The sequence below is a fragment of the Haloechinothrix halophila YIM 93223 genome, assembly GCF_000504245.1.
GTDB classification, from domain to species: Bacteria; Actinomycetota; Actinomycetes; order Mycobacteriales; family Pseudonocardiaceae; genus Haloechinothrix_A; species Haloechinothrix_A halophila.
Genome location: NZ_KI632509.1, coordinates 4,324,216 through 4,381,023 on the forward strand (window position 1 = coordinate 4,324,216; position 56,808 = coordinate 4,381,023).

Consider the following 56,808-nt stretch of genomic DNA (forward strand, 5'->3'; position numbering starts at 1 on the left):
CCCGCGTCGCGGACCTGCACGTCCACCGCGTTGGCCAGGTAAAACCGCCGCTCGGTCTCGACGACGTACGTGAACTGGCTGACGATGTCGCGGTACTCCCGGTAGAGCGAGAGCTCCATCTCCGTCTCGTACTTCTCGAGATCCTCCGCGCTCATCGTGCTGGTGTCCCTCCCGCCTGCAAGTCGGCTGTCGTCTCCTCGATCCGTCCATTCTGACTCACGGCGTCCTCGGCAGCACGGAGCGGCCCCGAGGCCACCGCGCGCACCGACGCGGCGCTCCGCAACACCCGCCGCGGCACCGCCGCGCCGTGATCTCGCCCAGCCATGGCGACATTGGCGAACGACCAACGGTGCATGTCGCACGGTCCGTACTCGGTGAGCGCGGCGGTGTGATCGCCGGTGCTGTAACCCTTGTGCACATCAAAACCGTACATCGGGAACCGATCGTGCAGATCGACCATGATGCGATCGCGGGTGACCTTCGCGAGCACCGAGGCGGCGGCGACGCACGCCGCGACCCGGTCGCCCTTGCGCACCGGCATATTCGGTGCGGTCAGCCCTGGCACCCGGAACCCGTCGGTGAGCACGTAACCGGGGTGCCGGTCCAGCCGTGCCACCGCCCGCCGCATGCCTGCGATGTTGGCCGCGTGCACGCCGTCGGCGTCTACTTCATCCGGCGGGATGACGACGACAGCGAACGTGACCGCCCGCGCCAGCACCTGGTCATAGATCCGCTCCCGTGCGGCGGGCGTGAGCAGTTTGGAGTCGGTCAGATCAGCGAACCGGGCGCCGTCACCGGTCCGCAACACGCAGGCCGCGACGACGAGCGGGCCGGCACAGGCACCCCTGCCCGCCTCGTCGACCCCGGCGACCGGACCGAGCCCACGCCGATCGAGCGCGCCCTGCAGGCCCCAACTCCCCGAGTCGTACCGGATCGGCACGCGCGCGGGACGCAACGCCGTAACCGTCACCCGCTCGCCTCCTGCTGTGGGTTGTAGTCGCTGACGGTTCCCCAGCGGCCCGGTGGCAACACGATGACGCGGGCCTTGCCGATGATGTTGTCGACCGGCACGGGACCGTTCACCCGCGAGTCGCTGGAGTTGTTGCGATTGTCCCCCATCACCCACACCATGCCCTCAGGCACGGTCACCGGTTCGAACGTCCGCTGCTCCCGCGGCACGCCGGGCGGGAAGTACACATAGGGCTCCTCGAGCGGCTCACCGTCGACCACGACGCGGTTGTTCTCGTCGCAGCAGCGCACGGTCTGCCCCTCGAGAGCGATGATGCGCTTGACGAAGTCCCGTTCGTCCGGCGGCGCGAGCCCGACCAGTGACCCGAGATACTGCACGAACCCAGCGAAGACATTCTCCGAGTCCGACGTCTGGGCGCCTCCCAGCCACGACTCCGGCCCCCGGAAGACGACGACCTCCCCCGGCTCTGGCTCCGAGAACCGGAACACCATCTTGTCGACAAGCACCCGGTCCGGCGTGCAGCCGGTGCAGCCGTGCAGCGTCTGCTCCATCGACCCGGACGGAATCATGTACGGCCGCGCGATGAACTGCTGGATCACGAAGGTCAACAGCAATGCGACCAAGATCAGGATCGGGAGCTCTTTCCAGAACGACCGCTTCTTGCGCGGCGCACGCCCACGATCCGGCCCCTCGTGTTGGTCGCCGTAATCGTCGTCAGTTACGTCATCGGACACGTGCGCAAGGTTACGGTAACCGGCTGGCGACGCTGAGTCCGACCAAGGCGTGTCCGGTCAGGGCAACGGCAGGCCCTCTTGCGGGTTGTAGTCGCTGACCGAGCCCCACCGACCAGGTGGCAGCACGATGACCCGCGCCTTGCCGATGATGTTCTCGACGGGCACGGCACCCCGGACTCCACCGCCGCCTTGCACACGGGAGTCACTGGAGTTGTTGCGGTTGTCCCCCATCACCCACACGGCACCCTCCGGGACCGTGACGGGGCCGAACTCCTCCTGCTCCTGGTGATACGGCGACGCCCAGTAGAGATACGGCTCGTAGAGCGGCTCGCCGTCGACGACGACGCGGTTGTTGCCGTCGCAGCAGCGCACGGTCTGCCCGCCGACAGCGATGATGCGCTTGACGAAGTCCCGTTCGTCCGGCGGCGCGAGCCCGACCAGCGAGCCGAAATCCTGGAACACATCGGTCAGGCTGCCCCGCGACGTGTCGAGCGGGACGTCGTTCTCCGTCCACGGGCGCGGGCCCTTGAAGACGACAACGTCGCCGGGCTCGGGGTCGGTGAACTGATAGGTCAGTTTATCGACCAGCACTCGGTCCGGCGTGCAGCCGGGACAGCCGTGCAGCGTCTGCTCCATCGACCCGGACGGGATCATGTAGACGCGCGCCACGAGGTGTTGGATCGCGAAGGTTAGCACCAGCGCGACCACGATCAGGATCGGCAGTTCTTTCCAGAACGACCGCTGCTTCTGTGGCTTGCGGATCCGATGCGCGCCGCGTGATGGCCTCGGTCCGGCGGAATCGTCGTTCAGCCGGTAGTGCCGCAGCCGACGCTCGCCTTCAGAGCTACCCGCAGACACGACGTCGACCACAATGCCAGGTTACGGCACTGGGCGCCGTGTCAGGAGGCGGACGGCGCCTCTCGCCGCTCCTTGATCTTGGCGGCCTTGCCGCGCTTGTCGCGCAGGTAGTACAGCTTCGCCCTGCGGACGACACCGCGCTTGTCAACCTCGATCTTGGCGATGTTCGGCGAGTGCAGCGGGAAGGTGCGCTCGACACCGACGCCGAAGGAAATCTTGCGCACGGTGAAGGTCTCGCGGATGCCACCGCCCTGGCGAGCGATCACCGCGCCCTGGAACACCTGGGTGCGCTCCCGGTTCCCCTCGATGACGCGGACGTGAACCTTCAACGTGTCGCCTGGCCGGAAGTCCGGGATATCGGAACGCAGCGACTCGGCGTCAAGAGCGTCCAGGGTGTTCATCGGTGGTCCGTCCTCATCGTCGCACTGGGTCTACGTACACGGAGGCGCGCTTCGAGCGTGGTGCGAGTCGCCTCAGAGATGCGGGCGCGCCGACACCGGCTGCGCCAACTAGATAAGTATTACAGACAGCGAGTAGGCGCCGGCATCCGGGGTTCGCTGACGGTCAACCCCGCTGTTCGCGCAGCTCAGCGAGCAGCCGCCGGTCGGCGTCGTCGAGGTCTTCGTCCGGCAGCGCGTCGAGCAGGTCAGGCCTTCGCTGGAGGGTGCGGATCAAGGCCTGGTCCCTGCGCCAGCGGTCGATCTTGGCGTGATCCCCCGACCGCAGGACATCGGGGACAGCGAGCCCACGCCACTGTTCAGGACGGGTGTAGCTGGGCCCTTCCAGCAGGCCGTGCAGCGAGTCAGCGAACGAGTCCTGCTTGGCCGACGCCGGGTTGCCGAGCACGCCGGGCAGCAGCCGCACCACGGACTCGACGATGACCAGTACCGCCGCCTCTCCCCCAACGAGCACGTAGTCACCGATGGAGACCTCGTCGACCGGCATCCGCCGGGCCGCGTCATCGATGACGCGCTGGTCGATGCCTTCGTACCGGCCACAGGCGAAGATCAGCCGCGACTCGCGCGCGTACTCGTGCGCGACCGCCTGGGTGAACGGTCGTCCCGCGGGGGTCGGCACGACCAGCCGCGCGTCGGTGCCCTCCGGCGCGACGTCGTCGAGTGCTTCGCCCCAGACCTGCGGCTTCATCACCATGCCGGGTCCGCCACCGTATGGGGCGTCGTCCACGGCGCGATGCACGTCGTGCGTCCAGTCCCGCAGGTCGTGGACGTCGAGGCTGATCAGGCCGCGTTCGATCGCGCGGCCGAGCAGCGCGGCACGCAGCGGCTGCAGGTACTCAGGAAAGATGGTGACGACGTCGATGCGCACGCCCGCAGCGTATCCGCTTGGGGCGCGGCCAGAGACGCCGTGGTGACTAGTGCGGTGTCAGTCGAACAGGCCATCGGGCGGGTCGATGACGACCCTGCCCGCCGCGACGTCGACCGTGGGAACGATTTCCTTAACGAACGGGACAAGAACATCCCTGCCGTCGACGTCGAGCGCGAGCAGCTCGCCCGACGGGACGTGCACGACCTCGCGCACGGTGCCCGCCGGGGTGCCGTCGACGAACTCGGCAGCCAGCCCGGACAGCTCGTGGTCGTAGAACTCGTCCGGGTCTTCGGTAGGCGGAAGATCGTCGGTGTCGGCGAGCAACAGCGCACCACGCAACGACTCGGCATCGTCGCGGCCAGCGACCTCCTCGCAGCGCACCAGCAGCCTGGCACCGTGGCTGCGGGAGGCGGCCACGGTCAGGCTGCGTGCCGACTGACCGCGCCGCTTCGCCGTCAGCACTGTGCCGACGGCGAAGCGCAGTTCCGGCGAATCCGTGCGCACGTCAACGGCCAATTCCCCGCTGATGCCGTGCGCTTTGGCGATCCTGCCGACAGCGACTTCCACTGACCTCCGCCGACTTTCCGCTGAGTTTTCGCCGCTGCTGGTTATCTGTCGGTGTCCACGACGTCGACCCGAACACCTCTGCCGCCAATACCACTCATGACGGTGCGCAGGGCGGTCGCGGTGCGCCCACCCCTGCCGATCACCTTGCCGAGGTCATCGGGGTGCACGTGCACCTCGAGGGTGCGACCACGGCGCGTGGTGATCAGCTCGACACGGACATCATCCGGGTGCTCGACGATGCCCCTGACGAGGTGTTCGAGTGAGTCGGCCAGGAAGCTCACGCCTTGTCCTCGGCCGACTCCGCCTCCTCAGGCTTGTCCTCGGCCTTGTCGCCGGCACCGGACTCGTCAGCCTTGTCGGCCTTGGCGCTCTTCTTGGGCTGCTTCTTCTTCGGCGTGGTGGCCTCGGTTGACGGCTCTTCGCCCGCCTCGGCCAGCGCCTTGTTGAACAGCTCCTGCTTGGTCGGCTTCGGCTCGGCGACCTTGATGGAGCCTTCAGCACCCGGCAGGCCCTTGTGCTTCTGCCAGTCGCCGGTGACCTCAAGGATCCGCTGCACCGGCTCGGTCGGCTGCGCACCGACACCCAGCCAGTACTGCGCACGCTCGGAGTCGACCTCGATAAGGCTCGGCTCTTCCTTCGGGTGGTACTTGCCGATCGTCTCGATGGCCTTGCCATCACGACGGGTGCGAGCGTCGGCGACGATGATCCGGTAGTACGGTGCCCGGATCTTGCCAAGGCGCTGCAGTTTGATCTTGACGGCCACGGGTGTGGGACTCCTTGCTTCTCTCGTTTGGTCGCGGGTCGGCCGCGCGCGCTTCCGAGTGGGGACGGATGCGGCAGCCGGAAGTTCTCATAGGCCCCGGCGCGGTGAGAGGGGTCCGGCCGGGACGGGCAAGCAAACATTCTGCCAGACGCACCTGTCTTCCCTGCGCCCACCCGTCCTGCGGGGGCCAGTGCCACCCGTTCTACAGGTTCATGACGCCGAGCGCGGTGAGCAGAATCGCCACGGCTGGCAAGAAGTTGTTCACCTGGTGCGCGACGATGCTGCCGAGCAGCCGCCCGGTGACCAGCCGGGCCAGCCCGATCGGAATGGCGATGACCAGCAGCAGCGATGTCCGAAGCGGTTCGAGGTGGCTCACCGCGAACAGCCCGGTGGAGAGCGCGAACGCCGCAAGACGGCCCCAGCGTTCGCTGCCCCAGTGCAACCGCTCGACCGCGCCCCAGAGCAGCCCGCGATAGATGATCTCCTCGCAGATTGGTCCGATCAGCCACAGGTAGCAGAACATCACCAGCGCCGCCTTGACCGACATCGGCTGGTCCGCGACCAGCGCGCCGATGGCGGACTGCGCGTTCTCCTCGCCGACGAGGTTGGTCCAGACCGCGACACCGGCCGTGGTCACGACCAGCCCCAGCGCGCCGAACTTCAGCCCGACCTTGACGTCGTCCCAGCGCCATTCCAGCCGGAGGTCGGTCATCGGGCCGTTGCCGCGCACCACCGTGATCAGCAGGGCGGCAACCGCGGCGATGCCGGTGGGCGCGATGGTGCCGATCAACACGTCACGCACCGGAATGGAATCCCGGGGCTCGTCCCCTCGCAGCAACACCGATACCAGCGCGGCTGACGCCAGCAACAAGGCTTCGACCAGGAGAAACGCCCCGAACCCCCAGCGGTGGCTCGGATAGGTCCGCGCATCGGACACTGCCGTCACCATGCCCCCACCAGTATCAGCGCCGCGGGTGGTGTGTTGTTCACCGCGTGTGCGACGAAACTCGCTCCGACCCTACCGGTGATCAAGCGAGCCGCACCGAAGGCGAGTCCCTGACCAATGAGCACGATGGTCCGGGCGGCGTCGGTGTGCAGGTAGGCGAACAGCACCGTGGTGAGCACCAGGACCGCCCACGGTGGCACCCGGTAGTGCCGCAGCGCCCGCCACAACGCGCCGCGCATCAGCAGTTCCTCGGCCAGCGGCGCGGCAAGCACCATGATCACCGCGAGGAGGATGAGCACCACCGGCGAGCCGTCCAGACCTGACAGCACCTCGCGCAGCGGCGCGTCGGAGACCTCGCGCTCGCCGTACACCGGCCGCAGCAGCCAGGTCAGCCCGAACCCGGCTACCAGCGCCGCGGACCCGCAGAACAGTCCGACGCGCAGGTCACGGCGATTCGGCAACGGACGGAAGTCCCGCAGCAGGCCCTCGCCCCAGCACAACGAGCCCAACACCGGGCCAACGGCCAGCGCCACCGTCGGCACGAACGCCAGCACCACCGCCGAGTCGAAATCCTCCTCAGCCGTGCCGGGCAGGAACAGCGCGAAGACGACGTTGAGCAGGTGATACGCGCCGAGGCCCATGACAAACGCCAGCAGCGCCCAGTGCGCGCCGAAAACCAGCCTGGCGTGCGTGGACAGCGTCGCGTCGTCCTGCCCGCCGGGTTCCCCGCCGGAGCTCACCGAACAACCACACCGCGCAGCACGATCGCCGATGGGTCGCGCAGCACGGCGAGGTTGTCCCTGGGATCGGAGTCGAAAACAAGCACATCGGCCTCGGCGCCGCCGACGAGCCTGGAGTAACCGAGCCATTCCCTCGCGTGCCAGGACGCGGCGCCGATCGCTTGCTCCGGGGTGAGTCCCACCCGGTGCAGCGCCTCGATCTCGTCCACGATGCGGCCGTGCTGGACGACGCTGCCCGCGTCGGTGCCCGCGTACAGCGTCACACCGGCCTCGTGGGCGGCGCGGATGGTGTCATCGCAGCGGGCGTGCAGGTCGAGCATGTGGGCCGCGTAGTCGGGGAACTTGCTGGCCTGCGCGGCGATGTCCGGGAAGTTCTCGATGTTGGTCAGCGTCGGTACCAGCGGTACGTCACGGCGCACCATCTCGGCGATGGTCTCGTCGGTGAGACCCGTACCGTGCTCGATGCAGTCGATGCCAGCCGCGAGCAGCCCTGGCAGCGCCGTCTCACCGAAGACGTGCGCCGTCACCCGCGCGCCGCTCTCGTGCGCCACTTTGATCGCCTGGTCGAGCACGTCGTCCGGCCACAGCGGCGCGAGATCGCCGACCTCCCGGTCGATCCAGTCACCGACCAGTTTGACCCAGCCGTCGCCGTAGGCGGCCTGCTCCGCCACGAACTCCGGCAGCTGCTCTGGCTCTTCCAGATCGATGCCGAAGCCGCGCAGATAGCGCTTGGGCCGGGCGAGGTGCCTGCCCGCGCGCACGATGCGTGGCAGGTCGGCGCGCCCCTGCAGCGACCGGGTGTCGATCGGCACGCCGCAGTCGCGCAGCAGCAGCACTCCGGCGTCGCGCTCGGTGTACGCCTGCTGCTCCGCGGTGTCCAGGTCAACCGGGCCGTTCGCGCCGATGCCGATGTGGCAGTGCGCGTCGACAAGCCCTGGAAGCAGGTACCCGGAGCGCACCACCGTCTCCGCGCCCGCGACCGGCTCATGCGTGATCATGCCGTCGACCAACCACAGGTCGCGTTCCTCACCGTCCGGCAGGACAACACCGTGCAGGTGGAGCGGCGTCACGAGAACCCCTTCCCTCGACTCGGCCTAGCGCTGACCTTCCAGTGTCGCCTCGGCTCGCCGTAGCGGCGCCGTCATGGCTGGCAACCGGGCTACTTCTTCTTCGGCAGTTTCAGCTTCGAAGGGTCGAAGCCGGGGGGCAAGTCGTTCATGCCGCCGCCGAACTGCGAGGGGTCCGGCCCGCCCTGACCACCGCCAGGAGGCGGCATCATCGGCATGCCACCGGGGAAGCCGCCGCGCGCCTTGGGCTGCGTCGGCCCCTTGTTCTTTGCCTTCTTCCCCTTCTTACCCTTACGCTTCTTGGTCGCGCTCTTGCCGCCGCCCATGCCGAACTGCCCGGCCATCTGCTGCATCATCTTGCGCGCTTCGAAGAACCGGTTCACCAGGTCATTGACCTCGCGGACCTGCACACCGGAGCCGAGCGCGATCCGGGAACGGCGCGAACCGTTGATGATCTTGGGGTTGGCCCGCTCCTCCGGTGTCATGCCCCGGATGATCGCCTGCAGCCGATCGAGGTGGCTGTCATCGATGCCCGCGAGCTGGTCTTTCATCTGACCAGCGCCGGGCAGCATGCCGAGCAGGTTGCCGATCGGCCCCATCTTGCGCACCGCGAGCATCTGGTCGAGGAAGTCCTCCAGCGTCATCTCGCCAGTGCTGAGCTTGCTCGCCGCCTGCTCGGCCTGTTCCTGGTCGAAGGCCTGCTCAGCCTGCTCGATCAGGGTGAGCATGTCGCCCATGCCCAGGATCCGGCTCGCCATCCGGTCCGGGTGGAAGGTGTCGAAGTCCTCCAGCTTCTCGCCGTTGGACGCGTACATGATCGGCGCGCCAGTGACCTCCCTGACGCTGAGCGCGGCACCGCCTCGGGCGTCACCGTCGAGCTTGGTCAGCACGACGCCGGTGAAGCCGACGCCGTCACGGAACGCCTCCGCCGTGGACACGGCGTCCTGACCGATCATGGCGTCGACGACGAACAGCGTCTCGTCCGGTTCGACCTCGTCCCTGATGTCGGCGGCTTGGCGCATCATCTCTTCGTCGACACCGAGGCGGCCCGCGGTGTCGACGATGACGATGTCGTGCTGTGCCGAGCGCGCCTCGGTGACACTGTCCCGCGCCACCGCGACCGGGTCGCCGACGCCGTTACCCGGCTCCGGCGCGAACACCCGCACTCCCGCGCGCTCCCCGACCACCTGGAGCTGCGTGACGGCGTTGGGGCGCTGTAGATCACAGGCGACGAGCAGCGGCGCGTGGCCCTGCTTCTTCAGGTGCATGGCGAGCTTGCCCGCCAGCGTCGTCTTACCGGAACCCTGCAGACCGGCGAGCATGATCGTCGTCGGCGGGTTCTTGGCGAGGTTGAGCCTGCGGGTCTCGCCGCCGAGGATGCCGACCAGTTCCTCGTTGACGATCTTGATGACCTGCTGCGCCGGGTTCAGCGCCTGCGAGACCTCCGCGCCCTTGGCGCGCTCTTTGATCTGGTTGATGAAGGTGCGCACCACGGGCAGCGCGACGTCCGCCTCGAGCAGCGCGATCCTGATCTCACGCGCCGTGGCGTCGACGTCGGCGTCGGACAGCTTGCCCTTGCCGCGCAGGTTCTGCAGGGCCGAGGTGAGCCGGTCGGATAGGGTCTCGAACACGAGTGGATACTCCAGCGGGTCGATGAAGTGGCTGCCTTCCCGCCGCGCGAGCGGGAGGACCCTCATGACAACCGTATCGCGCCACACGCGCCCGCTGGCTGGGAGGATGCCCGTCGGCCGTTCGGAGCCGGACCAGAACCGGTGGGCAGGGCGTGGTTTCCCGTCGCCGTCGATCTTGTCGAAACAGCCCCATCGGCGGCGTCGTCGCTGGCACAATCGGCAGCGCTGAAACAGAGGGGGCGACATGACGGGTTTCGGAGTCGGGTCCGAATCGTTGCGAGACGCGGCGAAGGCGGCAGGTGATGCCGCCGATCAGGTGGGCGCTATGGAGCTGTCGATCGGTGCCACGCTCAACACCGCATTGCCCGGCAGCAGAGCAAGCGGGCTCGCAGCGAACCTGGACACGCATCTCGGTGACGAGAAGAACGCGTGGCAGAAGGCCATGGGTGACTATCGCGACAATCTCAACACGGCGGCCGACCGATACGACTCGGATGAGCAGGCGGCCGAACAAGACTTCGACGGCATGAGGCCGCGCTGATGGCGAGTTGGAACGAGATCAAGGAGTGGTCGGCCGCCGAGATCGGTACCGCGGCCGACGTCATGGTCAAGGCCCGCAAAGACCTCGTCGGTCTACAAGAGGAGATCGACGCTTCGGCCACGCCGCGCGAGTGGGAGGGCGATGCCGTTGACTCGGCCAAGGCGGCGCTGCGCAAACGCAAGCAGGAGCTGGAGATCATGGCGGCGGAGACCGCCGCGCTCGCCAGCGCACTCGACGGAGCCGAGCAGGCCGTGCGGTCGCTTCACCGCACGGTTGAGGAACTGGACACAGTTGCTGCCAAACACCAGTTCCGTATCGACAACGGCGAGGTGGTCGATACCGCCGACGGCGACTCGGAGGAGTTCTGGCTCTCGCGCATGGCCACTCGGACTGAGCTGGTCTCCGGGGTCGCGGGCGTGCTAACCGCTGCCGAGGAGATCGATGACGACCTGACGCGCACCATCCAGCGGGTCGTCGATGGGGAACTGGACGACGGCGGCGCGACCACGTTGGCCGACGCGGCAGACGCGGGCGAACAGCGGGTCGAACTCGATGAGTTCGATGATCAGATCCGGGAAAAGTACCAGGTCTCCCCCGACCCCGACGGCATGACCGAATGGCCGGACGGAGTGACCGGCTGGGCTTGGGAACAGCTAGGTAACGACAAGAACCAGGTCACCGCCACCGAAGCGGAGATACTCGACGAGCTGCAGCTACACGAGGGCATCCTGGGGGTCAAGGAGCTGGCCGATATCCGGCAGGACGCGCTACACCGTGGCGAGACCGTTTTCGACGGCGAGGGAATCACCGACGGGCACAGCGACGCGTTCCGGCACGCCTACTGGAACGCACGCATGGCCCAACGGTTCGGCGACGAGTGGGCAGCCGAATTCGCCACCGCGCACGAACGTAACCCGGAGTCGCATGCCACTCCGGTCGCGATGGACCTGCACAACAACGAGGTCGGCAGGCGTATCGCCGCCGAGAACCCTGACGCCAGCCCTGAGGAGCTGGTGGGGCTGATCGAGCAAGCGGTCCGCGACGGCGAGATGGTAGTCATCGACAACGAGGGCACGGTGGCTCCGAGTGATCAGGTCCAGCACGGCGATACCTACGACACCCGCGACAACCCGTGGCCGACCAACAACGAGGACCGTAACGACCACACCACGCCGGACGAACCGTCCACCTATCCAGACGATCGATACTGATCCCCATGCGAATGCTGATCATCATGGCCGTGCTCGCCGTGGCCTCGGCCTGCTCGTCCAACGGCACAGGAGAGACCTCAGTGGAATTCGACAACACGTTCGCCGATCAGGTCCGGCAGATCAGAGACGAGCAGACCACCAGGCCGCTGAAGGGGTTGCTGCCCGGTGAGTGGACAGCGGTGGACATCCTCATTGGCCCAGCGAGCGGGGCTCGGGTCGAACGCATCATCGGCGTGCCGGTCGAACTCGCCGGTGACGGCACGTATGGCGGCGATTACGTCCAGGACGGCAACCTTCTCATCCTGTGGCGCGACGACGAGATCGTGCGAATGATCAGCCTTGGCCAACTGGCCGCGCTGCGCGAAGGACGGTACCGCTCCGATGTCACGCTCGCGGGCAAGGATGGCTCGGTTCTGCTGCGCAATCCCGACGGTTCACCTGCGGATCAGCTGACCGGCGGCCCATAGTCCCGCCGCCGCTGTGCGATGCTCCAGGTCCTGACCAGCCTTCAACGTCCGGTTGCCTGGCCACTGGCGGCGGCGAGCACCGCTTTCTCAACGCCCTTGCGCCATTCCACGTCGCTGCGCCCGCCCTTCGGCCGCAGCGCGAACGAGTCGACGCAGGACGCGCCCAGCGTGGCGACGCGCGCCCAGCGCACCTCGGCGTCACAGGACCGCAGCGCGTCGGCGACCCGATAGAGCAGCCCGATCCGGTCGGTGGCGCGCAGTTCCAGCAACACGGTGTCGGCGCCTTCGGTTTCCTCGTCGAACCACAGCACCCTCGGTTCCGCGTGCTGCGGGTGGTCGCCGTAGTCGCGTTCCTTTGACGCCAGTTGCTCGCCGAGCGCGTCTGGCGCGCTCACCGCTCGGGCGAGCTTCTCCCGCAGCAGCGCCGGATCGGGTGGGGTGCCGAACCGAGGTGATGCGTTGAACAGCCCGACCCGCACACCCGCGTGAACGTGCGACGACGCCTGGTGCACTTCGAGGGACTGCAGCGCCAGCGCGCCAGCGGCAGGGGCGAGCAGGTCACCGCCCGGTGGCGCGGCGATCGCGATGGTGGCGACGTTGCCTTCCGACGTCACCAGCACCTCGCTGCGGCCGGATGACTTGGCGGTTTCGGCGAGCATCCGCTGCCGGTCGTCGAGGGGCTCTTCGGTGACAAGCGGGCGACCCCGCATGACCTCCTTGCACCGCGCGACCAGCTCCCGCAGCAGCCCCGCCCGCCACTCGCTCCACACGCCTGGTCCGGTGGCCAGCGCATCGGCCTTGGCGAGTGCGTGCAGCAGTTCGAGCAACACCGGGTTCTCGTCCAGTGTTGCCACGACCCGCTGCACCGTCTCCGGCTCGCTGATGTCGCGGCGCAGCGCCGTGTGCGGCAGCAGCAAGTGGTGGCGCACCATCGCGGTGAGGATCTCGACGTCGTCGTCACCGAACCCGATGCGCCGCGCCACCTCGGCGGTGATCGCCGCGCCGAGTTCGGAATGGTCGGTGCCACGTCCCTTGCCGATGTCGTGCAGCAGCGCGCCCAGCACGAGCAGGTCCGGCCTTGACACCGTGGTGGTGAGCGCGGACGCCTCGACGCAGGTCTGCACCAGGTGGCGGTCCACGGTCCAGCGGTGCACCGGCTCGCGGGGCGGCAAGTCGCGCACCGCGCCCCATTCGGGGAACAACCGCGCCCACAGGCCGGTGTTGTCCAGTGCCTCCACCGCGTCGACGAAGCCTCCGCCCGCGCCGAGCAGCGCGGTCAGCTCGTGACGCGCCTCAGCAGGCCACGGACTGCGCAGCTCTGGCGCGGAGTCGGCGAGTGTGCGCAGCGCCGCGTAGGTGATGGGTTTGCCGGTACGCGCCGCCGAGGACGCCACCCGCAGCAGTAACGCGGGATCCTTGGCTGGCAGCGCGCCCTTGGCGAGCGCGACCTCGTTGCCGTGCAGCACGACACCTTCGTCAAGTGGTTTGCGGGCCGCACGCAACCCGAAGGCGCGCTTCGGTGCGTCAGCGTTGGCGCGGAGCGCGACGTCGACGGCGTAGCGCACCGCTCGTCCCGCACCCGCCAACTCGCGGGCCAACGTGAACCGGTCGTCGAAACCGAGCGTCGCGGCGATCTTGTCGGCCTGCGGCGCGCCGAGGACGTCGCGGTCACGGCGCAGCTCGAGCCGCAGTTCAGTGCGCACGTCGAGCAATAGCGTGCGGGCGCGGTCCAGCTCGTCGCCGGGCCGGTCAATCAGCTGGGCCGCCGAGAGCGCGTCCAGCAGTCCGAGGTCGCGCAGCCCGCCGCCGCCGTACTTGAGATCGGGTTCCGCCGACTGTCCGATATCGCCAGTACGCCGCCAGCGTTCCCGCACCGAGTCGGCCAGCTCCCCGATGCGTTTGCGCGCGGTGCGTTGCCACTGCTCCCGCGCCGCCGTGGCCAGCGACGCGGCGAGATCGGCGTCGCCCGCGATGTAACGAGCGTCGAGCAACCCCAGTTGGGTGCGCAGGTCCTTGCGGGCCACCGCGAGCGCTTCCGACGTCGTGCGCACCGAGTGGTCGAGACCGACGCGGGCGTCCCACAGCGGGTACCACAACGCGTCGGCGACCTCAGCGATCCCTGGGGTGCCGGTATGCACCAGCACCAGGTCGAGGTCCGAGTAGGGCACGAGTTCCTCGCGCCCGAGGCCGCCGACGGCGACCAGCGCGACACCGGGATGGTCGGTGTCGACGCCGGCCGCCGCCGCGCCTTTCCCCAGCCAGAACTCGTAGAGGTTCACCAGCGCCGCACGCAGCGCCGCCGCCCCCAACCTCCCGTTCTTGGTTTTGCTGCCGAGCAGCCGTTCGGCCGCCTCGACAAGCTCCCCTGCGATCACGGGCGCTTAGAGCGCGTCCGTGCCGCGTTCACCGGTGCGGACCCGGACCACCTGCTCGACCGGGGTCACCCACACCTTGCCGTCACCGATCTTGCCGGTGTGCGCGGCGCTGGTGATGGCCTCGATGACCTTGTCCACACTGGACTCGTCCGTGACCACCTCGATACGCAGCTTCGCGACGAAGTCGACGGCGTACTCCGCGCCCCGGTAGACCTCGGTGTGGCCCTTCTGCCTGCCGTAGCCCTGGACCTCGCTGACGGTCATACCGAGCACGCCGAGCTGTTCCAGCGCACTGCGGACGTCGTCGAGGGTGAACGGCTTGATGATGGCGGTGATCAGCTTCATGACTTGCTGTCCTCCAGCTTCTTGGTTGCCGGAGCGGTGACGGAGCCACCGGTCCTTCCGCCGCGCAGCGCGCCGAACTCGTAGGCGACCTCGGCGTGCTCGGCCTCATCGATACCAGAGACCTCGACGTCCTCGCTGACCCGGAAACCGATGGTCTTGTGGATCGCGAGGCCGATGATCATCGCCACCGCACAGGAGTAGATCATCACACCGAACGCACCGGCCAGCTGCGGCACGACCAGGTCGAGGCCACCGCCGTAAAGCAGGCCCTCGGTGAAGGCCTCCTCGGTCCCGGCGCCCGGGTCGACCGTGGACGTGGCGAACAGCGCGATGGTCGCGGTGCCGATCAGGCCACCGATCATGTGGATGCCGACGACGTCGAGCGAGTCGTCGTAGCCCAGCTTGTACTTCAGGCTCACCGCCAGCGCGCAGACGACACCGGCGATGAAACCGATGGCCAATGCGCCCCAGGTGTCGACAAAGGCACACGCCGGGGTGATGGCCACAAGACCGGCGACGATGCCGGAAGCGGCACCGAGGCTGGTGGCGTGCCCGTCGCGGATGCGCTCGAGCAGCAGCCAGCCGAGCATCGCGGCACAGGTCGCGGTCAGCGTGTTGACGAACGCGATACCGGCGACGCCGTCGGCGGCGTACGCGGAACCGGCGTTGAAGCCGAACCAGCCGAACCACAGCAGACCGGCGCCGAGCATGACGAACGGCAGGTTGTGCGGCTTCATCGGCTCCCTCGGCCAGCCCTTGCGCTTGCCGAGCACGAGCGCGAGACCCAGCGCGGCAGCACCCGAGTTGATGTGCACCGCGGTGCCACCGGCGAAGTCGAGCGCACCCATCTCGGCGATCCAGCCGCCGCCCCAGACCCAGTGCGCGACCGGGAAGTAGACAAGGGTCGCCCACAAGCCCGCGAACAGCAGCCACGGCCCGAACCGCACCCGGTCGGCGATGGCACCCGCGATCAGCGCGACCGTGATGATGGCGAACATCGCCTGGAACGCGACGTCGACGGTGGTGCCGGTCGGGTCGGCGGACGGGTCCATCAGTCCGTTGAGCCCGATCGCGTCGGACGACCAGCCAAACAGGGTGCCGATGGTGTCGCCGTACGCGATGCCGTAGCCGTAGACCACCCACAGCACGCCGATCAGGCCAATCGCGCCGAAGCACAGCATCATGATGTTGAGCACGCTCTTCGAGCGGACCATGCCGCCGTAGAAGAACGCGAGACCCGGCGTCATCAGCAGCACCAGCGCGGAGCTGGTGAGCAGCCAGGCGGTATTACCTTCCATGGTGTCTCCTCGAGACGCACTCGCCTACATGACAATTGGCCCAAAGCATGGGAAAGCCATGTTGCGCGGAATGACGCGTGACGTTTCTCTGTCGTGAACCAAGCGACAGGATCTGTTAACGGTGCGTTTCGCGCATCCGCTGTCCACCCCCTGTTCGGATGATGCGGGAGAGCATGACCAGGGATATTGAACCGAGTGCGACGGTTAACGCACCGTCGGTGACCGGCGGTGTGGCCGCGCCCTCGGTGCTGCGTGCCCTGCGGTGCTCGGTGTGCGGCGCGGAGTTCGCCGAGGCGGGGCGTGCCCTGCGATGCGCCCACGGCCACAGCTTCGACATCGCCAAGCAGGGCTACGTGAACCTGCTGCACGCGAAAGTGCCCGCTGGCACGGCCGATACCCCGGCGATGGTGGCCGCGCGGGCAGCGTTCCTGGACGCGGGTCACTATGCGCCGCTCGCGGACGCGGTAGCGCGGGCGGCGGAGGCATCCGCGCGAGTCCCCCGGTCCGGGGGCGCGAGTCCCGACTTCCAGCGGCATGAGTTCCGAGATCTGGCGGCGCTGCCCGAACTTGTGCTCGACGCGGGGGCAGGCACGGGCTACTACCTTGCCGCGGCCCTCGACGCGCTGCCGAACGCCGCGGGTCTCGCGCTCGACCTGTCCGCCGCCGCGTGCCGTCGCGCGGCGCGTGCGCACCCCCGCGCCGCCGCAGCGGTGTGGAACACCTGGGAACCGTTGCCGCTCGCGGACGGCTGTGCGTCGGTGATGCTGAACGTATTCGCCCCACGCAACGCTGCGGAATTCCGACGGGTGCTGCGCGACGACGGGGTGCTCGTCGTCGTGACACCGACGTCATCGCACCTGGCTGAGCTGGGCGAACTCACGCTCGCCGTCGATCCGAGGAAGGACGAGCGGCTGACGGAGGGGTTGTCGCGGCACTTCGACCGGGTTGACGCTGAGGAGGTCAACTACCCGCTGGAGTTGTCCGCGTCCGAGACACGGACACTGATCGAGATGGGACCGACAGCGCATCACCTCTCCCCCGGCGCGCTCGACGCGCTACCGGACGCCGTACGGGTCACCGTGTCGTGCACGGTCGCCGTGTACCGGCTTCGGGATGAGGCGGCATGACCGAGTTCAGCGCGGTGTTGATCACCGACCCGGAATGGATGTCGGAACGGCTGCGGCTCGCCCGCGCGTTGTATGGCTCGGCGCCGAACCGGGTCCTGGGCACGGTGTGGTGGTACTCGACGTCGTCGGTACTGGTCGCACCGCCGTTGGAGGCACTGCTGCACACCGGGCGGGCAGTCGATCCGGCCCTGGACGCCGTGACGCTGCAGATTCACCCGGACGGTCGACTGGTCGACGCGCACTCATCCCGCCCGTTCAACGGCGACGCGTCCGCGATGGGCCAGGCGATGGGCGCCGCACTGGCGGCGGCCATCACATCGGTGTCGTCCGCATGCGGTGCCAGCGAGCGAGCGTTGTGGGCGATCGCGGCGGATTCGATCGCCAACCGGGCGTTGTGGGCGGGTCAAGCCGTCGGTGACGTCGACCGCGCGTTGGCCGTGGTGGACGCGGTCTCGGACGGCATCGGCTCGGCGCTGCCCCGGCCGCGCTTCGAACGCTACGGCGAGCGCGTCGTGGTGCGGCGGGTGTCCTGCTGCCTGATCGACAAGGCAACGGGTCTCCCCAAGTGCGCCAGCTGCCCCAACCAGCACCCTGACGAGCGCGCCCACCGCATCCGAGCCGCCCTGCCGTAGGCCCGCTGCCTCCCCACCGTGTCCCTCGTTCCGGACGCCGTGTCCCCCGTTCCGGACGCTGTGTCCGACACTCACGACGTCGTATTCGGCAGTCGTGCGGACCCAGCTGTTGTGACGTCGTCAGACACGCCACGTCGTTGAGACCCGCACAGGTTTGTCACCACCACCTGCGGGTACGCCGTGACCACTACAGCTCCGATCAGGAGGTAACGATGGAGCGCGGAAGCGAGAAGCATTCTCCTCGCCAGGACGAGGCGCTGAAGGAAGAACTCGAAGGCATGATGCGCGGGGACAAGCCGACGCGTGCGGAAACCTGGCGTGATCCGGAGCCGCCCGCTGAGGACGACCCGGATGTGCCACCGTTCGAGCCGCGCACGAACGCTCCTGAATGACCAACACAGCGTCGGGAATGCAGGACACAGCGTCCAGAACGACGGACACAGCGTCGGGAATGCAGGACACGGCGTCAGGAACGTCGGACACGACGTAGGACGGCCCCCGGTACTCCCGGGGGCCGTCCTTGTGCGTTACGTGTGACCGGGCGTTACTGAATCCGGTCGTAGGCGGGCAGCGTCAGGAAGTCCGGGAATTCGTCCGCCAGCGCCACCTGCTCGAACAGCTCGGCTGCCGGGTCGAGCAGCTCGGTGTCGATCTCACCGGCCAGCTCCTTGCGGGTCTCGGCGAGCACCTCACGGACCAGGTCGGCGGTGACCTTCACGCCGCCTTCCAGCTCGACGCCGTTGTTGACCCACTGCCACAGCTGCGAGCGGGAGATCTCGGCGGTCGCCGCGTCCTCCATCAGGTTGTGGATCGCGGCCGCACCGTTGCCTCCGAGCCAGGACGCGATGTAGCGGACACCGACGTCGACCGCGCCCCGCAGGCCGGCCTCGGTGCAGGAACCCGGGGTCTCCTCAACGGCGAGCAACTGCTCCGCGGTCACCGAGACGTCCTCGCGCTTGCGGTCGACCTGGTTCGGCTTGTCGCCAAGAACCTTGTCGAACTGCTCGCGGCACAGCGAGACCATGCCGGGGTGGGCGACCCACGAGCCGTCGAAGCCGTCGTTGGCCTCGCGGTTCTTGTCGTCGGTGACCTTGGCATAGGCCTTCTCGTTGACCTCGGGGTCCTTGCTCGGGATGAACGCGGCCATGCCGCCGATCGCCATCGCGCCGCGCTTGTGGCAGGTGCGCACAAGCAGCTCGGTGTAGGCGCGCATGAACGGCGCGGTCATGGTGACGGAGTTGCGGTCCGGCAGGGTGAACTTCTGGCCAGCGTCACGGAAGTACTTGATCACGCTGAAGAGGTAGTCCCAGCGGCCGGCGTTCAGACCGGCGGCGTGGTCGCGCAGCTCGTAGAGGATCTCCTCCATCTCGAACGCGGCCGGGATGGTCTCGATCAGCACGGTTGCGCGCACGGTGCCGTGCGGAATGCCCAGCTCGGCCTGCGCATGGGTGAACACGTCGTTCCACAGTCGCGCCTCGAGATGGCTCTCCATCTTGGGCAGGTAGTAGAACGGTCCGGTGCCCTTCTCGGTCAGGTACTTCGCGTTGTGGAAGAAGTGCAGGCCGAAGTCGACAAGCGCGCCAACGGCGGTCTCGCCGTCGACGGTGATGTTGCGCTCGGGCAGGTGCCAGCCACGCGGGCGCACCACGATCGTCGGGCGCTCGACGTCGTCGCGGAGCTCGTACTTCTTCGCGCCGGTGTCCAGTGAGATCGTCTCGCGCGCCGCGTCGTACAGGTTGACCTGGCCGGAGACGACGTTGGACCAGTGCGGAGTGTTGGCGTCCTCCAGGTCGGCCAGCCACACCTTGGCACCGGAGTTCATCGCGTTGATGGTCATCTTGCGGTCGGTCGGACCGGTGATCTCGACGCGACGGTTGCGAAGCGCCTCCGGGGCGCCGGCAACCTGCCAGTCACCCTCGCGGACGTCCTTGGTCTCCGGCAGGAAGTCGAGCTTGCCCACCTTGGCGGCCGCGTTCCTGCGGTCGGTGCGCGCACGGACCAGCTCGTTTCGCCGTGCGGCGAACGCCTTGTGCAGCTCACCGACGAAGGCGAGCGCCTCGGGGGTCAGGATCTCGTCGCCTCGCTCGACGGGGCCGCCCAGGACACGAACATCAGTCATACGAACTCTCTCCAAGCCACGGGGTTACTGCGCGTCTCTACATAACGGACTATAGTTTCTGCATTACGGAACAACAACGTGGGGCTCGGCGAAAGGAGTCGGCATGACATCCCCGAAGCAGACACGCGATGGTGGCGGCGGCGTGCAGTCGCTCCGGCGCGCGTTCGAACTGCTCGAGGGGCTCGCCGACACCGGAGGCGAGGCGAGCCTTTCCGAGCTGGCGGCCACCACCGGGTTGCCGATGCCTACCATCCACCGGCTGATCCGCACGCTGGTCGAGCTGGGCTACGTCCGGCAGAACGCGAATCGGCACTACGCCCTCGGCTCGCGGCTGATCCGGCTCGGCGAACAGGCCAGCAAGCAGTTCGGCACCTGGGCACGGCCGCACCTCACCGAGCTGGTCGACACCACCGGCGAGACAGCCAACCTGGCTGTGCTTGAGCGCGACGAGGTGGTCTACGTCGCCCAGGTCCCCTCGAAGCATTCGATGCGGATGTTCACCGAAGTGGGACGTCGATTGCTGCCGCACGGCACCGGCGTGGGCAAGGCGGTGCTCTCGCAACTTCCACCCGATGAGGTGAGGGCGCTGCTCCGGCGAACCGGCATGCCCGCCTACACCCCGCACACCCACACCGACCCGGACGAGTTCCTCGCCCACCTGGCGGACATCGCCGAACAGGGTTACGCGCTGGACGAGAGCGAGCAGGAGCTGGGCGTGCGCTGCATCGCCGTGCCGCTGACCGACTGCCCCGTCCCGGCAGCGGTGTCGGTATCCGGCCCGGAAGGCAGGCTCACCCAGGAGGTCGCGGAACGCATCGCACCGACGGCGGTGGAGATCGGCGCGCGGCTGTCCAAGGCGATCGCGGCACAGGAACGCGGCGGCTGACGACGTCCGCACCCCACTACGGCACCTCGCTACGAGCGGGGTGCCGTTTTTTGTACCCCCGTACCGGTCCACTTGACGCAGCTCACACCGCCGGGCTACCGTATTTCCAAGAGACAGAACTGAACTTCCGTAATACGAAATCAGGAGTCATCATGGACCGGCACGCGGATCGCTTCGCGGTGAACTGCTCGCTCCTGTTCACCGAACTACCCGTGCTCGAACGTCCGGCGGCGGCAAAGGCGGCCGGGTTCGACGCCGTCGAGTTCTGGTGGCCGTTCTCCGAACCGGTGCCGAGCCAGGCGCAGCAGGACGAGTTCGTCACCGCGCTGGCCGACGCTGGCGTCTCGCTGATCGGCTTGAACTTCTTCGGCGGGGACCTGCCAGGAGGCGACCGGGGCGTCGTGTCCTGGCCGGGCCGCGAGCAGGAGTTCCGGGACAACGCACGGATCGTGGCTGACCTTGGAGAACGCACCGGGTGCCGCGCGTTCAACGCGCTCTACGGCAACCGCCTCGACGGCGTCGACCCCGACACGCAAGACAAGCTCGCCCTGGACAACCTCACCTACGCGGCCTCGGCCGTCGAGGCGATCGGCGGCACCGTGCTCATCGAGCCAGTCAGCGGCGCCACCGGGTATCCGCTGCGCACCGCGGACGATGCCGTCGACGTCATCACGGCGCTGGCCGAACGCGGCGTGACGAATGTGGCGCTGCTCGCTGACCTCTACCACCTGCAGGTCAACGGCGATGACGTCGCGCGTGCCATCGACACCCACGCCGACCGCATCGCCCACGTGCAGATCGCCGACGCACCGGGCCGCAACGAGCCCGGCACCGGCACCCTCGACATCAACGGCTACCTGGACCAGCTCAGCGACCGTGGCTACACCGGACACATCGCGCTGGAGTACAAGCCGTCCGGCGCCACCGTCGACAGCTTCGGCTGGTTCACCCGATAGCGCACAGAAAGGACTTCCGCGATGACCACAGTGGGATTCATCGGACTCGGCATCATGGGCGGGCCGATGGCGGCCAACCTGGTCAAGGCTGGCTTCGACGTCGTCGGCTACAACCGCAGCCAGGCGGCCGTGGACCGGTTGGTCGAACAGGGCGGCCGCAAGGCTGGTTCGGTGGCGGAGGCGGTCCGCGACGCCGACGTCGTGATCACCATGCTGCCGGACTCCCCCGACGTCGAGCGGGTCGCGCTCGGTGAGGACGGCGTCCTCGCCAACGCCAAGCCAGGCCTGCTCTACATCGACTGCAGCACCATCAAGCCGGACACCGCCCGCGCGGTCGCCGAGCAGGCGTCGCAGCAAGGCGTGCGCGTGCTCGACGCCCCGGTTTCCGGCGGCGAGCAGGGCGCCATCGACGGCGCGCTGTCGATCATGGTCGGCGGCGAGGCCGAGGCGTTCGAGGCGGCATCGGCGGTGTTCGATGCGGTCGGCAAGACCGTGGTACACGTCGGCAAGGCGAGCTCCGGCCAAACCGTGAAGGCCGCGAACCAGCTCATCGTCGCTGGCACGCTGGAGCTGGTCGCCGAATCGATCGTGTTCCTCGAAGCGCATGGTGTCGACACCGAGGCCGCGCTGTCGGTGCTGAACGGCGGACTCGCGGGCAGCACGATCCTTGAGCGCAAGGGTGCTGGCATGCTCAAGCGCGAGTTCACCCCTGGCTTTCGCACCGAACTGCATCACAAGGACCTCGGCATCGTGCAGGCCGCCGCCCGCGAGGCAGGCGTGACGATTCCACTCGGCGCGGTGGCGTCGCAGTTGGTCGCGGCCCTGGTGGCACGCGGCGACGGCGCGCTGGACCACTCGGCGCTGCTCAAACTCGTCGAGGAGCTGTCCGGCCGCCAGACCCCCTGATCACCGGCCACTACCGATCCCGGGTGCGGCTGTCGACATGTTCCCCGTATGCGCATGTCGACAGCCGCACCCTGCCCTCACAGCCTTCCCACAGCCCTGCTCACAGCAAGGAGAACGCCCATGGCTCGCATGACGGCCGCCCGCGCGGCGGTGGAGGTTCTGAAAGCCGAAGGTGTCACCACCGCGTTCGGCGTGCCCGGCGCGGCCATCAACCCGTTCTACGCGGCGATGCGCGACTCCGGCGAGATCGACCATGTGCTCGCCCGCCATGTCGAGGGTGCGTCGCACATGGCGGAGGGCTATACCCGCACCGCGGCGAGCAACATCGGTGTCTGCATCGGCACGTCCGGACCCGCGGGCACCGACATGATCACCGGCCTGTACTCGGCCGCTGCCGACTCCATCCCGATCCTGTGCATCACCGGCCAGGCGCCACGCTCCCGGCTGCACAAGGAGGATTTCCAGGCCGTCGACATCTCGTCGATCGCGAAGCCGCTGGCCAAGCTGGCGGTGACGGTGCTGGAACCGGCACAGGTGCCGTGGGTGTTCCAGCGCGCGTTCCACGAGATGCGCTCCGGCCGCCCAGGACCGGTGCTGATTGACCTGCCGCTTGACGTCCAGCAGGCCGAGATCGAGTTCGACCCGGAGACCTACCAGCCGCTGGCCGTGCACAAACCGGAAGCGAGCCGGGCGCAGGTCGAGAAGACGCTCGACATGCTCGCCGACGCCGAGCGGCCGCTGATCGTCGCGGGCGGTGGCATCATCAACGCCGACGCGGCCGACGAGCTGGTCGAGCTGGCGGAACTGCTGAACGTCCCGGTGATCCCGACCCTGATGGGCTGGGGCAGCATCCCGGACGACCACCCGCTGATGGCAGGCATGGCAGGGCTGCAGACCGCGCACCGCTATGGCAACGCGACCCTGCTGGCATCGGACTTCGTGCTCGGCATCGGCAACCGGTGGGCGAACCGGCACACCGGCGGCCTCGACACCTATACCGAGGGCCGGACGTTCGTGCACATCGACATCGAGCCGACCCAGATCGGGCGGGTGTTCGCGCCGGACTACGGCATCGCATCGGACGCCGGTGCCGCGCTGCGCATGCTGCTGACGGTCGCGCGAGAACGCGCCGCGAAGGATGGCCTGCCCGGCCGTGAGGCCTGGGTGGCCGACTGCCAGCGCCGCAAGGCGACGCTGCAGCGCAAGACCCACTTCGAGCAGACACCGATCAAGCCCCAACGGGTGTACGAGGAGATGAACCGCGCGTTCGGGCCCTCGGTGCGCTACGTCAGCACGATCGGTCTGTCACAGATCGCTGGTGCGCAGTTCCTGCACGTCTACCGGCCCCGGCACTGGATCAACTGTGGCCAGGCGGGACCGCTCGGCTGGACCGCGCCCGCCGCGCTCGGCGTGTGCAAGGCCGACCCGGATGCCACCGTGGTCGCGCTCTCCGGTGACTACGACTTCCAGTTCATGATCGAGGAACTGGCGGTCGGCGCGCAGTTCAACCTGCCGTACCTGCACGTCGTGGTGAACAACTCGTACCTCGGGCTGATCCGGCAGGCGCAACGGCAGTTCGACATGGACTACGCGGTGCAGCTGAGCTTCGACAACCTCAACGCGCCCGAGCTGAACTCCTACGGCGTCGACCATGTCAAGGTCGCCGAAGGGCTTGGCTGCAAGGCCGTCCGGGTGCATCACCCGGACGAGATCCAGCCCGCGTTCGAGAAGGCCCGCACTCTGATGGCGGAGTACCGCGTCCCGGTGGTGGTCGAGGTGATCCTGGAGCGAGTCACCAACATCGCGATGGGCACCGAGATCGACAACGTCAACGAATTCGAGGAGCTGGCCACCTCGGGCGAGCACGCTCCGACGGCGATCGCCACCATAGGTTCATGAGCCAGGTGGTGATCGCGCCGGACAAGTTCAAGGGCTCGCTGTCCGCGCCGGAGGTCGCCGCGCACGTCGCGGCGGGCCTGCGGCGCGCGCGGCCGGGTCTCGACGTCCGGGAGGTGCCGGTCGCCGATGGCGGCGATGGCACGCTGGACGCCGCACTTGCGGCGGGGTTCACCCGGGTACCGGTTCGCGCGAGCGGGCCAACGGGCGAGGCGGTCGACACCGCCTACGCCCGCCGGGGCGGCACCGCCGTGGTGGAGCTGGCCGACGTGTCTGGCCTGTCCCGCCTGCCCGGACGGCGATTGGCACCGTTGGCGGCGACGTCGTTCGGCACCGGCGAGGTCATCCGCGCCGCCTTGGACGACGGCTGCCGCACGATCGTGCTCGGCCTCGGCGGCAGCGCCTGCACCGACGGTGGCGCCGGTATGGCGCGGGCCCTCGGCGTGCGGCTGCTCGACCCGGATGGTGCGGACCTGTCACCGGGCGGGGCGGCGCTGACGCGGCTGGCCACCGCCGACGTGTCGGGCCTGCATCCCGCGGTCGCCGAGGCCGACATCGTCGTCGCCAGCGACGTCGATAACCCGCTACTCGGTGAGCACGGCGCGGCGGCCGTCTACGGCCCGCAGAAGGGCGCGGATACCGAGCAGGTCGCGCTGCTGGACGCCGCACTGGCTCGCTGGGCCGAGGTACTCCAGCGCGACACAAACGTCGACCCCGCGACCGCGACGCGACCAGGGGCAGGCGCGGCGGGCGGCGTCGGCTTCGCCGCGCTCGCGCTGCTCGGCGCCGTGCTCCGGCCCGGCATCGAGTACCTGCTCGACCTGGTCGGTTTCCACCGGCAGCTAGCGGGTGCGTCGCTCGTCGTCACCGGCGAGGGCTCACTGGACGAACAGACCCTGCGCGGCAAGGCACCCGCGGGCGTGGCCGCCGCGGCCCACGCGGCCGGGGTGCCGGTGGTCGCGGTGGCGGGCCGCTGCCTGCTGGCCTCTGAGACGCTGACGGCGTCCGGTTTCGCGGCCGCCTATGCGCTGACCGACATCGAGTCGGACCCGCGCCGCTGCGTCGCCGAGGCCGGGCCGCTGCTGGAACGGCTCGCTACGGACCGGCTAGCGGCGATAATCGACACTGACACTCACCTGGAGGAGACGCGATGACCAGCACCGAGTTCACCGAACTGCCCGACCTCGCCGCGAGGGCGCTCGGCGGTGCGGTCATCGCGGCCAACGACGAGTTCTTCGCGGAAAAGGAGAACCTGCTCAACCCCGGCGCGCCGGAGTTCCGCCCGCACACCTTCGGCCACAAGGGCCAGGTGTACGACGGCTGGGAGACCCGCCGCCGCCGCGAACCAGGCCACGACTGGGCGGTGGTGCGGCTCGGGGCGCCCGGCGTCGTGCACGGCGTCAACGTCGACACCGCGTTTTTCAAGGGCAACTACCCCGAGGAATGCTCCGTCGAGGCGGCCGCGAACCCGGGTTACCCCTCCCCCGACGAGCTGGCCGACGCCGAATGGGTGGAGATCCTGCCACGCTCCCCACTCAAGGGCGACACCGCGAATCTGTTCCCGGTCGACTCAGCGCAGCGGTTTACGCACGTGCGGCTGAACATCCACCCGGACGGCGGCGTCGCCCGGCTCCGGGTGCACGGCGACGTGGTGCCGGACCCACGGTGGTTCGCAGGCATGCCGCTTGATCTGGCCGCGATGGCGAACGGCGGTGCGGTCACCGACTGCTCCAATCGGTTCTTCTCGGCACCGAACAACCTGCTGCTGCCCGGCAACGCGCACGTCATGGGCGAGGGCTGGGAGACCGCCCGTCGCCGCGACGACGCCAACGACTGGGTCAACGTCCAGCTCGCTGGGGAGGGCGTGGTGCGCCAGGTCGTCGTGGACACCACGCACTTCAAGGGCAACGCGCCCGGCTGGTTCCGGCTCACCGGCGGTACCGATCCCGACCGCCCGCAGGACTGGCGGGAGCTGATCGGCCGCACCCGGTTGCAGCCGGACACCTGCCATCGGTTCCTGGTCACGGAGTCCGAACCGGTGACGCACGCACGCATCGACGTCTACCCCGACGGCGGCTTCGCCCGGCTCCGGTTGTTCGGTGAGCTGACGCCCGCTGGCCGGGAACGGATCGGACTGAACTGGTTCGACCGGCTGCCCGCAGCGAACGCCGTCGCGGTGCTGACCGAGGACGCCGAGCTCAGCGTGTCCGCCGCAGAGGTCGTGGTGTCCAAGCGACCGCTGACCGACGCCGATGGCCTGCGCGCCGCGCTGGCGGCAGCGGCAGTATCCGAACAGGCCGCTGCCGACGTCGAACGCATCATCCTCGGCTGAGCAGAATCCCGGGCGCACGCGCCCTCAGAACCGACTCCCTGGAGGCCCTCATGGTCTACATGTTCCTCAACGGCGGCGGCATGCGCGGCGGCGACCTGCACCACCAGCTGCGGGGTGCGCCGTTGGTCAAGGAGACACGCACCGCGCCGAAGTACCGCTTCCACTCCGTCGACGACCGTTTCCCCGGGCTGGAACCGGTGGACGAGGGCGGCGTCGCCGTCTGGGGCGAGCTGTACGACCTGCCGATGGAGACACTGCGCGACTCGCTGCTGCCCGCCGAGCCGCCCGAGCTGGAACTGAGCGTCATCGAGCTGGAGGACGGCACCTCGTCGTTCGCGGTAGTACTGCGCACGGAGTACCAGCGCACCGCGACGCTGACCGACATCTCGGACGTCGGCTCGTGGCGCGCGTACAAGGGCATCGAACCGCCCGCGTAGCAGGACGATCGAGGAGCCTGTGAAGCCCGCGACCCGGTGGCACGGCGACGCCGCACGCGCCAGCGGCCCCGGACGCACAGGTGGCGTCCGGGGCCGGTCGGTGTTCAGTGTGCGCCGGTCAGCACATCCCGCGCCGCAGCAGCGTTCCGGCGGGCTCCTCGCCGGTGACCTCGGCGCCGCGCAGCCAGGTGCCGCGCACCACGCCGGACAGCGTGCGGCCGTGGTAGGCGCTGACCGGGTTGCGGTGCCGCAGTTTCCCGGCGTCCACGACGAACCCCTCGTCGGGCGCGAACACGCAGAAGTCCGCATCGTAGCCGAGTGCGATGTGTCCCTTGCGCCGCATCCCCACCTGCGCGGCGGGACGTTCGGCCATCCACCGCACGACGTCGGTCAGCGCGAAGCCGCGCTTCCTCGCCTCCGTCCAGATGGCGGGCAGGCCGAGTTGCAGGCTCGCGATGCCGCCCCACGCGACGCCGAAGTCCCCGATGTCGAGGCGCTTCAGCTCCGGCGTGCAGGGCGAGTGGTCGCTGACGACGCAGTCGATGAGCCCGTCGGCGAGGCCCTGCCACAGCGCCTCCCGGTTTTCCGCCTCGCGGATCGGCGGACAGCACTTGAACTCCGTCGCGCCCTCCGGGATCTCTTCCGCGGTGAAGCACAGGTAGTGCGGGCAGGTCTCCACGGTGAGCGCGACGCCGTCGCGGCGGGCGGTGGCGATCATGGGCAGCGCGTCCGACGAGGACAGATGCAGGATGTGCACCCGCGCGCCCGTCCACCGCGCCAGTTCGATGACCTGCGCGATCGCCACGTTTTCCGCCCCGCGCGGGCGGGAGCGCAAGAACTTCTCGTACTGCGCGCCCTGTGCGGCGGGCGCGTGCTCGATGGCGTCGGAGTTCTCGGCGTGCACGATCATCTGCGCCCCGAAGCCGCGCACCGCGCGCAGGGCGTCCTCCAGTTCCTGCGCGCCGAGCGGCGGAAACTCGTCCACGCCGGAGTGCAGCAGGAAGCACTTGAACCCGAACACGCCCGCGTCGTGCAGGCCGCGCAGGTCGCCGAGGTTGCCAGGCACCGCGCCGCCCCAGAACCCGACGTCGATGTGCACCTTGCCCTCGGCGGTCTTGCGCTTCACCGCGAGCGACTCGACGTCCACCGTGGGCGGAATGCTGTTCAGCGGCATGTCCACGAGCGTGGTGACCCCGCCTGCCGCCGCCGCGCGGGTGGCGGTTTCGAAGCCCTCCCACTCGCTGCGGCCGGGGTCGTTGACGTGCACGTGCGTGTCGACGAGGCCGGGCAGCAGCACGACGTCGTCGTCGAGATCGATCACGCGGTCGGCGTCCATCTCGGCGTCGTACGGCTCGATGGCCACGATCTTCCCGTCGGCGACGCCGATCGACCGCGCGACCTCGCCAGCCGCCGTGACGGTCCGTCGCGCCCTGAACACCAGGTCCACCATGCCCATGCCTCCGCATTTCCGAGTCTTGAAAGACAACTACCGGAATCCGAAATTAATCGTGGGCCACATCACGCCGTCGCGTCAAGATGGCCACTATCAATCGTCGCTTATCACAGTGCCAGCCAGCCGGACTTGGACGTGCCGAGCACGTGGTGCAGGATCAAGAGCCACATCGCGAGATCAGCAAGCACCGGCAGGAGGACATCGTGACGTCGGACGACAAGGTCTCGGCCCCCGAACAGGGCGGACGCGGCAATCCCTTCGACCGCTTCTTTCGGCTCAGCGAGGAAGGCACGACGGTCGGCAGAGAGGCCATCGCGGGCGTCACGACGTTCCTCGCCATGGCCTACATCCTGGGCGTCAACCCGAACATCCTGGGCCAGACTGGGATGCCGGAAGACTCGGTCTTCGTCGCGACCGGGCTCGCCGCCGCGCTCGGCACGCTGATCATGGGCCTGTGGGCGCGCTACCCCATCGCGCTCGCGCCCGGCATGGGACTGAACGCCTTCTTCGCGTTCACCGTGGTGCTCACGCTGGGCATCCCGTGGCAGACGGCGCTGGCGGGCACGCTCGCCTCCGGTGTGCTGTTCTTCCTGCTCGCGGTGTCCGGCATCCGGGAGGCGATCATCAACGCCATCCCGTTGCAGCTCAAGCTCGCCACCGGTGCCGGGATCGGGCTGTTCATCGCGTTCATCGGGCTGCAGGCCGCCGGGGTCGTCGTCGACAGCGACGCCACCCTGGTCACCCTCGGCGACCTGACGTCCGCGGGCACCGTGCTGACCGCGTTCGGCCTGCTGATGACGACCTTGTTCCTGGTGCGCGGCATCCGTGGCGGGGTGTTCTACGGGATGGTGCTCACCGCGATCGCCGGGGTCGTCACCGGCTACATCGACCCGCCTGACGCGGTGGTCAGCGGCGTGCCCAGCCTCGCGCCCACGTTCGGCCAGGCGATCACGAACCTGCCGGAGTTGTTCACCGCGCAGATGGCGATCGTCGTGTTCACCATGCTGTTCGTCGACTTCTTCGACACGTCGGGCACCTTGATCGCGATCGCCAATCAGGCTGGGTTCCTGCGTGACGGCAAGCTGCCCCGCGCGATCCGCGCGTTCAGCTCCGACTCGGTGGCCACCATGGGTGGCGCGGTGCTCGGCACGTCGACGACGACGTCCTACATCGAGTCGTCCGCCGGTGTCGCCGCGGGTGGCCGCACGGGGCTGACGTCGGTGTTCACAGCAACGCTCTTCCTACTGGCGCTGTTCTTCTCGCCGTTGCTGGCGGTGGTGACGCCGGAGGTCACCGCGCCCGCGCTGATCGTCGTCGGCGTGCTGATGGCCACCGGCCTCGGTGGGATCGAGTGGCAGAAGCTGGAGTTCGCGATCCCGGCGTTCGTGATGGTGATCGCGATGCCGCTGACGTACTCGATCGCCAACGGCATCGCGCTCGGCCTGATCTTCTACCCGCTGATGATGCTGTTCCGGGGACGCTGGCGGGAGGTCCACCCAGCGCTGTACGTGTTGTTGCTGGTGTTCCTGGCGTACTTCATCTGGTTCGCGGCATAGCGCGGGTCGTGAGTGCTGATCCGGGTTCTAACCCTGACCAGCACTCACGACTGTTCAGCCGTTCCAGGCGTCGACCTCGGCGAGCAGACGTTCCTTCTCCTGCTCATCGAGGAAGGACGCGCGCACCGAGTTAGCGGCCAGCTCCCGGAGCTGCTTCTCGGTGATGCCCAGGTGCTCGCGGATCGCGGCGACGTTGGCCTCGACGTTGCCGCCGAAGTACGCGGGGTCGTCGGAGTTGATGGTGACCAGCAGGCCCTCATCCAGCATCCTCGGCAGGGTGTGCTCGCGGATGTCGCCGAACACCCCGAGCCGGACGTTGGACAGCGGGCACACCGTCAGCGGAATCTGCTCCCGCCGCAGCCGCGCCACCAGCTCCGGATCGTCGAGCGCGCGGATGCCGTGGTCGATGCGCTGCGCACCCAAGACGTCCAGTGCCTCGCGCACGTACTCCGGTGGACCTTCCTCACCCGCGTGTGCGACGACCTTCAGTCCCTTCTCGCGGGCGCGCTGGAACACCTCGGTGAACTTCGACGGCGGATGGCCGACCTCGGCCGAGTCGAGCCCGACGCCGACGATGCGGTCCAGGTACGGCTCGGCGACCAGCAGCGTAGCCATAGCCGACTCGGCGGTGTCGTCGCGCAGGAAGCACAGGATCAGACTCGCACTCACCTGATCGCGGTATTCGTCGACGGCGTCACACAGTCCGGTGATGACGGTGTCGATCGGGACACCGCGCTTCAGGTGCGCCTGCGGGTCGAAGAAGATCTCCGCGTGCCGCACGCCCTGTTCCGGGCAGGTGCGCAGATACGCGGCGGCGAGGTCGTGGAAGTCCCGCCGTGTCCGCAGCACGGCCATGTTCTCGTAGTAGATGTCGAGAAAGGACTGCAGGTCGGTGAAGCGGTACTTGGCCTCAAGCTCGGCGACCGAGTCGTAGGGCAAGTCGATGTCGTTGCGCTCGGCGAGGTCGAAGACCATCTCGGGCTCGAGCGTGCCCTCGATGTGGACGTGCAGCTCAGCCTTGGGTATCGCAGCCATGATGACAGGGTGTCAGAACCGCCACGCGCCCGGTAACGGGTGCGGGTGACAGTGTGATCATCGCGGCAACAGTTCGGGTGTGTGGTCGTCACCGAGCGACGCTATGCCGGCTCATCCAGAAGGTAACGACACCTGTCTGGCTGGCCCGCGCGACGTACCCAGCGCCGATCTAGCGTGACGAGGTCAACGTCCGATCGTTGGCACGCCTGCCAGATCAGCGCGTCATGTATGTCGCCGCGCAACCCGATCGCCGCGCCATGACGAAACACTTCGGCGTAGTCCTCACTTGAAGCCACCACAAGATCCCGGCCCGACTTCATGAGCGCCGTGACCACTTGACCAACGGTCACCGGGTCAAGTCCGAACGCACGAGTCAGCACCGACCATGACTCGGCAAGACACGCAGCTGGCAGGTGGGTCGCGCGAGTCATCGCTCGATGCGCAGGCGCGTGGTGCTCATGTTCCGCGATTGTCGACGCAATGATCACGGAGGTGTCGACCGCGAAGCTCACCGTGCTCCCCGGTCGCGATCGATGACGTCCAAGACGCTGTCATTGGTCACAGTGTCGCCACCCAACGAGATCACAGGAAGCCCGTCTTCCACGGTGACATCGGGTTCCGGCGCGACCTTGCGAAGCGAGACCCCCTCGGCTGAGAGCACGAGTTCGACTTCGCCGCCTTCCTCCAGTCGCAACGCGCGACGCAGCTCAAGCGGTATAACGACTCGTCCTGCCTTATCAATCCGCGAAGCTGCCATGTGAACTCCCTACCATGCCATTTGAATGGTAGCACAGTGGTAGTGACTTACCACTGCTCCGTCTCAGGGGTGCTCTTCAACTCCGCACGAGCGCGGCTTAGCCGGTCGCGCCACCAGGCGACGCGCTCGGGGTCGGTCTGCTCGACCCGGGCGAGCCGACCGGGATCCGGTTCCGGCGGCCTGCGACGCACCGGGAGGTAGCCAGCGACCGGCCGTATCGGCTCCGCCACGACGTCGTCCCGCAGCAACGACGTCGTGCCGAGCCCGCACGCGAAGTCGAGCCGGGGCAACGCCGCCGCGAGCGCGACCTGCGCACCGAGACCAACGCTGGTTTCCAGCGCCGAGGACACCACGCAGGGCAGGCCGGCCGCGTCAGCGATACGCAGCGCCCGCCGCACCCCGCCGAGCGGTGTGCACTTGATGACGGCGACGTCCGCGGCGCCTGCGACCGCGACGCGCATCGGGTCGTCGGCCCGCCTGATGGACTCGTCGGCCGCGATGCGGACGTCGACCGCGCGCCGGACCGCCGCCAGCTCCTCGATGGTCGCGCACGGCTGCTCGACGTACTCCAACCCGCCCGCTGCCTTGTCGAGCAACCGGATCGCCGTGATCGCGGTGTCGACGTCCCAGGCACCGTTGACGTCGACACGGATCGCACCGGACGGTCCCAGCGCGTCCCGCACCGATTCGACACGCGCCAGGTCCTCGGTGAGCGAGTCCGGGTGATCAGCGATCTTGATCTTGGCGGTACCACAGTCCGACGCCGCCGCGATCTCGCGAGCACGGTCCGGGCTGACAGCGGGCACGGTGCAGTTGACGGCGATGTGGTCGCGCACCGGCTCCGGCCAGCCAACGACGCACTGTTCGACAGCGGTGGCCAGCCACGACGCGGCGACGCGGTCGTCGTACTCGGGGAACGGACAGAACTCGCCCCACCCGGCAGGGCCACGCAGCAGCATGCCCTCGCGCACCGTGATGCCCCGGAACCGCGTGGTCATCGGGATCGCGTAGACGCGCGCGTCGTCGAAGTCGATGTCGTCGAGAGCCAGCACGACGACGACCGTAGCCGACCAGCTGCCCGCTACCGAGCTCGCAAGGCGAGAAAGAAGTCCACCCGATGCTCCAACGTCGCCAGCGACCGGCCGGTCAGCTCCTCAATGCGCCTTATGCGATACCGCAGCGTGTTGACGTGCACGTGAAGCCGTTCGGCGCACGCCGTCCATGACCCGGACGCGGCGAGGAACGCCTCCAACGTGCCGATCAGGTCCGAGCCGTGCCGCTCGTCGTAGGCGAGCACTGGTCCCAGCACACGGGTGAGAAACGTCCGCCGGACGTCGTCTGGCACCGTCGCCAGCAATAGCGCGTGAGAGTCGATCTCGTCGGTCGCGAGCACCGCCACGGTGCCCCCGCGCAGTTCGGCCAGCGTACGGGCCTGCCTCGCCTCGCTGAGCGCGGCGCTCAATCCATCGGGCCCCGACGTTGGCAAGCTCAGGCCAAGCAGCAACCGTCCGTCCGCCATGGCGGGTGCGAGCGCACTGGCCTGCGCGCGCAGCATGTCCGTCACCGTCTCCGAACGCAGCGGCAGCAACGCCACCGCCTCGTTATCGACGGCGGAAACCAGCGTCCGCCCGTCCCGCACTACCGTAGCGAGCACTTCGTCGAGGATGCGGCAGGCGAGCTGACCGTCGGCGACCGGAAGCAGCGAGGCTGACACCGCGACGTATGGGTGATCGCCCAATCCGAACTCCGCGAGCCTGCCCGCGATCTCCTCCCGCGTCGAGCGGCCCGATAGCACCAGTCGGAACAGCTGCTCAGCCACGACGCGATCCGCCCTGCGGCCTTCCTCGATCCGTTCCCGCTCCAGCGCGAGCAGCGACGCCAACTCCGTGACGGACTCGTGCCGTACCCGTGGCCACTCCCGGAAATCGCCCTCGCACGCGAGAAACCACGCGGTGGCGCGGTGTTCACTACGGACGTCGACAGGAAACAGCGAGTAGGTCCCCGCGTCACCGGAGCCGCCTATCGTGACGACCCGAGGCAGGCTGGTCGCGACGAGGAACCGCTCCGCCAATAACGCACCGACCTCGTCGCCACCCTCCGACACCACCGGCGAGCGCCCCGTCGCGGTGCGGAGGAAGCACCGGACATCGGTGCCTTCCGACCAGAGCCGCAGCACGGTGTCCAGCCCCGCGCCCTCGGCGACGGCGGCGAGGAGCTTGCGCCTGCGGTCGAGCTGTTCGGCCAGGTCGCCCTGCCGTTCGATGGTCAACAGGTGGATCACGCGATCGGTGATCGTCGCGAACGAGACATCGACCGGCACCTCGAGCAACGGGATCTCCCGTGCGACGCACGCGGTGACCAGGTCGGGCGGCACGGTGCCATAAGCCGCGTCGCCCGCCGCGATGCACGCGACGTGACGCGCGGCCGTCACGGACACGAAGTCGGCTGAATCGGCGGTGCCGCGCCGCCACATCATCCCGGTGAGCACGAGTTCGCCGCCGCTCAGATAGCGGCTGGGATCGAGCAGGTCCGTCGTGTAGACCCACCGGATCGGGCGATCCATGCCCGCCTCACCCGTCAGCGGCACGAGATGCAGGTCGCTCATCTCGACGAGATCCCTGACGCGCATCGCTCCACCCGCCTTTCCACGTCCGCCCAGTCCCCTGCCGAACCCGGCTGAAACGAGCGGTTCTTGGAGGATCCTACAACGCGAGCGACGTCGCGGGGCCGGTCTTTCATGGCTCCTGCCACTGGTCGCACAGGGGCAGACGTTGGTGTACTACTTGCTATGGCGCAGCTCACATCCGACCGCGACGATCCGTCGCTGACCTGGCTCAACAACGCCGACCCCGAGGCGGCGCGTTATGCCGTGCTCCGCTGCTGCTCCGCCCCATCGTGGGTGGACACGGTAACAGCGAACCGGCCCTATCGATCTTTGGATGATCTGCTGAACACCTCGGACGACGCTGTGAACAGGCTCACCGAGGACGACATCGAGCAGGCCATCGCGGGCCACCCCCGCATCGGGGAGAACGCCGGTGGCAAGAGCGCCAGCGGCGACAACCCCAGCGACGACGGCCCAGCCAGCGCCGACCAGTCCGAGCACTGGTCCCGGCAGGAGCAGTCCGGCACGCACGGCGCGTCCGACGACGTGCGCACCGAGCTGGCCAAGGGCAACGTCGCGTATGAGGAGCGGTTCGGCCGGGTGTTTCTGATCTGCGCCACCGGGTTGTCCGCCGAGCAGATGCTCACGCGGCTGCGTGAACGCCTCGACAACGACCCCGATACCGAGCGTGCCGTGGTGCGCGAGGAACTCCGCAAGATCAATCGACTGCGACTGGAAAAGCTGGTGCGCTCATGAGCCTGTCCACCCATGTCCTCGACAGCGCGCGCGGCCGTCCCGCCACCGGGGTGCCGGTTCGCCTGGAGACCCGCAAGCAAGACGGCTGGGTCCCCGTCGCCGAGGCCACCACAGACGACGACGGCCGGGTTCGCGAGTTCGTCCCCGACGGGCCACCCGAAGGCGTACACCGGCTGGTGTTCGACACCGAGACGTACTTCACCGGAGCACAGGCCTTCTACCCCGAGGTCGTCGTGACCTTCCAGATCACCGATCCGGCCGAGCACTACCACGTACCGCTGCTGCTCAGCCCATTCGCCTACTCCACCTACCGAGGGAGCTGACCGATGGCCATCCAGCTTGGCGAGAACCAATACGGCAAGGCCGAGACCCGACTGGTGCACGTCACCCGGGGCGCGGCGGCGCACAAGATCGTCGACCTCAACGTCTCGACGGCGCTGTCCGGTGACCTCGCGGACACCCACATCACCGGCGACAACGCCAAAGTGTTGCCCACCGACACGCAGAAGAACACCGTCTTCGCCTTCGCCAAGGAACACGGCGTCGGCGAGATCGAGGACTTCGGGCTGAAGCTCGCGCGGCACTTCGTGTCCACACAGGACCCGATCTACCGCGCCCGCGTCACCATCGAGCAGTACGGCTGGGAACGCATCGACGTCGGCGACTCCCCCGCGCCGCACTCGTTCCAGCGCACCGGCCGCGAGACGCGCACCGCGATGGTCACCGTGGACGGTACCGACGGCGAACGGGCGTGGGTCGTCTCCGGGCTCAAGGACCTGGTCGTGCTCAACACCACCGACTCGGAGTTCTGGGGCTACCCCAAGGACCGCTACACCACGCTGCCCGAGACCCACGACCGCATCCTCGCCACCGCGGTCAACGCGCAGTGGCGGCACGTCGATGCCGACAGCGACTGGGGCAAGTCGTACGACGCGGTACGCAAACACCTGACCGAGGCGTTCGCGACGACCTACAGCCTGTCACTGCAGCAGACGCTGTACGCGATGGGCGAGCGGGTGCTCGAAAACTGCCCCGAGATCGCCGAGGTCCGGCTGTCGCTGCCGAACAAGCACCACTTCGTCGTGGACATGGCGCCGTTCGGACTGCGCAATGAGAACGAGGTGTTCTTCGCCGCCGACCGGCCCTACGGCCTCATCGAGGGCACGATCGTGCAGGACACCGCCCCCGATCCTGGTCTGGCGTGGTGATGGCGATGGAGTTCTTGCGACCCGCCACCTGGGACGAGGCGCTGGCCGCCAAGGCCGAGCATCCCGGCGCGCTGCCGATCTCCGGCGGCACCGACGTCATGGTGGAGATCAACTTCGACGCCACCCGCCCGGAGTACCTGCTCGACCTCACCCGTATCGAGGAGCTGACCGACTGGTCAGCGGATGGCGAGCGGCTGCGCATCGGCGCTGGCGTGACCTACACCAGTCTGATCGCCGACCTGGCCGACCGGTTGCCAGGCCTGGCGATGGCGTCCCGCACCGTCGGCTCGCCGCAGATCCGCAACCGGGGCACCGTCGCGGGCAACCTGGGCTCGGCATCGCCCGCGGGGGACGCGCACCCGCCACTGCTCGCGGACGATGCCGTCGTCGAGGCGCACTCGGCGCGCGGCGTGCGGCACATCCCGATCACCGAGTTCTACACCGGTGTGAAGCGCAACGCCCTCGAACCGGACGAGCTGATCGCGGCGGTACTGGTGCCGCCAGCCGACGGCCCGCAGCAGTTCGCCAAGATCGGCACCCGCAACGCCATGGTCATCTCGGTGACGGCGTTCGGACTGGCGCTGCACCCGAGCACCGGCACCGTCGGCGCGGCGTTCGGCTCGGCAGCACCCACCCCGCGCCGCGCGACGAAGGCCGAGCAGTTCCTGGCCGCAGAGCTGACCGAGTCCGGCCGCTGGGACTCCCGCGCCGAACTCGATCCCGCCGCCGTCACCCGGTTCGGGGCACTGGTCGCCGAGGCGGCCACCCCGATCGACGACGTCCGAGGCACCGCCGACTACCGCACACACGCCCTGTCCGTCATGGCGCGACGGACGCTGGTCTGGGCGTGGACCGACTACCGCAGGAAGCGGGTGAGGACATGCGCGTGAAGTGCACCGTCAACGGCCAGCCGCAAGAGATCGACGACGTCTGGGAGGGCGAGAGCCTGCTCTACGCGCTGCGCGAGCGCATGGGCCTTCCCGGGTCGAAGAACGCCTGTGAACAAGGCGAATGCGGCTCCTGCACGGTCTACCTCGACGGCACGCCGGTCTGCGCGTGCTTGGTCGCGGCAGGCCAGGCTGCCGACCGCGATGTGGTGACCGTCGAGGGCCTCGCCGAGGACGACGAACTGCACCCGGTGCAGCAGGCGTTCCTCGACGCCGGGGCGGTGCAGTGTGGCTTCTGCACGCCAGGGCTGCTGGTCGCGACGCACGACTTGCTCGAGCGCGAGCCGCAGCCGAGCGACCCGGAGATTCGCGAGGCGCTAGCGGGCAACCTGTGCCGCTGCACCGGCTACGAGAAGATCCTGGACGCCGTCCGGCAGGCCGCCGCGACGTCGGCACAGTCGAAGGCGGGCCCGTCATGACCCGCACCGTCATCGAGGGCTGCGCCGTCGCGACGGTGGACCCGGCGGGTACCGAGTACGCCGACGGCCATGTCGTGATCGAGAACGGCCGGATCAGCGCCGTCGGGCCCGGCCGTGCACCGGAGGCGCGGGGGGCCGCCAGGCGAGCCGGGCACACCGAGTACGTCGACGGCAGCGGCTGCCTGGCCACGCCCGGCCTGGTGAACACCCACCATCACCTCTACCAGTGGGCCAGCCGTGGCTTGGCGCAGGACGAGACGCTGTTCGGCTGGCTGACCGCCCTCTACCCCGTGTGGGCCGGGATTGACGCCGACATCACGTCCGCGGCGGCCGGTGCCGCGCTGGGCTGGCTGGCGAAGTCGGGTTGCACGACGTCCACCGACCACCACTACGTCTTTCCACACCAGAGTGGCGACCTCCTCGCCGCCGAGATCGAGGCGGCCACGCGCGTTGGCGTGCGGTTCCACCCGTGCCGGGGCTCGATGGACCTCGGGCAGTCGGCAGGCGGGCTGCCGCCGGACCACGTCGTCGAGGACCGCGACAGCATCCTGACCGCCACCGAGGCCGCCATCGACACCTGGCACGACCCCGCCCCGGATGCGCTGGTGCGGATCGCGGTGGCGCCGTGCTCACCGTTCTCGGCCTCCGGCGAACTGATGCGGGAGACCGCCGAGTTGGCGCGGCGCAAGGGCGTGCGGCTGCACACCCACCTCGCGGAAACACTGGACGAGGAAAACTACGCCCGCGAGCAGTTCGGCCGCTCCCCCGTCGACTACATCGACGACCTCGGCTGGCTCGGCGATGACGTCTGGCTGGCGCACTGCGTGCACCTGGACGACGCCGCCGTGAAGCGGCTCGGCACCACCGGCACTGGCGTCGCGCACTGCCCGACGTCCAACGCCCGCCTGGGCGCGGGCATGGCCCCCGTGCGCGCGCTGCTGGACGCGGGTGCGCCGGTCGGCCTCGGCGTCGACGGCGCGGCGTCCAACGAGCAAAGCTCACTCGGCGACGAGCTGCGACAGGCCGCCCTTCTCGCGCGGCTGCGCGGCGGTCCGGACGCGCTGACGGCACGGGATGCCCTCGAACTGGGCACCCTTGGCGGGGCCCGCTGCCTTGGCCGGGAAGCCGACATCGGTTCGCTCGAGCCAGGCAAGCTCGCCGACATCGCGCTGTGGCGCGTCGACGGCCTTGGCCACGCCGGGATCACCGACCCGGTCGCCGCCCTGGTGCTCGGCCCGCGCCCGCCGCTGGCCCGGCTGCTTGTCGGCGGCCGCACCGTCATCGAGCACGACCATCTGTCCACCGTGGACGAATTCGAGCTCGCCAGTGCCGCGCGCACCGCGAGCCGCACGCTGCAGGAGGCGCACCGATGAGCACGCCAACCCGCACCGAACAGAATCTCGGCGCCGACATCGCTGGCGGCGTCGGCGAGAGCCCGCTGCGCCCGGACGGCACCCTCAAGGTCACCGGCGAGTTCGCCTACTCGTCCGACCTGTGGCTCACCGGGATGCTGTGGGGCGCGACGCTGCGCAGCCCGCATCCATCGGCACGCATCCGCTCGATCGACATCACCGAGGCGGTGCGCACCGACGGCGTGTACGCCGTGCTCACCCACGACGACGTCCCCGGCGACAACCTCTACGGCCTCGAACACGCCGACCAGCCGGTGCTCGCCGGCGACGTGATCCGTTACCAGGGCGAGGCGGTCGCGATCGTGGCCGCCGACCACCCGGAGACGGCCCGGCGCGCGGTGAACAAGATCGTCGTCGACTACGAGGTGCACGAACCGCTGACCGACCCGGAGCAGGCCGTGTTCGACAGCACCGCTCCCGCGCTGCACGAGGGCGGTAACGTGCTGCGGCACCTGCCGATCCGCAGGGGCGACCCGGACGCCACCGCCGACGTCGTCGTCCACGGCGAGTACGAGGTCGGCATGCAGGACCAGGCGTTCCTCGGTCCGGAGTCGGGGCTGGCGGTGCCCGCCGACGATGGCGGCATCGACCTCTACATCGCGACGCAGTGGCTCCACGTCGACCAGAAGCAACTGTGCCGCGTGCTCGGTATGCCCGCCAACAAGGTGCGGCTGTCGCTGGCAGGGGTCGGCGGCGCGTTCGGCGCGCGCGAGGACCTGTCGATGCAGGCGCACGCATGTCTGCTCGCGCTACAGACCGGACGCCCGGTGAAGATGATGTACTCCCGCGAGGAATCGTTCTTCGGCCACGTCCATCGCCACCCCGCGAAGATGCGCTACGAGCACGGTGCCACCCGCGACGGGAAGCTGGTCTACGTCAAGGCGCAGATCATCCTGGACGGCGGCGCCTACGCGTCAAGCACGCCCGCCGTCGTCGCCAACGCCGCCACCCTCGGCGTCGGCCCGTACAAGGTGCGCAACGTGTCGGTCGACTGCTACGGCGTCTACACCAACAACCCACCGTGCGGCGCGATGCGCGGCTTCGGCGCGGTGCAGGCCGCGTTCGGCTACGAGTCGCAAATGGACAAACTCGCCGACGCGCTCGACATGGACCCGGTCGAGGTGCGCACCCGCAACGCGCTGCACGAAGGCGCGACCATGCCCACCGGGCAGGTGGTCGACTCCGCGGCGCCGGTCGAGGAGCTGCTGGAGCGGGTCAAGGCGATGCCACTGCCACCAGAGCCAAACGCGTCCGATCTGGACGGTTACGACCTGCGGCTGCTGCCAGGCGGGGTGTCCAACACCACCCACGGCGAAGGCGTGCGGCGCGGTGTCGGCTACGCCATCGGCATCAAGAACGTCTGCTTCTCCGAGGGCTTCGACGACTACTCGACCGCACGGGTCACGCTCAAGGTGAACGGCGGCGACGCGGTGGCCACGGTGTACACCGCGGCGGCCGAGGTCGGCCAGGGCCTGGTCACCGTGCAGCAGCAGATCGCACGCACCGAGCTGGGCGTGGAACAGGTCGTGATCCAGCCAGCCGACACCGGCGTCGGCTCCGGCGGGTCGACGTCGGCGTCCCGGCAGACCTACGTCACCGGCGGCGCGGTCAAGGCCGCCTGCGAGCAGGTTCGCGCGCGGGTGCTGCGGCAGGCCGCGAAGCACCTTGACCTGCCTGCCAGCCAGCTTCGGCTGCACGCAGGCAAGATCGTCTCCGCGGACGAGGCCGTTGTCGCCGCCGTGGTCGACGTCCTCGGCGGCGAGACGATCACCGAGACCGTCACCTGGCGGCACCGCCCGACGCATCCGCTCGACGAGAACGGGCAAGGCAACGCGCACGTGCAGTACGCCTTCGCCGCCCACCGCGCCATCGTGGACGTCGACGTCGAGCTGGGCCTGGTGCGCGTGGTGCAGCTGGACTGTGCCCAGGACGTCGGCAAGGCGATGAACCCTGACGCCGTCGTCGGCCAGATCCACGGCGGCTCGGCGCAGGGCCTCGGCCTGGCTGTCATGGAGGAGATCCAGGTCTCCGGCGGCATGGTGCGCAACCCGTCGTTCACCGACTACCTCATCCCCACCATTCTCGACATGCCACCCATGCAGGTGGACGTGCTCGAACTCGCCGACCCGAACGCCCCGTACGGGCTGCGCGGCGTTGGCGAACCTCCGACGATCTCGTCGACCCCCGCGATCGTCGCCGCCATCCGGCACGCGACGGGCGCTGACCTGACCCGGGTCCCCGTACAACCGCACCACATCACCGGTACTCCGTAGCGGCGCGTCCGCAGCGACGTTCCGCATCACCCTCGCACGCCCGAATTCAGGGAGCGGCCATGTTCGGAAAGTCCGCCACACCACACGAATCCGCACAACCACGACAGAAACATCGGGCCACACATCCGGTTGACGAGGTGCTGCCCGTACCCAAGATGGCCGTCTACGGCCTGCAGCACGTGCTCACCTTCTACGCGGGTGCCGCGATCGTGCCGCTGCTGGTGGCAGGCGCACTCGGTATGAACCCGCAGCAGCTCGGCTTCCTCATCAACGCCAACCTGTTCACCTGCGGCATCGCGACGCTGATCCAGACCATCGGTTTCTGGAAGATCGGCGTGCGGTTGCCGGTCGTGCAGGGCACTACCTTCGTCGCGGTCGGGCCGATGATCGCCATCGGGATGTCGCAGGGCGGCGGCGTGCCAGGGTTACTGGAGATCTACGGCGCGGTGATCGTCGCCGGCGTCTTCGCGTTCGTGATCGCGCCATTCTTCGCCAAGGTGGTCCGGTTCTTCCCGCCGATCGTCACCGGCACCGTGATCACCAGCATCGGGATCGTGCTGCTGCCGGTCGCCGCACTGGAAGCGGGCGGCGGCAACGCGGACGACCCGGAGTTCGGCAGCCTGACCAACCTCGCGCTCGCGGGCACGACGCTGCTGCTGATTCTGGGCATGTACCGCTTCTTCCGAGGTTTCGCGGCCACCATCGCGGTGCTGCTCGGCCTCATCGCTGGCACCGGGATCGCCGCGCTGGTAGGCAAGGTGGACTTCGCGGGCGTCACCGACGCCTCGTGGGTCGGCGTGATCACGCCGTTCCACTTCGGACTGCCCACCTTCGGCATCGCCGCGATCGCCTCGATGATCATCGTCATGCTGATCACCGCCGTCGAGATGACCGGCGACACACTCGCGGTGGGCGAGATCGTGCGCAAGAAGGTCGGTCCTGACGGGATCGCCCGCGCCATCCGCAGCGGTGGGCTGTCCACGACGATCGGCGGCGTGCTCAACTCGTTCCCCTACACCAGCTACTCAGCCAACGCCGGACTGGTGCGACTGACTGGCGTGCGGAGCCGCTGGGTCGTCGCGGCGGCGGGCGTGTTCATGCTGATCATCGGGCTGGTGCCGAAGACGGGCGCCGGCGTCGCCGCGATTCCGCATCCGGTGCTTGGCGGGGCCGGACTGGTGCTGTTCGGCGCGGTCGGCGTCGTCGGCATCCAGATCCTGCGCAGGGCAGAGCTGACCGACCAGCGCAACGTGGTCATCCTGGCCACCAGCCTCGGGCTGGCACTGATCCCGGTGGCCTTCCCCGACTTCTACGCGCTGCTGCCCGAGGCGTTGCAGATGATCTTCGCGAGCGGCATCACGATGGCCGCGCTGTCGGCGATCATCCTGAACCTGCTGTTCAACGAGCTGCGCCGCAAGCAGGCCGACCCGATCGACGCGATGGCGCCGCCACCGTCGACGGTGACGCTGGCGCAGGTCAACGCGATGGGAAAGGCCGAGTTCGTCGACCGGTTCGCCACCGTCTTCCAAGGCGGCGAGTGGATCGCCGAGCGCGCGGCGGACGAGCGCCCGTTCGACGAGGTCTATGCCCTGCGGCGAGCACTGCACAGTGCGCTGTTCGACGCGGACGTCGACCAGCAGCTACGCCTCATCCGCTCCTACCAGGATCTCGCTGGGCCGGAGCTCGACGAGAAACTGCTCGGGCCGGAGTCGCTGCGCGACCGGTGCGCGTGTGGTCTCGACAAGCTCGAGTCCGATGAGGACGAGCGGTTGCGTGAGATCAACGCGGCCTACCGGGAGAAGTTCGGCTTCCCGCTGGTGATCTGTGTTCGCGGCAGCACCAAGGAAGCGGTACTGGCCACGGCGGAGTCCCGCGTGCTCAACTCCCCAGCGCAGGAGATGGCGACCGCGCTGGTCGAGATCGCCAAGATCGCCAACCAACGGCTCGCCGAGTTGGTCGACGACCCGTCGTTCAAGGCCGAGAAACCGGTCTCGGCATGACATCGGTGGTCAGCTGCCGCGGGTGCGACCGCCTGCCGGCAGCTGACCACCCCCTGACGAGTAGGAAAGTGACACCCCATGACACAGACAACTCCCCGCGACGCCGCCGAGACGTCCTGGCTCAGCTTCGCCGTGCGCCTGGCACGCGAGAACGTCGCCGCGGGCGGTGGGCCGTTCGGCGCGCTCATCGTGCGCGACGGACAGCTGGTAGCGACCGGCACCAACCGCGTCACCCTCGACAGCGACCCGACGGCACACGCCGAGGTGGTCGCCATCAGGGAGGCCTGCCGCAAGCTGGCCACCTTCGACCTGACCGGCTGCGAGCTGGTCAGCTCCTGCGAGCCGTGCCCGCTGTGCGTGTCGGCGGCATTGTGGGCGCGGGTGGACCGGGTCAGCTACACCGCCGACCGCTACGACGCGGCCAAGGCTGGCTTCGACGACCTGGCGTTCTACGACCTGTTCGAGACACCGCGGGCGGAGTGGAGCGTGCCGGTGCTGGCCATCGAGACCGAGGACCACACCGCACCGTTCGACGCCTGGCTGGCCAAGGATGACCGGGTCGCGTACTGACGCACCGCGTCTGGGGCGCACCTGTCGGCAGGTGCGCCCCAGACGAGCGGCGGTCGGGTCAGCCGGATCAGTGGGCGTCGGCGTGCACCGCTGGCGCGCGGCGACCCATGAACACGAAGTGGAGCAGGGCGCCGATGGCCGCACCGATCAGCCAGGCGAAGCCGGTCATGTCCTCGAGCGCGGGCACCCACACCGTGGCGATCGAGAACACCGACGCGATGCCGAACGCGGCGAGCGCCTTGAGGTTCCAGCCCTTGGTGTAGTAGTAGGTGCCGTCCGGCTTGGCCGAGAACAGCTCCTGCACGCGGAGGCGCTGCTTACGGAGCAGGTAGTAGTCGATCACCATGATCCCGTAGAGCGGCGCGAGCACGGCGCCGAGCGTGTCGACGAACTTCGCGATACCCATGTTGCTGATGACGGCGACCCACAGCGCCCCGATGCCGAAGGCGATCACCGCGGTGATGACACCGCCAACCCGGAAGCTGATCTTGGACGGCATCAGGTTCGCCAGGTCGTAGGCGGGCGGGATGAAGTTCGCGACCAGGTTGATGCCGACCGTGGCGGCGAAGAATGTCAGCGCGGCGATGACGGTGAGCCAGACGTTGTCCACCCGCTCCACGATGTCGGCAGGGTTGGTCAGCGCCTCGCCATAGAGCACTCCGGTACCCGCCGTGATGACCAGCGCGAGGAAGGAGAACACCGCGAGGCTGACCGGCAGGCCGAGCAGGTTGCCGCGCCGCATCCCGCGCTCGGTCGTGACGAAGCGCGAGAAGTCGCCGTAGTTGATGATCACGGCGGCGAAGTAGGCGACCATCGTGCCGACCACCGCGACGAACGCGCTGATCCCGCCGGTGCCACCACCGCCGGCGAAGACGTCGCCGAGCCCGGCGAGCAGTCCGCTGCCCGCCTTGATCCAGATGGCGATCATCAGCGCGATCATCACGACGTAGACCATCGGCGCTGCCCAGTTCAGGTAGCGCTTGATCCACTCGATGCCGCGCAGGAACAGCGAGACCTGGAACACCGCGACGATCAGGTAGGACAACCAGCCGATGGCGGACATGCCGAGTACCGTCGCGCCGCCCGAGTAGCCGGTGACCGCGGTGATGAGCAACGCGATCGCGGTTGAGGCGAAGTAAGTCTGCACGCCGTACCAGAAGATCGCGACGATACCTCGGATCAGCGCGGGGAACTGCGCTCCTCGTACACCCATGCTGGCGCGTGCCATCACCGGGTACGGAATGCCGTACTTCACGCTGGGCTTGCCGGTCAGGTTGACGAGGAACATGACGATGACCCCGGCGAGCACAATGCCCGCCATCACCCACCAGCCGTTCAGGCCGGAGGTGATGAACAACGTGGCTGCCAGGGTGTAGCCGAACAGGCTCTGGATGTCGTTCGACCAGACGTTGAAGATCTCGAACGCTCCCCACTTCCGCTCGCGGTGCGGCAGCGGGGCGAGGTCGTCGTTGTAGAGGGTTGGATCCTTCTCGACAATGGCGAGAGGGTCATGGCCTGGGGTGGACGGTGGCTGGCCGGTGAACGAGTTCGCGTCGTGCGATGGGTTCCCGGTGATCTGATGACTGCTCACGGGTGGCTCCCTGACTGGAATGAGTGCACTCTGCCGACATCACTACCTCGGGTGAAGGTGCATGACGCTCCCGAGTGCTTCCGCTTCGCGGAATGTGCCTTCCGTTAATCGGATTACACCACCATGGTGTGACGTACGTCAATGTTCGCAGGCCATGTGCGTGAAGTGATAACTGAACAGCGCGTGAAGGGTCACCTTCACATAACGACCGGACGGCGCCGGGTGACGACCTTCTAGACTCCGCAGTGCCATGGCAGAGCCGCAGCAGGACGATCCCGCCGCACCAACCGACGACACCGAGCTGGGTGCCCGCATCCGCACGCTCCGCGTCGAGCGGGGCAGATCGTTGCGTGCGCTCGCCGAGGAGCTGGGGATCAGCCCGAGCGCGCTGTCGCAGATCGAACGCGGCAAGATGCGGCCTTCGGTGACCCGGCTGATCCAGATCATGTCGCTGCTCGATGCGCCACTCGCCGCGGCCTTCGGCAACGGCACACAGGCACAGGGCGACGGCCAACAGGCGGGGCCGGAGGCGGCTGACAGGCACCGGACATGGTCATCGACCATGGGCGACGAGGTCGTGGTGACACGCTCCGGCGACGTCGCGACGCTGATGCTGGGCCAGGGCGTGCGGTACCGGCGGCTGAGCCCAGTGCCCATTACCGGGCTGGAGATTTACGAGTCCACCTACCCACCAGGATCCAGCTCAACTCACGACGACGAGTACCTGCGGCACGATGGCCACGAGCTGGGCAGCGTGCAGTCAGGGACGCTGACCGTCGACATCGGCTTCGACCGGTACGAGCTGGGGCCGGGCGATGCGATCACGTTCCCGTCAACGACGCCGCATCGCATCAGCAACCACACCGCCGTGCCCGCCGTCGCGGTCTGGGTCAACCTGCGCTGACGTCACGCGGGTGTCAGGGTGCCAGATACACGCCGACGCCGGCGTGCCGTGTCGGCAAGGGCACGCCGGCGTCGGTGCGGGTGTATCCGAGTGTTACAGCTCGCCTGCCTTGAGCTGGTCGATGTAGTCCGCGTTGTCCTCCAACCACGTGTCGACCGACTGCTCGTTCTTCTCGCCGTCGTTCTGGTTGAACATGATCTCTTCCAGCGAGCTCAACTGCTCGTCGGTCATCTTGAAGTTGCCGATCCACTCCGCGGCTTCCGGGAACTCCTCGCCGAACCCGTCCTTGCCGAGCGCGTGGATCTCCTCCGGGTCACCCAGCGCGTTCTTCGGGTCCTCGAGGTCGCGGATCGGGAACGCCGAGTAGGCCCAGTGCGGCCGCCACAACGTGACCACGATGTTCTCGCCCTTGTCGATCGCGGACTTCAGCTCCGCCAGCATCGCCGGCGTCGACGAGGTCACCAGCTTCATGTTGTCCAGCCCGTACTCCGGGATCACCTGGTCCTTGGTGATCCGGGTCAGGCCGGCGCCCGGCTCGATACCGATGATCTGGCCGTCGAACTCGTCCGCGTTGTCCTTCAGCTCCTCGAGCGACTGGATCGGCGCGTCCTCGTTCACCGCGATCGTCAGCGGCGCGTCATCGAACCACGTGGCCAGGTCCTCCATGTCCTCGCCGAACCGCTGCCAGTAGTCCTTGTGCGTCTCCGGCAGCCACGCGTCGAAGGTCACGTCGAACTGGCCTTGTGCGACACCGGCGTAAATCGGGCCTGGATCGGCGGTCTCGTAGCTGACCTCGGCACCGGCCTCTTCGAAGATGTGCCCCCACAGGTAGGAGGCGGCGATGCCTTCCTCCCAGCCGCTGAACACGCCGATGGTGATCTCTTCACCGGCCAGCGGTTGCTGCTCGCCGTTGCCCCCATCACCGCCTGCGGTGCCGTCACCACCGTCGTCACCACAGGACGCGAGCACCAGCGACGCGGCCGCGAGGCCAGCGATCATCTGGACCGCACGTGTCGTTCTCTTGATCTTCATGTCTCCTCCTTAGTAGTCCTCATTCGGGCAGATGGACCACGTTGGACTTGGGCATTCAACACTTCACTTCGCCTTCGCGAGACGACCCTTCAACTTGGCAAGACGACCTGACGTGCCCGACCGTGTCCCGAGTGCCGCGGTCACCCTATCCAGGTAGATCGCGAGGATCACGACGGACAGACCCGCCTCCGCCCCAGGGCCGATCTCCACGCGAGAAAGCGCGGAGAGTACTTCTTGCCCCAACCCGGGGGCACCGACGAATCCGGCGAGGACGACCATCGACAGCGCCAGCATGATGACCTGGTTGACGCCTGCCATGATCGTCGGCCGGGCGAGCGGAATCTGAATCTGTCGCAGGATCTCGCCAGGCGAGCTGCCGAAGGCGTGCCCTGCCTCGACAACCTCCTGGTCGACCTGCCGGATGCCGAGCTCGGTAAGCCGGACGCCGGGCGGCATCGCGAACACGATCGTGGCGATGAGGCCGGGTACGACGCCGACGCCGAAGAAAAAGATCGCCGGGATCAGATAGACCAGCGGCGGCATGGTCTGCATGAAGTCGAGCACCGGCCGGACAGCGTTGCTGACGACGTCCGACCGTGCTGCGGCGATGCCGACCGGGATGGCGAGCACTGTCGCGATGACCACCGAGCCCACGATCAGCGCCAACGTCTCCATGGCGGGTTCCCACAGGTTGAGCAGGGAGATCAGGAACAGGGCGGCGGTGCCGCCGATGCCGAACTTCCAGCCGCGCGCGAGTAACCCGAGCACGCCGAGGATCAGGATCATCACGACGTCTGGAGGCCAGGTGAACAGGTCCGCCAACGCCTCATAGGCCCCGAGCAACACATTGGTCAGGAACTCGAAGAACGCGGGAAAGGTCTCCGTCAGCCAATCGACGAACTGCGCAACCCAACGGCCGAGCGGGAGACGCCACTGCTCTATGTCCTGGAGCAACTCACCCATGGCTGGCCTCCTGCTCCCGGTCCTGTCCCGCATCAGCACTGACCATCGCGTGCAACAGGTGCTGCTCCCGGATGACGCCGAGCGTCTGGTTGTCGCCGTCGACGACGGCCAGCGGCAGCGGCCTGCGGTCGGTCATGGCGAAGACATCGGCCAGCAGCGTGTCCGCGGCGACCGTGTCGTACCCGCCGTGCGAGTCGTCGGTCGATGCCGCTGGGCTCGACACTGGCTCCATCACGGAAGCCGCTGTGAGCACCCGCGTCCGGTCGACGTCCTTGACGAACTCCGCGACGTAGTCGTTAGCCGGTTCGCGCAGGATCTCCTCCGACGTTCCGATTTGTACGATCCTACCTGCCCGCATCATCGCGATTCGGTCACCGAGCCGCATCGCCTCATTGAGATCATGCGTGATGAACACGATCGTCTTGTCCAACCGCTTCTGCAAATCGATGAGCTGATCCTGCATCTCCCGCCGGATCAACGGGTCCAGCGCGGAAAACGCCTCATCCATCAGCATGATGTCGGTTTCCGCCGCCAACGCCCGCGCGAGACCGACGCGCTGCTTCATACCACCGGAAAGCTGCCCCGGAAGCTTGTCCTCCCAGCCGGACAGGCCGACCAGGTTCAGTGCGTCCCTGCCCTTCTTGTCGCGAGCCTCCTTGTCGAACCCGCGAATCTTCAACGCGTATGCCGCGTTTTCCAGCACCGTGCGGTGTGGCAGCAGCGCGAAGTGCTGGAACACCATGCTCATTTCCTCGGAGCGCAGCTGACGCAACGACTTGGCGTCCAACTCGGCCACGTCCCTGCCACCGACGTGGACATGCCCCGCCGATGGGGTGAGCAACCCGTTGAGCATGCGGATCAGCGTCGACTTCCCTGAGCCGGACAAGCCCATGACGACGAAGATCTCGCCGGGCTGGACTTCGAAACCGACATCGATCACGGCGGGGGTGGCGCCCTGTGCGGCAACCTCCTCCGTACTCGCTCCGTCACGCAGTTGGCGCACCACATCATCGGGGCGCCTACCGAATACTTTGTAGAGCCCTTCGGCTCTGATAGCGGCCACGAACACCTCCCGGGCCGGTAGGTTAGACGGACCGGATGGATCATGCCAGTTCCGGCTATCGTGGTTCTCTTTGACCGTACAACGGCATATCAGAGGTTTCGAGCTCACAGGCCCCACAGGCGCTCCGAGTCGGTGAACCGCAACCGCATCGCAATACGCGCGTCGCCGGCATTGGCACACGACCGCTCGGTGGACGACGCACCCTCCCCCATTCGCCAGCCCCGTTGTCGACACGCCGCACCGGCGTGCACTAGAGTTTGGGCAGTCGACCAAGTCGGTCGTACAAGTCGATTGCCCAAGGAGAGTCATGGTCACCACGGCGGAGCGGGGCAAGCAGGTGCGGCAGCGACTGCTTACCGCGGCGATCGAGCTGATTCCGGAGCGTGGCTGGCATGCCGTCAGCACCCGCCAGCTCGCCGAGCGGGCGGGCGTCGCACCAGGGCTGGTGCACTATCACTTCGACTCGCTGTCCGCGCTGCTGCGCGCGGCGGCCGTCGCCGCGATGCGGCAGACGGTGACCGAGGCCGAGGACGTCCTCAGCGAGGTGACCGACGCGGCGACCGGGCTCGACGCACTGCTGCGCGCGCTGGACGACTACACCGGAACCGATCCGACGTCACTGCTGTTCATCGAGACGTACCTCGCCGCGACCCGCGACGAGGCGTTGCGCGCCGACCTCGCCGACGTGCTTGACGGCTTCCGTGCGCGCCTCAGCCGCTGGCTCGACGGCGTCGGAACACCCGATCCGGCGAGCACGGCGGCCGTGCTCGCCGCGAGCATCGACGGCTTACTACTGCACCGGGCGTTGCACCCGGACCTGACCGCACGTGTGGCGTCGCCTGTGCTGCTGCGCGTGCTCACCGACAGAGAGGGGAACTGACATGCGAGTGGTGATCTGCGGCGCCGGCATCGCCGGGCTGACCCTGGGGAACCTGCTGAGCGAGCGCGACTGGGAGGTCACGATCGTCGACCACGCGCCAGCGCCACGCACCGCGGGCTACATGGTGGACTTCTTCGGGCTCGGTTATGACGCGGCCGAGCGAATGGGTCTGCTACCCAGGCTGACCGAGTTGGGCTACGACGTGCCATGGGCGGATTTCGTCGACGACAGCGGACGCGGACGAGCACGGCTGAGCTACGACCGGTTCGCCCGCGCCGTCAACGGCAAGCTGCTGTCGATCATGCGACCGGACCTGGAACTGGCGCTGCGGGAACGGCTCCCCGGCCAGCTGGAGATGCGCTACGGAACCACGGTGTCCGCGATCGACGAGCGCGACGACATCGTGCGAGCCCAGCTGTCCGACGGCAGCGAGATCGAGGCCGACCTGCTGGTGGGCGCCGATGGCATCCACTCAACGGTGCGCGGCTTGATGTTCGGCGACGAGCAGCGGTTCTTCCGCTACCTCGGGATGCAGACCGCCGCGTACACCTTCGACGCGCCCGAGGTGCGTGCCCGCCTCGGCGACGGCTTCGCGCTGACCGACACGGCCCAGCGGATGATGGGCTGCTACGGGCTGCGTGACGGCACGGTCGCGGTGTTCGCGACCCACTACCGAGACGAGCCCGCGCTGCCCGCCGACATTCCGGCATTCCTGCGCGAGGAGTACGGCTCGCTCGGCTGGATCGTGCCCACCGCGCTGGCGCGGATGCCCGAGGAGCACGAGATCTACTACGACCAGGTCGCACAGGTCGACGTGCCCCAATGGAGTACGGGACGAGTCACGCTGATCGGAGACGCCTGCCAGGCCGTGTCACTGCTGGCGGGCCAGGGCGCATCGCTGGCCATGGCCGGTGCGTACGTGCTGGCGTCATGCCTGTCGGACGCGTCATCGGTGACCGGGGCGTTGCGGCGGTACGAGACGCACTGGCGGCCGGTCGTCGTGGACAAGCAGCGCGCGGGACGCCGGGGCGCCGAGTGGTTCCTGCCGCGGTCACGCGGCAGGGTGCTCGCGCGCAGGGCGATGCTGCGGCTGTCCGCGATTCCGGGCGTGGAGCGGATGCTCGGCGCGTCGGTCACCGGCAAGAACGCCGTACGGCTGGACGACATCAGCGCCGAACGGCTGACGACCACGGGCTGAGCGAGGCCCCTGCGATTGTCGGTGGTCGATGCGAACATGTGTTCGTGTCAGTGCCGTCAACGCAAGCGACGATCCTGCACGCCGACCTCGACGCGTTCTTCGCGTCGGTCGAGCAGCGTGACGATCCCGCATTGCGGGGACGTCCGGTGCTGGTCGGCGGCGGGGTGGTGCTCGCGGCAAGCTACGAGGCGCGGGCCTACGGCGTGCGCGGCGCGATGGGTGGGGCGCAGGCTCGGCGGCTCTGCCCGCATGCCGTCGTCGTGCCACCGAGGATGTCGGCGTACGCCGAGGCGAGCAAGGCGGTGTTCGACGTCTTCGAACGGACCAGCCCACACGTCGAGGGACTGTCGATCGATGAGGCGTTCCTCGAGGTGTCCGGGCTGCGCGGGATCGCTGGCAGCCCGACCGACATCGCCGCGCGGCTGCGGCACGAGGTGCGCGAGCGGGTCGGGCTGCCGATCACGGTCGGCGTGGCGCGCACGAAGTTTCTGGCGAAGGTAGCCAGCGGGGTGGCCAAGCCGGACGGCCTGCTGGTGGTCGAGCCGGACGGTGAGTTGAGCTTCCTGCATCCGCTGCCGGTCGGGAAGCTGTGGGGTGTCGGGCCGGTAACCGAAGCGAGGCTGCGCGATCGGGGAATGCACACGGTCGGCGACGTCGCCAGGTACAGCGAAGCCACGCTGACCGCGCTACTCGGCCCCGCGGCCGGGCGGCACCTGCATCGACTGGCGCACAACCAGGACCCACGCCCCGTGCGACGACGCAAACGGCGCGGTTCGATCGGCGCGCAACGTGCGCTGGGCAGGGCGCCGAAGACGCCCGACGACATCGACGCGGCACTGACCGGGCTGGTGGAGCGAGTGTGCCGCCGGATGCGCCGAGCGGACCGGCTCGGCCGCACGGTAGTACTGCGGTTGCGGTTCGACGACTACACCCGCGCGACCCGCTCGCACACCCTGGCCGCGCCGACCGCCAGGACGTCGTTGGTGCTCGCGACCGCGCGACACCTGCTGCGGACGGCCATGCCGCACGTCGACCGCGACGGGCTGACACTGATCGGCGTGGCGGTGGCGAATCTCAGGGACGAGGCGTCCGCGCAGTTGGAGCTGCCGTTCTGGACGGGGGACGGTGCTCATCCCCGCACCGCGGTCGATGTCGATCCCGTGCTGGACGACGTCCGCGAGCGCTTCGGCACCGACGCCATCACCAGAGGCACCCTGCTCGGCCGCTCCCCCGGCGTCGCGATGCCGACCCTGCCGGATTGAGCGGCGCGAGCCTCACTCCAGCAGCGCGTCGACGAACGCCTCCGGCTCGAACGGCGCGAGATCGTCCGGGCCCTCGCCAAGACCGACGAGCTTGACCGGGACACCGAGTTCGCGCTGCACCTGGAAGACGATGCCGCCCTTCGCGGTGCCGTCGAGCTTAGTCAGCACGATGCCGGTGACGTTGACGACCTCACCGAACACCCTGGCTTGCGCGAGGCCGTTCTGGCCGGTGGTCGCGTCGAGCACCAGTAGCACCTCGTCGACGCGGGCCTGCTTCTCGACCACCCGCTTGACCTTGCCCAACTCATCCATCAGGCCGGTTTTGGTGTGCAGCCTGCCCGCGGTGTCGACCAGCACGGCGTCCGCCCCAGCGTCGATGCCGCGCTTGACCGCGTCGAACGCGACCGACGCGGGGTCCGCTCCTTCGTTGCCGCGCACGACCTCCGCTCCGACGCGCTCCGACCAGGTCTGCAACTGGTCCGCCGCCGCCGCGCGGAAGGTGTCCGCCGCACCGAGCACGACCTTGTGGTCCTGCCCGACCAGCACACGGGCGAGCTTGCCGGTGGTGGTGGTCTTGCCGGTGCCGTTGACGCCCGCGACCAGCACGACGGCGGGACGCTTGCTGCCGTCGACGTCGTGCGGCAATGCGCGCACCGACCGCTCCAGCTCCGGATGCAGCGCGTTGACCAGCACCTCACGCAGCACCGTGCGCGCCTGCTCGGACGACCGCACGCCCCGCGCATGCAGCTCTTCACGCAGCTGGGTGACGATCTCGGTGGTGGTCGCCGCGCCGAGATCCGCGACGAGCAGCGTGTCCTCGACTTCTTCCCAGGAATCCTCGTCGAGGTCACCAGCGCCGAGCAGGCCGACGAGGCTCTGCCCGAACGCAGAACGGGACTTCGACAGTTTGCCGCGCAACCGACCGAGCCTGCCCGCTGGCGGTTCGATCTCCTCCAGTGGCTCGGCCTGAGGTTCGGGCGCGGCCTGCGGTGCGGATTCCGGCTCCGCCGGCCGCGCTGGTGCCTCGGTGTCGGCAGGGCGCTCCGGGGCCGCCGCGGTCGACTGCTCCGGCACCTCCTCGGTGTCAGCAGGGGCAGTCTGCTCACTGGGGAGCGTGACGTCGACGATGCCGCGGCGCGGCGACTCACGGGGCACGGCGGCGTCGTCCCCGACGCCGGGCTCGCCATCGGTCTCGGGGCGCTCCTCGACCGGATGGTCGGGCGGGGTGCCGCTCTGCCGCTGTTCGGTGCCACCGGGTGCCAGCGCGATCCCGCCACCGGCGCTATAGCCCTGCCCCGACGGGGCGCCTCCCTCGTCGGCGCGCCCCTGCTCACGCAGGCTGATCTTGCGCTTGCGGGAGAGCGTGAATCCCGCGACGAGCGCGACCGTCAGCAGGATGACGACGCCGAGGATGACCCATAACCAGAGGTTGTCCATCACGAAACCATCCTCCCATCCGGTCGTGCGCGGCAGGGATGGCGGTATTGGTTGTGCGAGGACACCAGGCACCCGAGTCGGGTGGCCCGGGGGAATCTCACCCCCGGGCTCCCTCAGAACGGAGCGTGACAGTCTCCCGTCACTCCGCTCTTCTCATCGCAGTCCCGCAAACGTGCGCACCCACCGCCAGTGGGTGAACAGTTCGGGCTCTCGATCGACGAGTCCGAACCACCACTGGGTGAAGCAGCGGTAGCCGCGCAGTCGCTTGTACTTCTTGCCTGCCCAGCGCATCAGGTAGGTGTTGATGCGCTGAAGGAGGGGATACATCTTCGACCGGTAGAACCGGCCATAGTAGTTAATCCAGCCCGCCACGATCGGGTTGATCGCCTCGGCGAGCTCGTCCAGGTCGTACCTGGTGCGTCGGTGGAGCCGCCAGCGGCGGACCTGCGCGTGCATCTTCTTGAGCGCGTCCTTGCTGACGGCAGGCTGGAAACTGACGAACAGCGTCCCGCCCTTGTCCACCGCTGCTCGCGGCTGAAACGTGTAGCCCAGGAACGTAAACGACGTGTGCTCGTACGCACCGCGCCGATTGTTGTCCTTGCAGTACACGATCCGGGTCTTGTCGGGATGCAGTTGCAGCCCCAGACCCTCCAGCCGCTCGGCCAGCGCCGCCCGCACCTGGCGGGCTTGGCGCTCGGTCACACAGTGCACGACCGCATCATCGGCGTAACGTTCGAACTCCACGGTCGGGAACTCCCGAGCCAGGAACATGTCGAACGCGTAGTGCAGCACCACATTCGCCAGGACCGGGGAGACCGCCGATCCCTGCGGGGTACCGCGATCCCGCTCGACCAGGGTGCCATCGGGCAGCTGCAGCGGCGCTGTGAGCCACCGCTTCACATACAGCAGCACCCATTTGCGGTCGGTATTGACCTTGACCGCCTTGACGACGAGACCGTGATCCAGCGAGTCGAAGAACTTACGGATGTCAAGATCGAGCACCCAGTCCTTCTTCCAACACCGCGTCCGGCACCGGGCCAGCGCATCATGCGCGGACCTGCCCGGCCGATACCCGTAGGAGTCGGGATGAAAGATCGACTCCGTCCGGGGTTCCAACTGCAGCGCGACCACGGTCTGCGCGATCCGGTCCGCCACGGTCGGAACCCCAAGGATCCGGGTCCCGTCGCCATGCGGCTTCGGTATCTCCACCGCCTTCACCGCAGGCGGAAAATACGTCCCCGACGACATCCGATTCCAGATCTTGTACAGATTGTTCCGCAGATCGGTCTCGAACATCTCCATCGTCACGCCATCCACCCCAGCGGCACCCTTATTGGCCTTAACGCGCCGATACGCCTCCCACACCAGTTGCTTCGAAATATCAAACGACTTGTCCACCGGACCTGACTTGCCCACCCGTCTCCTCCCGCGAGGACAGCTGTCCCCGGGTTGCTCGTGCGACCAAATCCACGATGAGCCGGCCCCTTCGCTCCACCCCCATTACAGGGCTTCACCACTACTACGAGCCGGTCCGCCAGCGAGCGCCGCCTCGGTACTCAACGCCTCCGGTTTCCGCCGTCGGCGCGCTCCCTCTCGCACACCCGCACCGCCGGGTGTGGACGTGCAGTATCGACACTCGCCTTCCCACGTTCCGCGCAGGAGCCGCAGACCAGACTCACGCCGCCTTCATGCCGGACACCACCTGGCCAATAAGTGGGCACCCACCAGGCTCATCCCGGGAACTCAACTTCTCCCCGGTTTCGATGCCACCTAATAGTTTCGACACCTCAACAGCGGTTCGCTCGCGCTCGTCTTCCTGATCCCCACCTGACACCTCTCGGGTGCCTTTTCCTCATCGCTCACCACGACGGTCTTCAGCCAACGCAGCATGAGGCGGTTTGACGCCTGCCCCCACAGGCCGACGCCGAAGGGCCACAACCTTCATCTCCCACACAGCACCGCATCAAGAAGCCCTACCTACATCCAGACTCCTCTCCACGCTCGTGGCGCACAGTCGATCAACTTCGCGACCGCCGCGGGTGACGGGAGACGCGCCGAGCGGCCCTACGCCGGGATCGGCTCGCCCTCGCGCAGCCGCTGGGAAATGACCTTGGTGATGCCGTCGCCAGCCATGCTGACGCCGTAGAGCGCGTCGGCGATCTCCATGGTCGGCTTCTGGTGGGTGATCACGATGAGCTGCGAGTTCTCCCGCAACCGCTCAAGCAACCCGAGCAGCCGACGCATGTTGGTGTCATCCAACGCGGCCTCGACCTCATCGAGGACGTAGAACGGCGACGGCCGCGCCCGGAAGATCGCCACCAGCATCGCGACCGCGACCAGCGACTTCTCCCCACCGG

57 protein-coding genes (2 of these 57 cut by a window edge) are annotated in these 56,808 nt (G+C 68.3%); 27 read left to right on the forward strand and 30 right to left on the reverse strand.

The annotated features are described in order from the left end of the window. From AMYHA_RS19650 to ffh, 13 genes are all read right to left on the reverse strand, one after another. Positions 1-155, reverse strand: partial view of a DUF2469 domain-containing protein gene (locus AMYHA_RS19650; protein ID WP_034273369.1) — the start only. 169 nt of this gene lie to the left of the window's left edge; 155 of the gene's 324 nt are visible here — the first part of the coding sequence; the start codon lies at positions 153-155; the stop codon falls past the left edge of the window. Further along, positions 152-970: a ribonuclease HII gene (locus AMYHA_RS19655; RefSeq protein ID WP_034273371.1), complete on the reverse strand. Its 819-nt coding sequence runs from the start codon at positions 968-970 to the stop codon at positions 152-154. The genes AMYHA_RS19650 and AMYHA_RS19655 overlap by 4 nt, the downstream gene beginning before the upstream one ends. Next, on the reverse strand, positions 967-1,704 hold the full coding sequence (gene lepB / locus AMYHA_RS19660) for a signal peptidase I (RefSeq protein WP_084037388.1): 738 nt from the start codon (positions 1,702-1,704) through the stop codon (positions 967-969). The genes AMYHA_RS19655 and lepB (AMYHA_RS19660) overlap by 4 nt, the downstream gene beginning before the upstream one ends. A 57-nt stretch (positions 1,705-1,761) precedes the next feature. Beyond that, positions 1,762-2,574 carry a signal peptidase I gene (lepB, locus tag AMYHA_RS19665; RefSeq protein WP_084037389.1) on the reverse strand — a complete coding sequence of 271 codons (813 nt, stop codon included), beginning with the start codon at positions 2,572-2,574 and terminating at the stop codon, positions 1,762-1,764. Positions 2,575-2,603: 29 nt separating this feature from the next. Continuing rightward, on the reverse strand, positions 2,604-2,963 hold the full coding sequence (rplS, locus tag AMYHA_RS19670; RefSeq protein ID WP_034273373.1) for a 50S ribosomal protein L19: 360 nt from the start codon (positions 2,961-2,963) through the stop codon (positions 2,604-2,606). Between the two features lie 163 nt (positions 2,964-3,126). Continuing rightward, positions 3,127-3,888, reverse strand: a complete 762-nt coding sequence (gene trmD, locus AMYHA_RS19675) for a tRNA (guanosine(37)-N1)-methyltransferase TrmD (RefSeq protein ID WP_034273377.1) — start codon at positions 3,886-3,888, stop codon at positions 3,127-3,129. Positions 3,889-3,945: 57 nt separating this feature from the next. Further along, positions 3,946-4,455: a ribosome maturation factor RimM gene (gene rimM / locus AMYHA_RS19680; protein WP_034273379.1), complete on the reverse strand. Its 510-nt coding sequence runs from the start codon at positions 4,453-4,455 to the stop codon at positions 3,946-3,948. A 41-nt stretch (positions 4,456-4,496) separates the two neighbouring features. Continuing rightward, positions 4,497-4,736 carry an RNA-binding protein gene (locus tag AMYHA_RS19685; RefSeq protein WP_034273382.1) on the reverse strand — a complete coding sequence of 80 codons (240 nt, stop codon included), beginning with the start codon at positions 4,734-4,736 and terminating at the stop codon, positions 4,497-4,499. Further along, positions 4,733-5,218: a 30S ribosomal protein S16 gene (rpsP, locus tag AMYHA_RS19690; RefSeq protein WP_034273385.1), complete on the reverse strand. Its 486-nt coding sequence runs from the start codon at positions 5,216-5,218 to the stop codon at positions 4,733-4,735. The genes AMYHA_RS19685 and rpsP overlap by 4 nt, the downstream gene beginning before the upstream one ends. 202 nt (positions 5,219-5,420) lie before the next feature. Continuing rightward, on the reverse strand, positions 5,421-6,167 hold the full coding sequence (locus tag AMYHA_RS19695) for a CPBP family intramembrane glutamic endopeptidase (RefSeq protein ID WP_034273387.1): 747 nt from the start codon (positions 6,165-6,167) through the stop codon (positions 5,421-5,423). After that, a complete protein-coding gene (locus AMYHA_RS19700) occupies positions 6,161-6,904 on the reverse strand; it encodes a CPBP family intramembrane glutamic endopeptidase (RefSeq protein WP_330760618.1) in 744 nt (247 codons plus the stop codon). Before AMYHA_RS19700 ends, AMYHA_RS19695 begins: the two co-directional genes overlap by 7 nt. Next, complete coding sequence (locus AMYHA_RS19705) at positions 6,901-7,974, reverse strand: amidohydrolase family protein (RefSeq protein WP_034273390.1); 1,074 nt, start codon at positions 7,972-7,974, stop codon at positions 6,901-6,903. The genes AMYHA_RS19700 and AMYHA_RS19705 overlap by 4 nt, the downstream gene beginning before the upstream one ends. Positions 7,975-8,063: 89 nt before the next feature. After that, a complete protein-coding gene (gene ffh / locus AMYHA_RS19710) occupies positions 8,064-9,602 on the reverse strand; it encodes a signal recognition particle protein (RefSeq protein WP_034278070.1) in 1,539 nt (512 codons plus the stop codon). Positions 9,603-9,846: 244 nt separating this feature from the next. On the opposite strand from ffh, the gene AMYHA_RS19715 reads away from it, so the two are divergent. The 3 genes from AMYHA_RS19715 to AMYHA_RS19725 are packed head-to-tail and all read left to right on the forward strand — an operon-like array spanning position 9,847 to position 11,821. Next, the gene (locus AMYHA_RS19715; RefSeq protein WP_034273393.1) at positions 9,847-10,143 is read left to right on the forward strand and encodes a hypothetical protein; all 297 of its coding nucleotides are present in this window, start codon (positions 9,847-9,849) and stop codon (positions 10,141-10,143) included. Further along, positions 10,143-11,354 (forward strand): DUF6973 domain-containing protein, encoded by a 1,212-nt coding sequence (locus AMYHA_RS19720; RefSeq protein ID WP_034273395.1) that lies wholly within the window; start codon positions 10,143-10,145, stop codon positions 11,352-11,354. Before AMYHA_RS19715 ends, AMYHA_RS19720 begins: the two co-directional genes overlap by 1 nt. Before the next feature lie 5 nt (positions 11,355-11,359). Beyond that, complete coding sequence (locus tag AMYHA_RS19725) at positions 11,360-11,821, forward strand: hypothetical protein (RefSeq protein WP_034273397.1); 462 nt, start codon at positions 11,360-11,362, stop codon at positions 11,819-11,821. A 41-nt stretch (positions 11,822-11,862) separates the two neighbouring features. Here the strand turns inward: AMYHA_RS19725 and AMYHA_RS19730 are convergent, their stop codons facing one another. From AMYHA_RS19730 to AMYHA_RS19740, 3 genes are read right to left on the reverse strand one after another with little or no spacing between them, the layout of a single operon-like run. Continuing rightward, entirely contained in the window at positions 11,863-14,196 is a 2,334-nt protein-coding gene (locus AMYHA_RS19730; RefSeq protein WP_034273398.1) for a [protein-PII] uridylyltransferase, read from the reverse strand. 6 nt (positions 14,197-14,202) lie between these two features. Beyond that, on the reverse strand, positions 14,203-14,541 hold the full coding sequence (locus tag AMYHA_RS19735) for a P-II family nitrogen regulator (RefSeq protein ID WP_034273400.1): 339 nt from the start codon (positions 14,539-14,541) through the stop codon (positions 14,203-14,205). Further along, positions 14,538-15,839, reverse strand: coding sequence for an ammonium transporter (locus tag AMYHA_RS19740; protein ID WP_034273401.1), 1,302 nt, complete (start codon positions 15,837-15,839; stop codon positions 14,538-14,540). Before AMYHA_RS19740 ends, AMYHA_RS19735 begins: the two co-directional genes overlap by 4 nt. Before the next feature lie 173 nt (positions 15,840-16,012). On the opposite strand from AMYHA_RS19740, the gene AMYHA_RS19745 reads away from it, so the two are divergent. From AMYHA_RS19745 to AMYHA_RS19755, 3 genes are all read left to right on the forward strand, one after another. Further along, a complete protein-coding gene (locus AMYHA_RS19745; protein ID WP_231104833.1) occupies positions 16,013-16,966 on the forward strand; it encodes a putative RNA methyltransferase in 954 nt (317 codons plus the stop codon). After that, complete coding sequence (locus tag AMYHA_RS19750; RefSeq protein WP_034273404.1) at positions 16,963-17,598, forward strand: (2Fe-2S)-binding protein; 636 nt, start codon at positions 16,963-16,965, stop codon at positions 17,596-17,598. The genes AMYHA_RS19745 and AMYHA_RS19750 overlap by 4 nt, the downstream gene beginning before the upstream one ends. A 212-nt stretch (positions 17,599-17,810) precedes the next feature. After that, positions 17,811-17,990 (forward strand): hypothetical protein, encoded by a 180-nt coding sequence (locus tag AMYHA_RS19755; RefSeq protein WP_034273405.1) that lies wholly within the window; start codon positions 17,811-17,813, stop codon positions 17,988-17,990. Positions 17,991-18,142: 152 nt separating this feature from the next. Here AMYHA_RS19755 and aceB read toward each other — a convergent pair whose 3' ends face one another. Next, on the reverse strand, positions 18,143-19,717 hold the full coding sequence (aceB, locus tag AMYHA_RS19760; RefSeq protein WP_034273407.1) for a malate synthase A: 1,575 nt from the start codon (positions 19,715-19,717) through the stop codon (positions 18,143-18,145). Between the two features lie 103 nt (positions 19,718-19,820). Here aceB and AMYHA_RS19765 point away from each other — a divergent pair, with 103 nt between their 5' ends. From AMYHA_RS19765 to AMYHA_RS19795, 7 genes are all read left to right on the forward strand, one after another. Continuing rightward, positions 19,821-20,603, forward strand: a complete 783-nt coding sequence (locus tag AMYHA_RS19765) for an IclR family transcriptional regulator (RefSeq protein WP_034273411.1) — start codon at positions 19,821-19,823, stop codon at positions 20,601-20,603. 152 nt (positions 20,604-20,755) lie between these two features. Then, on the forward strand, positions 20,756-21,559 hold the full coding sequence (locus AMYHA_RS19770) for a hydroxypyruvate isomerase family protein (RefSeq protein WP_034273414.1): 804 nt from the start codon (positions 20,756-20,758) through the stop codon (positions 21,557-21,559). 21 nt (positions 21,560-21,580) lie between these two features. Next, entirely contained in the window at positions 21,581-22,465 is an 885-nt protein-coding gene (locus AMYHA_RS19775) for a 2-hydroxy-3-oxopropionate reductase (RefSeq protein WP_034273417.1), read from the forward strand. Between the two features lie 120 nt (positions 22,466-22,585). Continuing rightward, a complete protein-coding gene (gene gcl / locus AMYHA_RS19780; protein ID WP_034273421.1) occupies positions 22,586-24,364 on the forward strand; it encodes a glyoxylate carboligase in 1,779 nt (592 codons plus the stop codon). After that, positions 24,361-25,515 (forward strand): glycerate kinase, encoded by a 1,155-nt coding sequence (locus AMYHA_RS19785; protein WP_051400108.1) that lies wholly within the window; start codon positions 24,361-24,363, stop codon positions 25,513-25,515. Before gcl ends, AMYHA_RS19785 begins: the two co-directional genes overlap by 4 nt. Then, positions 25,512-26,693: an allantoicase gene (alc, locus tag AMYHA_RS19790; protein WP_034273426.1), complete on the forward strand. Its 1,182-nt coding sequence runs from the start codon at positions 25,512-25,514 to the stop codon at positions 26,691-26,693. The genes AMYHA_RS19785 and alc overlap by 4 nt, the downstream gene beginning before the upstream one ends. A 50-nt stretch (positions 26,694-26,743) precedes the next feature. Next, complete coding sequence (locus AMYHA_RS19795; protein ID WP_034273428.1) at positions 26,744-27,130, forward strand: allophanate hydrolase-related protein; 387 nt, start codon at positions 26,744-26,746, stop codon at positions 27,128-27,130. A gap of 118 nt (positions 27,131-27,248) precedes the next feature. Here the strand turns inward: AMYHA_RS19795 and allB are convergent, their stop codons facing one another. Continuing rightward, complete coding sequence (gene allB, locus AMYHA_RS19800) at positions 27,249-28,577, reverse strand: allantoinase AllB (RefSeq protein ID WP_034278075.1); 1,329 nt, start codon at positions 28,575-28,577, stop codon at positions 27,249-27,251. A gap of 152 nt (positions 28,578-28,729) precedes the next feature. Here allB and AMYHA_RS19805 point away from each other — a divergent pair, with 152 nt between their 5' ends. After that, entirely contained in the window at positions 28,730-30,139 is a 1,410-nt protein-coding gene (locus tag AMYHA_RS19805; RefSeq protein ID WP_231104834.1) for an NCS2 family permease, read from the forward strand. Positions 30,140-30,193: 54 nt separating this feature from the next. On the opposite strand, the gene AMYHA_RS19810 is transcribed toward AMYHA_RS19805, so the two are convergent. From AMYHA_RS19810 to AMYHA_RS19830, 5 genes are all read right to left on the reverse strand, one after another. Continuing rightward, on the reverse strand, positions 30,194-31,174 hold the full coding sequence (locus AMYHA_RS19810) for an adenosine deaminase (protein ID WP_034273430.1): 981 nt from the start codon (positions 31,172-31,174) through the stop codon (positions 30,194-30,196). A 101-nt stretch (positions 31,175-31,275) separates the two neighbouring features. Then, complete coding sequence (locus tag AMYHA_RS19815) at positions 31,276-31,686, reverse strand: PIN domain-containing protein (protein WP_034273432.1); 411 nt, start codon at positions 31,684-31,686, stop codon at positions 31,276-31,278. Then, positions 31,683-31,931: an AbrB/MazE/SpoVT family DNA-binding domain-containing protein gene (locus AMYHA_RS19820; protein WP_084037391.1), complete on the reverse strand. Its 249-nt coding sequence runs from the start codon at positions 31,929-31,931 to the stop codon at positions 31,683-31,685. Before AMYHA_RS19820 ends, AMYHA_RS19815 begins: the two co-directional genes overlap by 4 nt. Positions 31,932-31,978: 47 nt before the next feature. Beyond that, the gene (locus AMYHA_RS19825) at positions 31,979-32,983 is read right to left on the reverse strand and encodes an o-succinylbenzoate synthase (protein ID WP_269189769.1); all 1,005 of its coding nucleotides are present in this window, start codon (positions 32,981-32,983) and stop codon (positions 31,979-31,981) included. 29 nt (positions 32,984-33,012) lie between these two features. Beyond that, positions 33,013-34,560, reverse strand: coding sequence for a PucR family transcriptional regulator (locus tag AMYHA_RS19830; protein WP_034273437.1), 1,548 nt, complete (start codon positions 34,558-34,560; stop codon positions 33,013-33,015). Between the two features lie 159 nt (positions 34,561-34,719). Between AMYHA_RS19830 and uraD (AMYHA_RS19835) the strand changes: the two genes are divergently transcribed. The 9 genes from uraD (AMYHA_RS19835) to AMYHA_RS19875 all read left to right on the forward strand — a co-directional run bounded on the left by uraD (AMYHA_RS19835) (position 34,720) and on the right by AMYHA_RS19875 (position 44,121). Beyond that, positions 34,720-35,292, forward strand: coding sequence for a 2-oxo-4-hydroxy-4-carboxy-5-ureidoimidazoline decarboxylase (uraD, locus tag AMYHA_RS19835; protein WP_034273439.1), 573 nt, complete (start codon positions 34,720-34,722; stop codon positions 35,290-35,292). Beyond that, positions 35,289-35,615, forward strand: coding sequence for a hydroxyisourate hydrolase (gene uraH, locus AMYHA_RS19840; protein WP_034273441.1), 327 nt, complete (start codon positions 35,289-35,291; stop codon positions 35,613-35,615). The genes uraD (AMYHA_RS19835) and uraH overlap by 4 nt, the downstream gene beginning before the upstream one ends. A gap of 3 nt (positions 35,616-35,618) precedes the next feature. Next, the gene (gene pucL, locus AMYHA_RS19845) at positions 35,619-36,500 is read left to right on the forward strand and encodes a factor-independent urate hydroxylase (RefSeq protein ID WP_034273443.1); all 882 of its coding nucleotides are present in this window, start codon (positions 35,619-35,621) and stop codon (positions 36,498-36,500) included. A gap of 5 nt (positions 36,501-36,505) precedes the next feature. Beyond that, a complete protein-coding gene (locus AMYHA_RS19850) occupies positions 36,506-37,390 on the forward strand; it encodes an FAD binding domain-containing protein (RefSeq protein WP_034278081.1) in 885 nt (294 codons plus the stop codon). After that, positions 37,381-37,866, forward strand: a complete 486-nt coding sequence (locus tag AMYHA_RS19855; protein ID WP_034273445.1) for a (2Fe-2S)-binding protein — start codon at positions 37,381-37,383, stop codon at positions 37,864-37,866. Before AMYHA_RS19850 ends, AMYHA_RS19855 begins: the two co-directional genes overlap by 10 nt. Continuing rightward, positions 37,863-39,239 (forward strand): 8-oxoguanine deaminase, encoded by a 1,377-nt coding sequence (locus tag AMYHA_RS19860; protein ID WP_034273447.1) that lies wholly within the window; start codon positions 37,863-37,865, stop codon positions 39,237-39,239. Before AMYHA_RS19855 ends, AMYHA_RS19860 begins: the two co-directional genes overlap by 4 nt. After that, positions 39,236-41,551 carry a xanthine dehydrogenase subunit D gene (gene pucD, locus AMYHA_RS19865; protein WP_034273449.1) on the forward strand — a complete coding sequence of 772 codons (2,316 nt, stop codon included), beginning with the start codon at positions 39,236-39,238 and terminating at the stop codon, positions 41,549-41,551. Before AMYHA_RS19860 ends, pucD begins: the two co-directional genes overlap by 4 nt. Before the next feature lie 137 nt (positions 41,552-41,688). Beyond that, the gene (gene uraD / locus AMYHA_RS19870) at positions 41,689-43,551 is read left to right on the forward strand and encodes a 2-oxo-4-hydroxy-4-carboxy-5-ureidoimidazoline decarboxylase (RefSeq protein ID WP_034278085.1); all 1,863 of its coding nucleotides are present in this window, start codon (positions 41,689-41,691) and stop codon (positions 43,549-43,551) included. Positions 43,552-43,629: 78 nt separating this feature from the next. Continuing rightward, positions 43,630-44,121: a nucleoside deaminase gene (locus AMYHA_RS19875; protein ID WP_034273451.1), complete on the forward strand. Its 492-nt coding sequence runs from the start codon at positions 43,630-43,632 to the stop codon at positions 44,119-44,121. Positions 44,122-44,188: 67 nt separating this feature from the next. Here the strand turns inward: AMYHA_RS19875 and AMYHA_RS19880 are convergent, their stop codons facing one another. Next, entirely contained in the window at positions 44,189-45,712 is a 1,524-nt protein-coding gene (locus AMYHA_RS19880) for an NCS1 family nucleobase:cation symporter-1 (RefSeq protein WP_196776937.1), read from the reverse strand. Positions 45,713-45,962: 250 nt separating this feature from the next. Between AMYHA_RS19880 and AMYHA_RS19885 the strand changes: the two genes are divergently transcribed. Then, entirely contained in the window at positions 45,963-46,616 is a 654-nt protein-coding gene (locus AMYHA_RS19885; protein WP_034273454.1) for a helix-turn-helix domain-containing protein, read from the forward strand. A 93-nt stretch (positions 46,617-46,709) separates the two neighbouring features. On the opposite strand, the gene AMYHA_RS19890 is transcribed toward AMYHA_RS19885, so the two are convergent. The 3 genes from AMYHA_RS19890 to AMYHA_RS19900 all read right to left on the reverse strand — a co-directional run bounded on the left by AMYHA_RS19890 (position 46,710) and on the right by AMYHA_RS19900 (position 49,680). Continuing rightward, positions 46,710-47,648, reverse strand: a complete 939-nt coding sequence (locus tag AMYHA_RS19890; RefSeq protein WP_034273458.1) for a glycine betaine ABC transporter substrate-binding protein — start codon at positions 47,646-47,648, stop codon at positions 46,710-46,712. A 63-nt stretch (positions 47,649-47,711) separates the two neighbouring features. Next, entirely contained in the window at positions 47,712-48,611 is a 900-nt protein-coding gene (locus tag AMYHA_RS19895) for an ABC transporter permease (RefSeq protein ID WP_034273459.1), read from the reverse strand. Continuing rightward, positions 48,604-49,680, reverse strand: coding sequence for a quaternary amine ABC transporter ATP-binding protein (locus tag AMYHA_RS19900; protein WP_231104835.1), 1,077 nt, complete (start codon positions 49,678-49,680; stop codon positions 48,604-48,606). The genes AMYHA_RS19895 and AMYHA_RS19900 overlap by 8 nt, the downstream gene beginning before the upstream one ends. A gap of 301 nt (positions 49,681-49,981) precedes the next feature. Between AMYHA_RS19900 and AMYHA_RS19905 the strand changes: the two genes are divergently transcribed. Genes AMYHA_RS19905 through dinB form a run of 3 tightly spaced genes read left to right on the forward strand, consistent with a single transcriptional unit; the run spans position 49,982 to position 53,014 of the window. Then, positions 49,982-50,554, forward strand: a complete 573-nt coding sequence (locus AMYHA_RS19905) for a TetR/AcrR family transcriptional regulator (protein ID WP_034273462.1) — start codon at positions 49,982-49,984, stop codon at positions 50,552-50,554. A gap of 1 nt (position 50,555) precedes the next feature. Continuing rightward, complete coding sequence (locus tag AMYHA_RS19910; RefSeq protein WP_034273465.1) at positions 50,556-51,752, forward strand: FAD-dependent monooxygenase; 1,197 nt, start codon at positions 50,556-50,558, stop codon at positions 51,750-51,752. A 38-nt stretch (positions 51,753-51,790) separates the two neighbouring features. After that, entirely contained in the window at positions 51,791-53,014 is a 1,224-nt protein-coding gene (gene dinB, locus AMYHA_RS19915; RefSeq protein WP_034273466.1) for a DNA polymerase IV, read from the forward strand. Positions 53,015-53,026: 12 nt separating this feature from the next. On the opposite strand, the gene ftsY is transcribed toward dinB, so the two are convergent. The 3 genes from ftsY to smc form a co-directional block, all read right to left on the reverse strand. Further along, positions 53,027-54,451, reverse strand: a complete 1,425-nt coding sequence (ftsY, locus tag AMYHA_RS19920; protein ID WP_196777024.1) for a signal recognition particle-docking protein FtsY — start codon at positions 54,449-54,451, stop codon at positions 53,027-53,029. A 153-nt stretch (positions 54,452-54,604) separates the two neighbouring features. Further along, positions 54,605-55,867 carry a group II intron reverse transcriptase/maturase gene (gene ltrA, locus AMYHA_RS19925; protein ID WP_231104698.1) on the reverse strand — a complete coding sequence of 421 codons (1,263 nt, stop codon included), beginning with the start codon at positions 55,865-55,867 and terminating at the stop codon, positions 54,605-54,607. 648 nt (positions 55,868-56,515) lie between these two features. Next, a protein-coding gene (gene smc / locus AMYHA_RS19930; RefSeq protein ID WP_034278092.1) for a chromosome segregation protein SMC crosses the window boundary here: on the reverse strand, positions 56,516-56,808 show its end. 3,301 nt of this gene lie beyond the right edge of the window; the window shows 293 of its 3,594 coding nt (coding positions 3,302-3,594); its start codon lies off the right edge, out of view; the stop codon is at positions 56,516-56,518.

Bases quoted from the DNA above. Each gene is read 5' to 3' on its own strand.
- AMYHA_RS19820 (WP_084037391.1), bottom strand. From the start codon at position 31,931: ATGGCAGCTTCGCGGATTGATAAGGCAGGACGAGTCGTTATACCGCTT.
- AMYHA_RS19850 (WP_034278081.1), top strand. From the start codon at position 36,506: ATGGAGTTCTTGCGACCCGCCACCTGGGACGAGGCGCTGGCCGCCAAG.
- AMYHA_RS19910 (WP_034273465.1), top strand. From the start codon at position 50,556: ATGCGAGTGGTGATCTGCGGCGCCGGCATCGCCGGGCTGACCCTGGGG.
- AMYHA_RS19905 (WP_034273462.1), top strand. From the start codon at position 49,982: ATGGTCACCACGGCGGAGCGGGGCAAGCAGGTGCGGCAGCGACTGCTT.
- AMYHA_RS19810 (WP_034273430.1), bottom strand. From the start codon at position 31,174: ATGGCTGCGATACCCAAGGCTGAGCTGCACGTCCACATCGAGGGCACG.
- AMYHA_RS19755 (WP_034273405.1), top strand. From the start codon at position 17,811: ATGGAGCGCGGAAGCGAGAAGCATTCTCCTCGCCAGGACGAGGCGCTG.
- uraH (WP_034273441.1), top strand. From the start codon at position 35,289: ATGAGCCTGTCCACCCATGTCCTCGACAGCGCGCGCGGCCGTCCCGCC.
- pucD (WP_034273449.1), top strand. From the start codon at position 39,236: ATGAGCACGCCAACCCGCACCGAACAGAATCTCGGCGCCGACATCGCT.
- AMYHA_RS19895 (WP_034273459.1), bottom strand. From the start codon at position 48,611: ATGGGTGAGTTGCTCCAGGACATAGAGCAGTGGCGTCTCCCGCTCGGC.
- AMYHA_RS19715 (WP_034273393.1), top strand. From the start codon at position 9,847: ATGACGGGTTTCGGAGTCGGGTCCGAATCGTTGCGAGACGCGGCGAAG.
- AMYHA_RS19695 (WP_034273387.1), bottom strand. From the start codon at position 6,167: ATGGTGACGGCAGTGTCCGATGCGCGGACCTATCCGAGCCACCGCTGG.
- AMYHA_RS19745 (WP_231104833.1), top strand. From the start codon at position 16,013: ATGACCAGGGATATTGAACCGAGTGCGACGGTTAACGCACCGTCGGTG.
- AMYHA_RS19795 (WP_034273428.1), top strand. From the start codon at position 26,744: ATGGTCTACATGTTCCTCAACGGCGGCGGCATGCGCGGCGGCGACCTG.
- aceB (WP_034273407.1), bottom strand. From the start codon at position 19,717: ATGACTGATGTTCGTGTCCTGGGCGGCCCCGTCGAGCGAGGCGACGAG.
- AMYHA_RS19785 (WP_051400108.1), top strand. From the start codon at position 24,361: ATGAGCCAGGTGGTGATCGCGCCGGACAAGTTCAAGGGCTCGCTGTCC.
- rplS (WP_034273373.1), bottom strand. From the start codon at position 2,963: ATGAACACCCTGGACGCTCTTGACGCCGAGTCGCTGCGTTCCGATATC.
- ftsY (WP_196777024.1), bottom strand. From the start codon at position 54,451: ATGGACAACCTCTGGTTATGGGTCATCCTCGGCGTCGTCATCCTGCTG.
- AMYHA_RS19765 (WP_034273411.1), top strand. From the start codon at position 19,821: ATGACATCCCCGAAGCAGACACGCGATGGTGGCGGCGGCGTGCAGTCG.
- AMYHA_RS19830 (WP_034273437.1), bottom strand. From the start codon at position 34,560: ATGCGCGTCAGGGATCTCGTCGAGATGAGCGACCTGCATCTCGTGCCG.
- AMYHA_RS19725 (WP_034273397.1), top strand. From the start codon at position 11,360: ATGCGAATGCTGATCATCATGGCCGTGCTCGCCGTGGCCTCGGCCTGC.
- AMYHA_RS19720 (WP_034273395.1), top strand. From the start codon at position 10,143: ATGGCGAGTTGGAACGAGATCAAGGAGTGGTCGGCCGCCGAGATCGGT.
- gcl (WP_034273421.1), top strand. From the start codon at position 22,586: ATGGCTCGCATGACGGCCGCCCGCGCGGCGGTGGAGGTTCTGAAAGCC.
- pucL (WP_034273443.1), top strand. From the start codon at position 35,619: ATGGCCATCCAGCTTGGCGAGAACCAATACGGCAAGGCCGAGACCCGA.
- alc (WP_034273426.1), top strand. From the start codon at position 25,512: ATGACCAGCACCGAGTTCACCGAACTGCCCGACCTCGCCGCGAGGGCG.
- AMYHA_RS19875 (WP_034273451.1), top strand. From the start codon at position 43,630: ATGACACAGACAACTCCCCGCGACGCCGCCGAGACGTCCTGGCTCAGC.
- AMYHA_RS19750 (WP_034273404.1), top strand. From the start codon at position 16,963: ATGACCGAGTTCAGCGCGGTGTTGATCACCGACCCGGAATGGATGTCG.
- AMYHA_RS19775 (WP_034273417.1), top strand. From the start codon at position 21,581: ATGACCACAGTGGGATTCATCGGACTCGGCATCATGGGCGGGCCGATG.
- AMYHA_RS19890 (WP_034273458.1), bottom strand. From the start codon at position 47,648: ATGAAGATCAAGAGAACGACACGTGCGGTCCAGATGATCGCTGGCCTC.
- uraD (WP_034273439.1), top strand. From the start codon at position 34,720: ATGGCGCAGCTCACATCCGACCGCGACGATCCGTCGCTGACCTGGCTC.
- AMYHA_RS19860 (WP_034273447.1), top strand. From the start codon at position 37,863: ATGACCCGCACCGTCATCGAGGGCTGCGCCGTCGCGACGGTGGACCCG.
- AMYHA_RS19770 (WP_034273414.1), top strand. From the start codon at position 20,756: ATGGACCGGCACGCGGATCGCTTCGCGGTGAACTGCTCGCTCCTGTTC.
- AMYHA_RS19735 (WP_034273400.1), bottom strand. From the start codon at position 14,541: ATGAAGCTGATCACCGCCATCATCAAGCCGTTCACCCTCGACGACGTC.
- AMYHA_RS19740 (WP_034273401.1), bottom strand. From the start codon at position 15,839: ATGGAAGGTAATACCGCCTGGCTGCTCACCAGCTCCGCGCTGGTGCTG.
- AMYHA_RS19885 (WP_034273454.1), top strand. From the start codon at position 45,963: ATGGCAGAGCCGCAGCAGGACGATCCCGCCGCACCAACCGACGACACC.
- AMYHA_RS19855 (WP_034273445.1), top strand. From the start codon at position 37,381: ATGCGCGTGAAGTGCACCGTCAACGGCCAGCCGCAAGAGATCGACGAC.